The 57,671-nt window shown below is 56.1% G+C and carries 45 protein-coding genes and 1 other annotated feature (2 of these 46 running past the window's edge); of the genes, 42 read left to right on the top strand and 3 right to left on the bottom strand.

Translation table 11 applies throughout. From position 1 onward, the window contains the following. From BBD41_RS06380 to leuS, 3 genes are all read left to right on the top strand, one after another. Positions 1 to 690: the 3' portion of a Gfo/Idh/MocA family protein gene (locus tag BBD41_RS06380; RefSeq protein ID WP_099477038.1), read on the top strand. It extends 384 nt beyond the left edge of the window; the window shows 690 of its 1,074 coding nt (coding positions 385-1,074); its start codon lies beyond the left edge, outside the window; it ends in the stop codon at positions 688 to 690. A gap of 76 nt (positions 691 to 766) precedes the next feature. Beyond that, a complete protein-coding gene (locus BBD41_RS06375) occupies positions 767 to 1,654 on the top strand; it encodes an AraC family transcriptional regulator (protein ID WP_099477037.1) in 888 nt (295 codons plus the stop codon). Between the two features lie 48 nt (positions 1,655 to 1,702). Continuing rightward, positions 1,703 to 1,970, top strand: a binding site (T-box leader). A gap of 91 nt (positions 1,971 to 2,061) precedes the next feature. Beyond that, positions 2,062 to 4,503, top strand: coding sequence for a leucine--tRNA ligase (gene leuS / locus BBD41_RS06370; protein WP_099477036.1), 2,442 nt, complete (start codon positions 2,062 to 2,064; stop codon positions 4,501 to 4,503). Here the strand turns inward: leuS and comER are convergent. Further along, complete coding sequence (comER, locus tag BBD41_RS06365; RefSeq protein ID WP_099477035.1) at positions 4,484 to 5,326, bottom strand: late competence protein ComER; 843 nt, start codon at positions 5,324 to 5,326, stop codon at positions 4,484 to 4,486. The genes leuS and comER overlap by 20 nt on opposite strands. Before the next feature lie 177 nt (positions 5,327 to 5,503). Between comER and BBD41_RS06360 the strand changes: the two genes are divergently transcribed. The 6 genes from BBD41_RS06360 to holA all read left to right on the top strand — a co-directional run bounded on the left by BBD41_RS06360 (position 5,504) and on the right by holA (position 12,928). Further along, positions 5,504 to 6,160, top strand: a complete 657-nt coding sequence (locus BBD41_RS06360) for a ComEA family DNA-binding protein (protein WP_099477034.1) — start codon at positions 5,504 to 5,506, stop codon at positions 6,158 to 6,160. A 49-nt stretch (positions 6,161 to 6,209) separates the two neighbouring features. After that, positions 6,210 to 6,728, top strand: coding sequence for a deoxycytidylate deaminase (locus BBD41_RS06355; RefSeq protein ID WP_099477033.1), 519 nt, complete (start codon positions 6,210 to 6,212; stop codon positions 6,726 to 6,728). A gap of 130 nt (positions 6,729 to 6,858) precedes the next feature. Next, positions 6,859 to 9,591 (top strand): ComEC/Rec2 family competence protein, encoded by a 2,733-nt coding sequence (locus BBD41_RS06350; protein ID WP_099477032.1) that lies wholly within the window; start codon positions 6,859 to 6,861, stop codon positions 9,589 to 9,591. Between the two features lie 182 nt (positions 9,592 to 9,773). Then, positions 9,774 to 10,322, top strand: coding sequence for an RNA polymerase sigma factor (locus BBD41_RS06345; RefSeq protein WP_077564911.1), 549 nt, complete (start codon positions 9,774 to 9,776; stop codon positions 10,320 to 10,322). Further along, positions 10,319 to 11,611 (top strand): anti-sigma factor family protein, encoded by a 1,293-nt coding sequence (locus BBD41_RS06340; protein WP_099477031.1) that lies wholly within the window; start codon positions 10,319 to 10,321, stop codon positions 11,609 to 11,611. The genes BBD41_RS06345 and BBD41_RS06340 overlap by 4 nt, the downstream gene beginning before the upstream one ends. A gap of 297 nt (positions 11,612 to 11,908) precedes the next feature. Continuing rightward, positions 11,909 to 12,928, top strand: a complete 1,020-nt coding sequence (gene holA, locus BBD41_RS06335; RefSeq protein WP_099477030.1) for a DNA polymerase III subunit delta — start codon at positions 11,909 to 11,911, stop codon at positions 12,926 to 12,928. 96 nt (positions 12,929 to 13,024) lie between these two features. On the opposite strand, the gene rpsT is transcribed toward holA, so the two are convergent. Next, positions 13,025 to 13,297: a 30S ribosomal protein S20 gene (gene rpsT, locus BBD41_RS06330; RefSeq protein ID WP_007129379.1), complete on the bottom strand. Its 273-nt coding sequence runs from the start codon at positions 13,295 to 13,297 to the stop codon at positions 13,025 to 13,027. A 162-nt stretch (positions 13,298 to 13,459) separates the two neighbouring features. Here rpsT and gpr point away from each other — a divergent pair, with 162 nt between their 5' ends. From gpr to BBD41_RS06240, 18 genes are all read left to right on the top strand, one after another. Further along, positions 13,460 to 14,461 (top strand): GPR endopeptidase, encoded by a 1,002-nt coding sequence (gene gpr, locus BBD41_RS06325; RefSeq protein WP_077564917.1) that lies wholly within the window; start codon positions 13,460 to 13,462, stop codon positions 14,459 to 14,461. Between the two features lie 426 nt (positions 14,462 to 14,887). Then, complete coding sequence (locus BBD41_RS06320) at positions 14,888 to 16,288, top strand: stage II sporulation protein P (RefSeq protein ID WP_099477029.1); 1,401 nt, start codon at positions 14,888 to 14,890, stop codon at positions 16,286 to 16,288. Between the two features lie 21 nt (positions 16,289 to 16,309). Beyond that, positions 16,310 to 16,711 (top strand): hypothetical protein, encoded by a 402-nt coding sequence (locus BBD41_RS06315; protein ID WP_099477028.1) that lies wholly within the window; start codon positions 16,310 to 16,312, stop codon positions 16,709 to 16,711. Positions 16,712 to 16,823: 112 nt separating this feature from the next. Continuing rightward, positions 16,824 to 18,641, top strand: coding sequence for a translation elongation factor 4 (gene lepA, locus BBD41_RS06310; protein ID WP_099477027.1), 1,818 nt, complete (start codon positions 16,824 to 16,826; stop codon positions 18,639 to 18,641). A 195-nt stretch (positions 18,642 to 18,836) separates the two neighbouring features. After that, the gene (gene hemW, locus BBD41_RS06305) at positions 18,837 to 20,000 is read left to right on the top strand and encodes a radical SAM family heme chaperone HemW (protein ID WP_099477026.1); all 1,164 of its coding nucleotides are present in this window, start codon (positions 18,837 to 18,839) and stop codon (positions 19,998 to 20,000) included. A gap of 77 nt (positions 20,001 to 20,077) precedes the next feature. After that, entirely contained in the window at positions 20,078 to 20,539 is a 462-nt protein-coding gene (locus tag BBD41_RS06300) for an N-acetyltransferase (protein WP_077564925.1), read from the top strand. 106 nt (positions 20,540 to 20,645) lie between these two features. Then, positions 20,646 to 21,680: a heat-inducible transcriptional repressor HrcA gene (gene hrcA / locus BBD41_RS06295; protein WP_077564926.1), complete on the top strand. Its 1,035-nt coding sequence runs from the start codon at positions 20,646 to 20,648 to the stop codon at positions 21,678 to 21,680. Positions 21,681 to 21,693: 13 nt separating this feature from the next. Beyond that, the gene (locus BBD41_RS06290; RefSeq protein WP_077564928.1) at positions 21,694 to 23,229 is read left to right on the top strand and encodes a TCP-1/cpn60 chaperonin family protein; all 1,536 of its coding nucleotides are present in this window, start codon (positions 21,694 to 21,696) and stop codon (positions 23,227 to 23,229) included. 100 nt (positions 23,230 to 23,329) lie between these two features. Next, positions 23,330 to 23,953: a nucleotide exchange factor GrpE gene (grpE, locus tag BBD41_RS06285; protein ID WP_099477025.1), complete on the top strand. Its 624-nt coding sequence runs from the start codon at positions 23,330 to 23,332 to the stop codon at positions 23,951 to 23,953. A gap of 90 nt (positions 23,954 to 24,043) precedes the next feature. Beyond that, positions 24,044 to 25,882: a molecular chaperone DnaK gene (dnaK, locus tag BBD41_RS06280; protein WP_077564931.1), complete on the top strand. Its 1,839-nt coding sequence runs from the start codon at positions 24,044 to 24,046 to the stop codon at positions 25,880 to 25,882. 94 nt (positions 25,883 to 25,976) lie between these two features. Next, entirely contained in the window at positions 25,977 to 27,095 is a 1,119-nt protein-coding gene (gene dnaJ, locus BBD41_RS06275) for a molecular chaperone DnaJ (RefSeq protein ID WP_007129390.1), read from the top strand. A gap of 267 nt (positions 27,096 to 27,362) precedes the next feature. After that, a complete protein-coding gene (locus BBD41_RS06270) occupies positions 27,363 to 27,734 on the top strand; it encodes a hypothetical protein (protein WP_007129391.1) in 372 nt (123 codons plus the stop codon). Positions 27,735 to 27,794: 60 nt separating this feature from the next. Beyond that, entirely contained in the window at positions 27,795 to 27,980 is a 186-nt protein-coding gene (locus tag BBD41_RS06265; protein ID WP_007129392.1) for a YfhD family protein, read from the top strand. A gap of 260 nt (positions 27,981 to 28,240) precedes the next feature. Beyond that, positions 28,241 to 29,218, top strand: coding sequence for a 50S ribosomal protein L11 methyltransferase (prmA, locus tag BBD41_RS06260; protein ID WP_099477024.1), 978 nt, complete (start codon positions 28,241 to 28,243; stop codon positions 29,216 to 29,218). Position 29,219: 1 nt separating this feature from the next. Then, positions 29,220 to 29,903 (top strand): site-2 protease family protein, encoded by a 684-nt coding sequence (locus BBD41_RS06255; RefSeq protein WP_099477023.1) that lies wholly within the window; start codon positions 29,220 to 29,222, stop codon positions 29,901 to 29,903. 83 nt (positions 29,904 to 29,986) lie between these two features. Next, positions 29,987 to 30,757, top strand: a complete 771-nt coding sequence (locus BBD41_RS06250; protein ID WP_099477022.1) for an RsmE family RNA methyltransferase — start codon at positions 29,987 to 29,989, stop codon at positions 30,755 to 30,757. A gap of 2 nt (positions 30,758 to 30,759) precedes the next feature. Then, entirely contained in the window at positions 30,760 to 32,103 is a 1,344-nt protein-coding gene (mtaB, locus tag BBD41_RS06245; RefSeq protein WP_099477021.1) for a tRNA (N(6)-L-threonylcarbamoyladenosine(37)-C(2))-methylthiotransferase MtaB, read from the top strand. An 87-nt stretch (positions 32,104 to 32,190) separates the two neighbouring features. Then, on the top strand, positions 32,191 to 32,646 hold the full coding sequence (locus BBD41_RS06240; protein WP_077564940.1) for an NUDIX hydrolase: 456 nt from the start codon (positions 32,191 to 32,193) through the stop codon (positions 32,644 to 32,646). Here BBD41_RS06240 and BBD41_RS06235 read toward each other — a convergent pair. Further along, complete coding sequence (locus BBD41_RS06235; protein WP_099477020.1) at positions 32,636 to 33,610, bottom strand: Na/Pi cotransporter family protein; 975 nt, start codon at positions 33,608 to 33,610, stop codon at positions 32,636 to 32,638. The two genes, BBD41_RS06240 and BBD41_RS06235, sit on opposite strands and share 11 nt — an antisense overlap. A gap of 118 nt (positions 33,611 to 33,728) precedes the next feature. On the opposite strand from BBD41_RS06235, the gene BBD41_RS06230 reads away from it, so the two are divergent. From BBD41_RS06230 to BBD41_RS06160, 15 genes are all read left to right on the top strand, one after another. Beyond that, positions 33,729 to 35,102, top strand: a complete 1,374-nt coding sequence (locus BBD41_RS06230) for a class I SAM-dependent rRNA methyltransferase (protein ID WP_099477019.1) — start codon at positions 33,729 to 33,731, stop codon at positions 35,100 to 35,102. A 323-nt stretch (positions 35,103 to 35,425) separates the two neighbouring features. Next, complete coding sequence (gene addB, locus BBD41_RS06225; protein ID WP_099477018.1) at positions 35,426 to 38,944, top strand: helicase-exonuclease AddAB subunit AddB; 3,519 nt, start codon at positions 35,426 to 35,428, stop codon at positions 38,942 to 38,944. Continuing rightward, positions 38,934 to 43,130, top strand: coding sequence for a helicase-exonuclease AddAB subunit AddA (gene addA / locus BBD41_RS06220; RefSeq protein WP_167393009.1), 4,197 nt, complete (start codon positions 38,934 to 38,936; stop codon positions 43,128 to 43,130). Before addB ends, addA begins: the two co-directional genes overlap by 11 nt. A 170-nt stretch (positions 43,131 to 43,300) precedes the next feature. After that, positions 43,301 to 44,482 (top strand): exonuclease SbcCD subunit D, encoded by a 1,182-nt coding sequence (locus tag BBD41_RS06215; RefSeq protein WP_099477016.1) that lies wholly within the window; start codon positions 43,301 to 43,303, stop codon positions 44,480 to 44,482. Beyond that, the gene (locus BBD41_RS06210) at positions 44,479 to 47,931 is read left to right on the top strand and encodes an AAA family ATPase (RefSeq protein ID WP_099477015.1); all 3,453 of its coding nucleotides are present in this window, start codon (positions 44,479 to 44,481) and stop codon (positions 47,929 to 47,931) included. Before BBD41_RS06215 ends, BBD41_RS06210 begins: the two co-directional genes overlap by 4 nt. A 307-nt stretch (positions 47,932 to 48,238) precedes the next feature. Next, a complete protein-coding gene (locus tag BBD41_RS06205; protein ID WP_099477014.1) occupies positions 48,239 to 48,598 on the top strand; it encodes a histidine triad nucleotide-binding protein in 360 nt (119 codons plus the stop codon). A gap of 180 nt (positions 48,599 to 48,778) precedes the next feature. Further along, a complete protein-coding gene (gene rpsU / locus BBD41_RS06200; RefSeq protein ID WP_005547957.1) occupies positions 48,779 to 48,952 on the top strand; it encodes a 30S ribosomal protein S21 in 174 nt (57 codons plus the stop codon). A gap of 16 nt (positions 48,953 to 48,968) precedes the next feature. Beyond that, a complete protein-coding gene (locus BBD41_RS06195; protein ID WP_007129405.1) occupies positions 48,969 to 49,409 on the top strand; it encodes a GatB/YqeY domain-containing protein in 441 nt (146 codons plus the stop codon). Between the two features lie 246 nt (positions 49,410 to 49,655). Continuing rightward, positions 49,656 to 51,017 (top strand): NfeD family protein, encoded by a 1,362-nt coding sequence (locus tag BBD41_RS06190; RefSeq protein ID WP_077564951.1) that lies wholly within the window; start codon positions 49,656 to 49,658, stop codon positions 51,015 to 51,017. 107 nt (positions 51,018 to 51,124) lie between these two features. Next, on the top strand, positions 51,125 to 52,138 hold the full coding sequence (gene floA, locus BBD41_RS06185) for a flotillin-like protein FloA (protein ID WP_077564952.1): 1,014 nt from the start codon (positions 51,125 to 51,127) through the stop codon (positions 52,136 to 52,138). Positions 52,139 to 52,156: 18 nt separating this feature from the next. Then, complete coding sequence (locus tag BBD41_RS06180; protein WP_099477013.1) at positions 52,157 to 52,735, top strand: hypothetical protein; 579 nt, start codon at positions 52,157 to 52,159, stop codon at positions 52,733 to 52,735. Between the two features lie 269 nt (positions 52,736 to 53,004). Then, complete coding sequence (yqfC, locus tag BBD41_RS06175; RefSeq protein WP_007129410.1) at positions 53,005 to 53,298, top strand: sporulation protein YqfC; 294 nt, start codon at positions 53,005 to 53,007, stop codon at positions 53,296 to 53,298. Next, positions 53,295 to 54,488 carry a sporulation protein YqfD gene (gene yqfD, locus BBD41_RS06170; protein ID WP_099477012.1) on the top strand — a complete coding sequence of 398 codons (1,194 nt, stop codon included), beginning with the start codon at positions 53,295 to 53,297 and terminating at the stop codon, positions 54,486 to 54,488. The genes yqfC and yqfD overlap by 4 nt, the downstream gene beginning before the upstream one ends. Positions 54,489 to 54,494: 6 nt before the next feature. Beyond that, positions 54,495 to 55,466, top strand: a complete 972-nt coding sequence (locus BBD41_RS06165) for a PhoH family protein (protein WP_077564957.1) — start codon at positions 54,495 to 54,497, stop codon at positions 55,464 to 55,466. Between the two features lie 14 nt (positions 55,467 to 55,480). Further along, on the top strand, positions 55,481 to 57,671 hold the 5' portion of the coding sequence (locus BBD41_RS06160; protein WP_099477011.1) for an HD family phosphohydrolase. It continues 116 nt past the right edge of the window; the window shows 2,191 of its 2,307 coding nt (coding positions 1-2,191); the start codon lies at positions 55,481 to 55,483; its stop codon lies beyond the right edge, outside the window.

The following is a 57,671-nucleotide window of genomic DNA, read 5'->3' as shown; positions in this document are numbered from 1 at the left end:
CGGGCGAAAGCGGCGGAAACCGGCAGAAAATACATGGTTTACTACAGCGAACGACTTCATGTGGAGAGCGCGGTTCATGCCGGCCGCTTGATCCAGGATGGAGCGATCGGCAGGGTGGTTCAGGTGCTCGGCACCGGTCCGCACCGGTTGAATGCGGCAGGGCGGCCCGATTGGTTTTTCCGTCATGAGCAGTACGGGGGCATTTTATGCGATATCGGCTCCCACCAGATCGAGCAGTTTTTATTCTACGCAGGCTGCAAGGATGCCCAGGTGCTGAGCAGCAAGGTCGGCAATTATGCAAATCCGATGTATCCGGAGCTTGAGGACTTCGGGGATGCTACACTGCTTGGCGACAACGGGGCGACGAATTATTTCAGAGTAGATTGGCTGACGCCGGAGGGACTCGGGACATGGGGCGACGGCAGAACCTTCATCCTGGGCACGGACGGATATATTGAACTTCGCAAGTATATCGACATTGCCAGACACCCGCATGGCGATCATCTGTACTTGGTGAACAAGGACGGGGAGTTCCATATGGAGCTGACGGGGAAGGTCGGCTATCCGTTCTTCGGTGAGCTGATTCTCGATTGCCTGGAGCGGACGGAGCGCGCCATGACCCAGGAGCATGCCTTCAAAGCGGGAGAGCTGTGCGTCAAGGCCCAAAACTTAGCCGTGCGGATCGGATAAATCCATTATAATAAAGGGAGACCCCGCCAAAATTCCCGGGGAATTGATTCATAACCTCGATAAGGGGGATTCCCACATGTCTTCGCAGTTGACGACTCCACCATCCTGGATGCCGGGCTTTGACCGGATGCTGCTGAGGGAACCGATCGAACTCGGCTGCTATAATGACCGGCCTTTATCCGGCGGGACATTCCACTCCCACGCTTTTTATGAAATTTATTATTTTCATGAAGGACGCTGCACGTATCTGATCGGAGACGCCGTATTTGCGCTGAAGCCCGGGGATCTGCTCCTGATGAACGGGCTGACCCTGCATTGCCCGAATGTGGAGCCGGGCTCGCGCTATGTCCGCAGCATTATCCATTTCGATCCCGCCTGGGTGTGCAGGGAGCTGCCCGAATCGGCAAGATCGGTCCTGCTGGATCCTTTCGAGACGCTGCGCAATCACCGGATGACGCTGACCGGGCAGAGGAGAGAAGAGTTTGAGCGGCTGCTGGAGGATATGAACCGGCTGCGGGGGGCGGAAGCTGCTTTCAAGCAGGAGCGCTTGAAGCTTCGGCTTCAGGAAATGCTGTACGTCATTGCGGGCTGGTGTCAAAGCGAGGTGCAGCAGCAGGACTCGATCTCCGATAAGGAGCGGCATGTGCAGCACGTCGTATCGTTTGTGGAGGAGCATTATATGGAGGATCTGACGCTCGACCGGATTGCCAGGGACATGCATCTAACGAAGCACTACTTGTCCTCATTGTTCAAGGAGGTAACCGGAACGACCGTGTTCAAATACGTGTACCACCGAAGAATTAATCAGGCCAAAATCCTGCTGCGACTGCACCCCCATATGAGCATTACGGACATCAGCCGGGCGGCCGGCTTCAAGCATTTGGCCCACTTCAGCCGGATGTTCAAGACAATGGTGGGAACTGCGCCGGAGCATTACCGCAAGTCCCAGGGCGAACTCCGTTGACTTGGCGCGGCTTTTTGGGTATAATAGCCACATTAAAATGGAAATCATAGTAATGCAATGATGAGGACTAGTAGTTCCGTATGCGATCATGCAGAGAGCCGGTGCATTTGGTGGAAGCCGGTTGACGCAAGGGATGAACTCGCCTCTGAGCAGCGGCGCGAACCCGGCTTTCGGATTTTGGGATTGCTTAATTCATCCGTCGGTCGATGAAACGTCGCCGTCTCATCCGCGATAAGGATGCAAAGGGAGTGAAAGGCAAAGCATGCCTTGCACTAACTAGGGTGGTACCACGGGAATCAAACCTCTCGTCCCTAGCGTCAGCGCTATGGATGATGAGGTTTTTTTGTTTTCAGGACAGCGGCATCAACAGCCTTGTCCGTTCGACAGTGAAGGAGGAGCTATGTAGTATGACGGATCAACAATCAGCCGGCCACGGCTATAAGCCGCAGGTCATTGAGCCGAAATGGCAGAAGTATTGGGAAGAGAACAAAACCTTTAAAACCGAGGACAACTCGTCCAAACCGAAATTTTATGCACTCGACATGTTCCCGTATCCTTCCGGAGCGGGTCTTCACGTCGGGCATCCGGAGGGCTACACGGCCACCGACATCATTTCCCGTTATAAGCGGATGCGCGGATACAACGTGCTGCATCCGATGGGCTGGGATGCGTTTGGCCTCCCCGCGGAGCAGTATGCGATGGATACAGGCAAGCATCCACGCGAATTTACCATCCAGAATATCAATAACTTCCGCCGCCAGATCAAGTCGCTCGGATTTTCCTACGATTGGGACCGGGAGATCAGTACGACGGATCCGGACTATTATAAATGGACGCAATGGATTTTCATCCAGCTGTACAAGCGGGGCCTTGCTTATGTAGCCGAGGTGCCGGTGAACTGGTGCGAAGCGCTGGGTACAGTTCTTGCGAACGAGGAAGTCATTGACGGCAAGAGCGAGCGCGGCGGCCACCCGGTCGTCCGCAAGCCGATGCGGCAGTGGATTCTGAAAATTACCGAGTATGCGGACCGGCTGCTCGAGGATCTGGATGAGCTGGATTGGAGCGAAAGCCTGAAGGACATGCAGCGCAACTGGATCGGCAAATCGGTCGGCGCCGAGGTGCGGTTTGATATCGATGGGCATGACGCCAAGCTGGAAGTGTTCACGACGCGTCCGGACACCCTCTTCGGCGCAAGCTACTGCGTGCTGGCACCGGAGCATGAGCTGGTGGACAAAATTACGACCCCAGAGCAGCGGGAAGCGGTGAAGGCTTATCAGGATCAGGCTGCCCGCAAGAGCGACCTGGAGCGTACGGACCTGGCAAAAGACAAGACCGGGGTTTTTACCGGGGCTTATGCCATCAACCCTGCCAGCGGCGCCAAGCTGCCGATCTGGATCGCCGATTACGTCCTCGCCGGCTACGGAACCGGTGCGATCATGGCCGTTCCGGGCCACGATACCCGCGACTGGGAGTTTGCGAAGCAATTCGGACTTCCGATCATTGAAGTGGTGAAGGGCGGCAACGTGGAGGAAGAAGCGTATACCGGAAGCGGCGAGCACGTCAATTCCGGCTTCCTCGACGGGATGGACAACGAGGCCGCTATTCAGGCTATGAACGAGTGGCTTGAGAAAGAAGGCAAAGGCAAGAAGAAGGTGACGTACCGTCTGCGAGACTGGCTGTTCAGCCGTCAGCGTTACTGGGGCGAGCCGATTCCGATTCTCCACCTGGAGGACGGAACGATGAAGACCGTTCCGGAAGACCAGCTGCCGCTGCTGCTGCCGGACGTGGATCAGATCAGACCGTCCGGCACCGGCGAATCTCCGCTGGCGAATGTGACGGAATGGGTGGAGACGGTTGATCCGGAGACGGGCATGAAAGCCCGCCGCGAGACCAACACGATGCCGCAATGGGCAGGCAGCTGCTGGTACTATCTCCGTTACATCGATCCGCACAACCCGGATGAGCTGTGCTCGAAGGAGAAGCAGAAGGAATGGCTCCCGGTAGACCTGTATATCGGCGGCGTCGAGCATGCGGTGCTTCACCTGCTGTACGCAAGATTCTGGCATAAGGTGCTCTATGATCTCGGTGTCGTCGATACGAAGGAGCCGTTCCAGAAGCTCGTGAACCAAGGCATGATTCTCGGCAACAATAATGAGAAAATGAGCAAATCCCGCGGCAACGTCATCAACCCTGATGATATCGTGAACGAATACGGAGCCGATACGCTTCGGGTATACGAGATGTTCATGGGGCCGCTGGAAGCGACCAAGCCATGGAACACGAACGGTGTTGAAGGCACGCATCGTTTCCTCTCCCGCGTATGGCGTCTGTTCATCGGCGATGACGGCCAACTGAATCCAAAAATCGTGGACGGGGAAGGTTCCGACGAATGGAAACGGATCCTGCACAAAACGATCAAGAAGGTTACCGAAGATATCGAGCATATGCGCTTCAACACCGCAATCAGCCAGTTGATGATCTTCATCAACGAGGGCTACAAGGCGGATGAGCTCCCGCGGAAGGCGATGGAGAATTTCGTTCAAATGCTGTCCCCGCTCGCGCCTCATCTGGCTGAAGAGCTGTGGAGCCGTCTGGGACACACCGAGAGCATCACGTATGTTCCTTGGCCGGAATACGATGAGGCTTGGACCGTAGAAGCCGAGGTGGAAATCGTTGTCCAAGTGAACGGAAAAATCGTAGACCGCACCAAAATTGCTAAAGACTTCGATCAAGAAGCCATGCAGCAGCATAGTCTCTCCCTTCCAAATGTCAAGCAGGCGCTGGAAGGCAAGAGCATTCGCAAAGTCATTGCCGTTCCGGGCAAACTGGTCAATATCGTGGCCGGTTAACCGAAAAGCCGAATGCGGCGTCCAGTTTTGCCAGATCCTCCTCATACTTGTCGTGTGTGGTTTCGATCAATTGGTAGAACAAGCCGTTCAGGTGCGAGTTCAGTAAAATGAGCGCCTGAGCGGTGATGCCGCCGGGTACCGCGACCCTTTCCTGAAGCTGTTCGGGGGAGAAGCCCTCCTCTGTTAGCAGCCTTCCAGTGCCGACCAGCATTTCCCCGGCCAGGGCATTGAGGGTCCGGCGGTCGATCCCGGTCATTTCGACGGCAGCGTCAATCCATTTTTCCAAGAATAAACTTAAAAAAGCAGGCCCGCAGCTGGAGAAATCGGAAGTGATTCGCGTGTGCGATTCCAGAATCTCAACGGGCCTGCTGATATAAGACAGGAGGCTTTCTATAAGCTGCCTGTCTTCTTCTTTTATTCGGGAACCATACATACATAACGAAGCTCCGCCTCCGGTGATATTGGTGATGCTGGGGATGATTTTTGCCACCTTGCACGGCAGCGCCGCCTCCAGATGGATCAGCTGAACAGGGCTTGTAATCGATACCGCGATTTGACGCTCCAAAAGCCGGTCCCTGATTTCACTGATGACGGATTTGAATTCGAGCGGCTTGACGCAGATGAAGAACAGATCGCTGTCCGAAGCCGTTTCCTGATTGCAGCTGCATACGGTCAGACCAGGATGCCTCTTGGACAGCAGCTGGGCTTTCTCGGGGGTACGGTTGCTGACCCGAATTTGCTCGGGGCGGAGTGCGCCCGATCGAATGAAGGCATCGATCAAGAGACTGCCCATACTGCCCGTACCGATAAAACCAACCTTCATGTGTACGTCCCCTCCTTTCGCGCTTTACGGCAGAAATGTACCGTTACTATGTTTAATGTATGCGGCAAGGATGGCGATTCATGACGGGTTCGGATACGATTTTGCGGTTTGGGATCGAAAAATCTTCATACTCTGGATGAGCAGATCCTGTTTATCATGTAAAGGAGGAGTTAAGATATGAGGCGTATTCCTATTGGGTGGAGTGTATCGGCAGCGGCCCTGGGCTGCGTGCTGATCTTATTTGCCGGCGGCCCGGAGAAAGGAATCCAGGGCTGGGAGCCCCTGAATGACCAGCTCGAGCAGGCGATTACCGCGAATCATCCGGAAGGAAAGGCCACGCCGGCTGGAGGTGCTGGAACCCGTACTGAGGCGAGCCCTGGTAAAGCCGGGTCCGGCGGGCAAACCCTTGAGGCGAAGGCGGCAACGGAGGGTGCGCCTGTCGCTGCCCAGTCCAGCAAGAGTGAAGCTCCTGCCGGAAAGGCAGTCCCTCCGCAAGCCAATGCGGACCTCGCGCTGCCCCCGGCCGAGGCTTCCTCAGGTGAAGCGCAGGCAGGCTTGAACCCGGTGACGGCAGTAACCCCGGTCGAGGCTGCACCTCCCACAGAAAGCCCATCTTCGCAGCCTGCGACCGGCGTGAGCTCCGGCCTGATTAACGTGAATACGGCGGATGCTGCCGGGCTGATGGAGCTGCCCGGCATCGGGCAGGCCAAAGCCAAGGCTATTATCGATTACCGGAACCAGCACGGGGCATTTCGCAGCGTGGCCGATTTAATGAATGTAAAGGGCATCGGTCCCAAAATGCTGGAGAAGATGAAGCCTTACGTAGAACTTTAGCTATGTGCTACAATAAAGGAGACATTGATAAGGAACAGGTGAATGACGGATGAATACGGATCGACGGAAAGATTGGGACACATACTTCATGGATATCGCCTACATGGTATCCACCAGGTCCCAATGCTCGCGGCGCCATGTCGGAGCCGTGCTGGTGCAAGGCAAGAAGCTGCTCGGAACAGCTTACAACGGGGCACCGATGGGGGTTCCGGATTGCTCGGAGGCAGGCTGCATGATCGCCGAGGATTATGAGCTTGTTGTTCAGGACGGGAAGGAAACGGTAGTCAAGAAGCAGCGCTGCATTCGAACCATTCATGCGGAACAAAATTTGCTGCTGTTTACCGACCGGATCGACAGGGAAGGAAGCACGGTATACGTAACCGACGAGCCTTGCTGGACCTGTGCCAATATGCTGGCCAATAGCGGAATCGTTGAGGTGGTATTCCACCGTCCTTATCCGAAGGATACGGAGAAGGTATCGACCATGATGACGCAGAAAGGGATTCTGTTCCGGCAGCTATCGGGGTATGAGCCGCCGCGGGAGACGATGATGGCGGTGAAGGAATAGAGACGTTACCAAAACAAACGAATAATCGATATATGGGGAAGAACCTTTGTTTGCAGTGGATTGCAGGCAGAGGTTCTTCTTTTTTTATTGTAATTAACGAGATGATACAACCGGGGAAAGGAAGGTCCGAATGATGAGACGTAGGCCGCTGCTGGCATTTACGGTGCTATGGGTGGTCGGAAGCAGTATCGCCTGCCTGACCTCCGGATGGCGGATGGCGATGGCCGCCGCCGGTATTCTGCTTCTGCTGCTTGTGGTTTGTCAATGGGAGCGCGCCGGGAAAATCTATACGATATGCATGGTGCTATCCTTGTGTTGTTCGGCAGCTTATTGGGAGTGGCATGATGCAATGAATGTGTCCGATATGCATGTCCCGGCCCTTGAACGAGGGGAAGCCGACTCGGTACCGATGACGGGAGTCGGAGTTATCTCTTCCGAGGTAGCGATTGACGGGGATCGCGCCGACTTTAGGGTTTCGCTGCGCTATGCGGAGATCGAAGGCATCCGGCGGCCGGGTGCAGCCCAAAAGGATCCAGCTAAGCTGCCGGGCAACTCGGTCGAGACGGCAGACACCGTCATGGTTCAGGTGCGGCTGCTGGAGCAGGCAGAGCAGAATATCGCGGCAGGCTGGCAGCGCGGAGATTCCGTTCATCTATCAGGCGAGCTGCAGCAGCCGGGGATCGCCCGTAATTTTGACGGCTTCGATTATCGGCGCTATTTGCGCACGCAGAAGATTCATTGGATCGTGAAGGTGAAGGGAGCTGACCAGGTAAAGGCATCGGCACCGGAGGGATGGCGAGCTTCCCATATCCTGCGCTGGAACGATTCCTTGCGAACAACGCTCGGGGATCGGCTGGAGCAATTGTTTGGCGGCATGCAGGGAGGGTATATGAAGGGGCTTGTCATCGGCGATCGGGATGATCTGGATCCTGATACCTTTTCGGAATTTTCCAGGCTCGGGCTGACGCATATCCTCGCGATTTCCGGCATGCACGTAGCCGTTATTGTAGGATGCCTGCTGTTTGTTTGCTCCGCGCTCCGGCTGACACGCGAGACCTCCCTCACGGTGGTGATGTGCCTCCTCCCTGCTTATGTGCTTTTGACAGGTGCCAGTCCATCGATTGTCCGGGCGGGCATTATGGGAATGATTGGACTGTATGCGGCTAGGCGGGGGCTGCTTAAGGACGGCTTGCATATATTAAGCACGGCCGCCCTGGCCATGCTGATCTTCAATCCGTATTTTCTGGTTGACGTCAGCTTTCAGTTATCCTTCATCGTTACGGCCGGACTGATGATCTTTGTGCCGAAGGTGATGCCGCTGCTGTCCTTTATGCCCCGCTGGCTGGCGGGGACGGCCGGCGTTACCCTGGTTGCCCAGTGGGTGTCCTTTCCGCTGACCATCCATTACTTCAATCAATTTTCCCTCGTATCGGTCGCCGCAAACTTGTTGTTGGTGCCGGTTATCAGCTTGATCGTGCTCCCTTTGGGAATGACGTCTCTGCTGCTAAGCTGGGTCTGGATGCAGGGAGCAGGCTGGATCGCCGGTCTGACCGAATGGTTGAATGATATGACATTCCGGCTGGTCGGCTGGATGAACGGCGGGGCATTAATGACGATCTGGCCCTCGCCGTCCTTGTTGTGGATAATTGTCTATTTTGCGCTCTTGTACGGCCTGCTGCATATACTGAGCAGGAGAGCCGGGGCGATGCGCCGGCTCAGGGAGCAGCCATCCGAGGATACGATTCCCCTGGATGGCGCGGGGAAGGAAGCCTTGGCAAGAGACCGCTTGGATCATTTGGATGCGGCGGGTATACATCCCCTACTGGACCGGTTGTCCAGTGCGCTCCGGCGGAGAGGTTATTGGCGGATAAGCAATTATATCGTGGTGCGATTCGGGGGAACGACGGCTGCAGCCGCATTCGCGATTGCCCTGTGCCTGCTCCTGATCGGCGGCTATCGCCCCTCGTCCCTGCACGGGGCGGGCTTGGTGCAGTTTTTGGATGTGGGACAAGGAGACTCGATTCTGGTAACAACGCCGGAAGGCAAGCATATTCTTATTGACGGCGGCGGGACACTCAACTTCCGAAAGCCTTCGGATGCATGGAAGGAGCGGAAGTCTCCATATGAGGTCGGAGAGAAGGTTGTCGTTCCCTTGTTGAAAAAAAGGGGCGTGCACCGACTGGACGCTGTAATCATGTCCCATGGAGACCAGGATCATATCGGCGGACTCCAAGCCGTGCTCCGTGAAATTCCTGTGGATTCCATCGTCTTTAATGGCAGCTTGACCGATTCGGCCGCATTTCGCCAAAGCATGGCGATCGCCCTTCGGAAGAATATTCCCGTATATCGCGCCGGAGCGGATCTTACGGAATGGAGGCTTGGCAAGGAGACGGAAATCCGGTTTTTGTCCCCGGTCACGTCACCGTCCGGCGAGAGCGGCCAGGGATTATCCCTGGTCAAGGAGCAAAATCATGCCTCGCTCGTATTCGTGCTTCAGATGAACGGATGCCGGTTTTTATTCACCGGCGATACGGACGAAGCGGCCGAGCAAAAAATATTGCTTCATATGGAAGAGCGTACGGATGGAGGCGGCCTGCTGTTATTAAATGAACCGATCGATGTGATGAAGGTTGCCCACCACGGGAGCAAAACCTCTACGTCGGAACGTTGGATGGACGCTTGGCGGCCGAGGGCTGCAGTCATCTCCGCCGGCGTTAACAATATGTACGGGCATCCCCACCCGGACGTGGTCGCCCGGTTGGAGCAGTACCGAGCGGTGATATACCAGACCAACCGGCATGGCGAAATTCAAATGCTCGTCAAGGACGGAGCCATTAACGTGAGGTCCCGGCTAAATCCATAGGGGGGCTGTCCTGAACAGCCTGAATCGTAGTATGATCGATGTGTATGAAATAACAGACGGATGACGTTGCTCTATATATTTGGTATAGTTAGATGAAGTTTCTTAAAAATTCATAGGTTACATACTGCAACATTTTTGTCATCATTTCCGTCTGTATGTATGCAGGGAGAGGGGGATCCACTGTGGTGGAGCAGGGACTCATCAGAGCCGCTCAATCGGGCGATCGCGACGCTCTAATCACCCTATTGCGAGAAATCGAGCAACATGTTTACCGAACGGCCTACTATATTCTGAACAATGAACAGGATGCGATGGATGCTGCTCAGGAGGCATTGATCCGCGTGTACACCAAGATCAATTCCTATGAAGAGAAAGCGCAGTTCAAGACCTGGGTTCAGCGGATCGTAACCAACATTTGCATCGATAAATTCCGCAGGAACAAGCCGACGGTGTCCATTGACGAGCATGATCTGGTATTTCAGGACAGCCTGGATGTCGAGAGAGAAGTCATGTCGGGCTACCTTGCCCAGGATATTCAGCAGGCCATCAATCAGCTGCCGGATCATCACCGTACGGTCATCGTCCTTAGGTATTTGCAAGACTTATCCTACAACGAAATCGCAGACTGCCTGAATTTGCCGCTGAACACGGTCAAATCGTATTTGTTCAGGGCAAGGCAGCAGCTGCAGAACATGCTGCATGAGCATCAGAAAGGTGGTGTATCAGGATGAATTGCCAAGAGGTGGTGGAACGCATGCACCGGTATTTGGACCGGGATCTGACGCCGGAGGAGACGGCCGAGATGTTTCAGCATGTGGCTGTTTGCAAGGAGTGTGCGGAAACCTTTCAAATATTGAAAGCATTGAATCGTGAGCTTGAGGATCTGCCGGCCGTGTCTCCGCCTGTCAGTTTGGTCGATGCGATTATGCCCAGACTGGATGCCATCGACCGTGAGCGCGGCAGCCTCATGGATGAGCAAGCAGCGAAAAATGAGAAGCCTTCCGAGATGTCGCCGGAGCTGGGGCGGACGAAGCGAGCCGGCAGCTGGTGGGGCACCATCGCAGGCAGAACCGCAATCGGCGCTGCTGCCGCGGCCGTTATCTTGGGAGTGGCGGTATTCAACTATCAGCCGAAAATGCTGTCGGATGCCGAGCTTCCTTATAACGAGGAAGCAAGCACGACAAGTGCAGGCCTGCCGGAAGCCGCGCCTGAAGCAGAACAGTCTCCGGAGCAGCTGAGAATCATGAACAAGGATGCCGGTTCGGGCTCGGCCGAAGGCTCCGCTCCGATGAATGAGGCCACTCCTTCCAAAGACGAGCCTTCAAAGGAAACCGGAAGCGATGACACGGCCAAGGATCAATCGGATCCGCCAAACGAGGCGGGTGAAGGAAACGGACAGCCGAATGACTCCGGTGACCCGAACGCGAGTGAATCGAGTCCGGCGGCGGGCATGAGTACCCCGGTCGAATCGAATGATAAAACCTCAACCCATTCGTCCAAGGCCAATGCTTATAATCCCGGATCGGCTGAACCGCCATCCGATCAAAGCGAGCCGGCCAACAGCGGCAGCTCGGAGACTGTTCCTCCGCCGCAGGAGCCTGCAAGTCCGAATGCGGATACGCAGCCGCCGGCCGAGGATCCGGCAGCGGATGAGGGCGGCAGCGCCGCAGCGTTGGAATCGGCAGAGCCGGCGGATCAGATGATGGGCATCATGAGAGCCCCGGAACAATGGACATCGCCGAATGCGCGATACATGGCTACCTCGGAGGGAGATCAGCTTGTGATCTATCGGCTTCCGGCTGCAAACAGCGAAGCTGAACAGCAGCAGTCGATGGAAGAGATCGGAAGGCTTCCGCTGGGTGGAAGCTTGGTGTCCGGACAATGGTCCGCAGACGGCTTAACCTTTAAATATAAAGTCAAGGTCAATGCTGAACTGATCGAATCGGTTTACACCGTGGAAGAAACGGCCCCGCCGCAGTCCGGCCAGCCGCCTTCCAAGGACCCGTCAGCTAAGCCATAAACCGGAGCACCCGCATTTTTTTCGATGGAAACTTATAGAAAAGAGCAGATCGCTCGCACCAATACCAGGAGATATGAATAAGATAAATTAGAGAGAGCATTATACCAACCACCGTCGTATGACCGGCGGCGGGATGTTTCTAGAGCATCCTGTCCGGCGTTTATATAGATGTGTTGGGACGAAGGGACCTTGCCGCTGTCATAGCCGAGGTCTCTTTGTTTTGCTGGCGGCTTTATTCGCTATCGCTTTCGGGGCGTCTTTTTTGGTATAGTGTACAGAGAGAAAGGGGGGACGCCGATGGATGCCAAAGCGGCGGCCAAGGCGGTCAAGCAGGGGGATGTGTCTTCCGTATATTTGCTGTACGGCAGCGAAAAGTTTCAGATGAGGGAGTTTGCCGAATTTCTGGAGACCCAGCTGATTCCCAAGGAAGATCGCGACTTTGCCATCGTCCATATGGATTTGGGGGAGACTCCGATTCAGGCCGTGGTCGAAGAAGCGGAGACCGTTCCTTTTATGGTTCAGAAAAAGCTTGTTTTCGTACGAGATACAACGTTCTTTACTGCAGCCAAGGATAACGGGAAGGTGGAGCACAAACCGGAGGCCTTGCTTGAATACTTGAACAATCCGGCCGATTACAGCGTCATTGTGTTTATGGTGGGGGCCGAAAAGCTCGATGAACGCAAAAAGGTGGTCAAAGCGGTAAAAAAAGCAGGAGTCCCGCTTTCCTTTACGCCGCTTGGCGGCGAGGATCTGCTGCGCTGGGTGGACAAGCAGGCACGTAATAGAGGGTGCTCGCTGCGCGAGGGAGCGGCTGAGGCTATCGTCCGCAATGCCGGGACAAGTCTTCAGACATTGGCCGGCGAGATCGAGAAGCTGTGCCTGTATGCAGGCGATGGCGGGACGATCGATACTTCGACGGTCGATATGCTGGTAGCCCGCAGCACGGAGCAGAATGTCTTTGCCCTGGTGGAGGATATTGCAAACCTGAGGCTGGATAAGGCGCTCGGCATCTACTATGAGCTGCTGAAGCAGCGGGAAGAGCCGATCAAAATCGCCGCGCTGATCACCAGGCAGTTCCGGATTATTTTGCAGGTGAAGACCTTGTCGGCGCAGAGCTATTCGCAGCAGCAGATCGCTTCCCAGCTTGGGCTGCATCCCTATGCGGTGAAAATCGCGGGAGAGCAGGCGCGTAAATTCGAATCGGCCCGGCTCGAAGGCATTTTGAACCATCTGGCGAATCTGGATTATCAGATGAAGACCGGAGCGGTGGACAAGGTGCTCGGGATCGAGCTGTTTTTGCTGAGACTGGGCGCTTGATCACATAGCTGTGACGACCAGGCAACAATTCAAAAAGCCCTGACCCGGTATCAACCGAAGGTCAGGGCTTTTTCCAATGTCTTATTCAACAAACGATTACGCTTGGGACGTAAGAGCGTTCAGTCTTTTCGCCAGACGGGATTTCTTGCGGGCAGCTGCATTCTTATGGATCAGGCCCTTTGTAACAGCTTTGTCGAGCTTCTTGGAAGCGGCTTGGAAAGCAGCTTTAGCAGCCTCGATTTCTGTACCGTTCAACGCAACGTCAGCATTTTTAACTGCTGTGCGAAGCGCGGATTTTTGAGAAATGTTAAGCGCATGGCGTTTGTCGTTAGTCTTAACACGTTTAATCGCGGATTTGATGTTTGGCATTACATTCACCTCCTGTAAGGCATTTCAATAGAGCGAAATGGTTCACAACTTAAAATATTTTAGCATGGAGGTAGACAAAAAGCAATACTAAACAAGACTTCTGTATAATCTCTTCCCTCCTCTCACACACTAGTAGCAATATGAGGAGGAGTGTGAATTTAGATGGATCTGGATCTTCAGAAATATTCGGTCCGAACAGACCTTGCCGTGGAGTCAAGGGAGCTTGCCGGAGCGGCAGGCAGCCCCCCTATTCCGGGCTTGATGGAGGATGTCGTTCAGGAGGGCGGTATTAAAATTACAAGGCTCGATGTAGAGAACGATGCGGCCTCCCAGCAAATTGGAAGAGTGAAGGGGCACTACGTCACGCTTGAGGTTCCCGAACTTCGAAAGGGAGATACCGGGCTTCAGGAACAGGTATCCGTCATATTCGCACGGGAGTTCGAAGCGTTCATGGAGCGGATCGGCATAGGTCCGAAAGCGAGTGCGCTTATCGTCGGACTAGGCAACTGGAATGTGACTCCGGATTCCCTGGGGCCGCTGGTGGTGGAAAATGTCATGGTTACGCGTCAATACTTTGAATTAATGCCGGACCGGGTCGCCCCCGGCTACCGTCAGGTGAGCGCCATTGCACCGGGCGTGCTCGGCCTTACGGGGATCGAATCCAGCGAGACGGTTCAAGGGATCGTGGAGCGAACCCGGCCCGATTTCATCATCGCCATCGATGCGCTGGCATCCCGATCGCTGGAGCGGGTGAATACGACGATACAAATTGCGGATATCGGCATTCATCCCGGCTCGGGCATCGGCAATAAACGGAAAGGCCTGACCCAGGAAGTGCTCGGGGTGCCCTGCATTGCGATTGGAGTGCCAACCGTTTGCTATGCATCGACGATTGTCAACAATGCCATCGAGCTCATGAAAGCCCATTTCGGCGAGAAAGCGCCGGAGACGGGGAAGATCATGGGGATGCTGCAAAATCTGTCCGAGGGCGAACGGCTTGCCCTCGTGAAGGAAGTGCTCGAGCCTCTGGGACATGACTTGATTGTGACTCCGAAAGAGATCGACGAATTTATCGAGGACATTGCTAATATCGTAGCGTCTGGCCTGAACGCGGCGCTGCACGAGGCGGTGGATCCCGGCAATACGGGCGCGTACACTCACTAGCATGCAGGTTATATCGAATAAAGCTCCGATAGCTCCTAAAGCTCCGAATCTATCGGAGCTTTTATATTTCTCTATTTTCTTTTATTTGTATGAGTTGAATATCAAAATACGATGCAGGCGAGGAAATGAAAGATTTTCGATAAAGTCCAAAGCTTTCTGCGAGGAAAGCTGCATCAGAAGCATACGCTTGAGGTCACCTTTGGCTTCAGATTTCTGTACTAGGTTCTATAAGATCAAGAAATCTGAAACCAACAGCGATTACAGGAACATTTTACATACCTGCCCTACCATCCTTTCAATAATTCAACTTTTCTAGTTCTATCGATTCCCCCCGGTTCATAGATTGGGAGTATAAGAGATCACAGAGAGCGGGGACATGAGCTTCGAGTGTGCCGCTTCCCCGCTGAAGCCGAGGAGGACTCCGATATGAACAACCGTAAGTTTCGCATCTGGAATGTTGCCAGACTGAGACGAAATGTGATGGAAGGTTTGAGCATGGGCAAAACGCTGATCGTTCTGATGCTGGGCTCTCTCATCTTTTTTATTTTGCTGGGGCTCGGGGGGATGGCGGAGCAGCGGCTGAACAGCTCGCCTGTGTCTTCGATGAAGGGGCTGGCCGCTTCCCTGTCGAGTCACTTTTTTATTGATATGATCGGGATGGAGATGCCGCATATGGCCGCTTCCAAGGAAGATTCCAGCTTCTCCGGGGAGAAGATGTCGACCTTCGTATTTCAGCTGTTGACGAGCGTGAATCCGAGAGATCCGAAGAGTCTGCTCGCCGGTGAGCTGCCGGGGATGAGAGCCAATCAGCCGGTTCAGCTGCATAGCGGCTCCGGCAATGAAGACGGGGAAGCGCCTGCGGATTATCGGCCGGACACCGCCGAGGGGGCGGCGGACCCGGGAGAGAACCCCGAAGCAAATCCGGGCGGGAATCCGGATAACGGCGAGCAGCCGCCGGAGGCGGGCGAGGATAACGGACAGGAGCACCAGAACGGCGGCGAAGCCGGACCGGGTGAAGGCGAGGGCCAGGGAACGGACAGTAAAAACGAGCCTGGAGGCACATCCAAGAATGGACAAACGACCGAGGGCAAGAAGGCGGTGCTGATCTATCATTCCCATCCGCAGGAAGCCTACAATCCGCTCCTCACCCATCCTTCGGACAATCCCGGCGCCGTGTCGCCGAGCAAAAATGTCATGCTGGTCGGCAGCTTCATGGCGAAACGCCTCGAGGCCAACGGAATCGGGACGCTGCACGACAAAAGCGACTATCAATCGACCGTCGAAGGCTATAACTATAATTATTCCTACAAATACTCCAGGCAGACGGTGGTCGAAGCGATGGGCCGTCACGATGATTTGACCTATCTGATCGATATCCACCGGGATTCCCAGCGCTACAGCAAAACGACCGCTACCGTAAACGGGGTCAATTACGCCAAGGTGTACTTCATTATTGGACATGCCAACGAGAACTGGAGAAAGAACGAGGCGTTCGCCAGCAAAATCAATGAGAAGCTAGAAGCGTCGTACCCAGGCATATCACGCGGCGTGTGGGGCAAATCGGCCGACCAGGGGAACGGGGAATATAATCAGTCCCTGTCGCCAAACAGCATTCTGATCGAGATCGGCGGAATCGACAATACGAAGGAAGAGCTGCAGCGAACGGCCGAGGTGCTGGCCGATATTATTGCCGAGGTGTACTGGCAGGAGCAGGAAGCGAAGAAAGCCAGCGTGAAGAAGGACGCCAAGGCCGATAAGCTGTCGGCCTCGGCAGGCCGGAAGGACGGTACGGCGGCTTCCCGGAACGATGAACGGAAAGCCGGGTAAAAACTGGAGGAGGGGACTCTGATGTCAAGAACGGGGAAACGATTCGTGGCTCTGCTCATATGGACAGGCATCGGCATACTGATCGGCATGCAGCTCGGCGGGGAAAAAGCATCGCCCCCGGCGGGCGGCATTCAAACGGTGCAGCAAGTGCACCAGGAGCCTGCTGCCGGGCAGTCCGAAGCGGGAACGGCGGCTGAAGGCAGCGGCTGGGGCGGCGTAAGGAAGTCGCCTCCGGCTTCCGTACAGAACGAGGAGGCGGAGATCCGGCCCGAGTTCGAGCCGCTGCCGCGGGACATCCTCCTTCCTGAACGCTCAAGCCCTCCGGCCGATGTGCTGGCGGACAAGACGGCAGGCCTGCTTCAGGAGCTGTCGAATCAGAGCATCCGCTGGGTCGTATCGATGTTCGGATCCATTGTGGAGTGATGCGCCGTTTCGGCAGCCGAATCTCGGGCAGCCGCGCCTTAGCCATTGCTGTGCATCCCCTCAACTGGTATAATAAATTGATTCAAACATCTGGTGGTTGTTGGGGGTTAGCATGACGGACGTACAAGTAAGACAACAAAAAATTCGTAACTTTTGTATTATTGCACATATAGACCATGGTAAATCGACGCTTGCGGACCGCATTTTGGAGTTTACGGGCGCGCTGACCTCGCGCGAAATGCAGGAGCAGGTCCTTGATCAGATGGATCTGGAGAGGGAGCGCGGCATCACCATCAAGCTTCAGGCTGTACGCCTGACCTATAAGGCCGATGACGGCGAGGAGTACATCTTGAACCTGATCGATACTCCGGGACACGTCGACTTCACGTATGAGGTTTCCCGAAGCCTGGCTGCCTGCGAAGGCGCGCTGCTCGTCGTCGACGCTGCTCAAGGAATTGAAGCACAGACGCTGGCCAACGTATATTTGGCGCTGGATAACGATCTTGAAATTTTGCCGGTCATTAACAAAATCGATCTGCCTAGCGCCGACCCGGACCGCGTCAAGCAGGAGATCGAGGATGTGATCGGTCTGGACGCGAGCGAAGCGGTGCATGCTTCCGCCAAGGCCGGCATCGGAATCAAAGAGATTTTGGAGCAGGTCGTGCAGAAGGTTCCGGCACCTGCGGGCAGTCCCGAAGAGCCGCTGAAGGCGTTGATCTTTGACTCGCATTACGACCCTTACCGGGGCGTCATCGTATATGTCCGCGTCATCGACGGCAGCATCAAGGCCGGTTCGATGATCAAGATGATGGCGACAGGCAAGACCTTCGAGGTCATCGAGGTCGGCGCGTTCAAGCCGCGCATGAGCATCGTGGACGAGCTCAACGTCGGCGACGTAGGCTTCATCGTGGCCGGCATCAAGAGCGTTGGGGATACCCGCGTCGGTGACACGGTAACCGATGCGAAGCGTCCGACGGCCGAGCCTCTTCCAGGCTACCGGAAGATCAACCCGATGGTATTCTGCGGTCTGTACCCGATCGAAACGTCGGATTACAACGATTTGCGCGAAGCGCTGGAGAAGCTGCAGCTTAACGATGCGTCCTTGAGCTTTGAACCGGAAACCTCCAGCGCGCTTGGCTTCGGCTTCCGCTGCGGATTTTTGGGCCTGCTCCATATGGACGTCATCCAGGAGCGGATCGAGCGCGAATTCAACATTCCGCTGATTACGACGGCGCCGAGCGTAATCTACCGCGTGACGCTGACCAACGGCGATCAGATGCAGATCGATAACCCGTCCCACTATCCGGAGATCGGCAAGATCGATTATGTGGAAGAGCCGTATGTCAAAGCGGCCATTATCGTCCCGAATGATTATGTCGGCGCGATTATGGAGCTGTGCCAGGGCAAGCGCGGCGAATTCATCAACATGGAGTATCTGGATACAACGCGCGTAACGATTACGTATGAAATTCCGCTGTCCGAGATCGTGTATGATTTCTTTGATCAGCTGAAGTCGAGTACGAAGGGCTATGCTTCGTTCGACTACGAAATCTCCGGATACCGCAGATCCAACCTAGTGAAGATGGATATTCTGCTGAACGGCGAGCAGGTTGACGCCTTGTCCTTCATTGTGCATAAGGACCGCGCTTACCACCGGGGCCGTGCGATCTGCGAGAAGCTGCGCGAGCTGATTCCGCGCCAGATGTTCGAGGTGCCGATCCAGGCATCGGTCGGAACGAAGGTTGTTGCCCGCGAAACCGTCAAGGCGATGCGCAAGAACGTCCTCGCGAAATGCTACGGCGGCGATATTTCCCGTAAACGGAAGCTTCTGGAGAAGCAGAAGGAAGGGAAGAAGCGGATGAAGCAGGTTGGTAACGTCGAGGTGCCGCAGGAAGCCTTCATGGCTGTCCTGAAAATCGACGATAAGTAGGGATTGGAACAAGCGAGGCGGCCGTGCCTGAGCGATCAGGCTGCAGCCTGCCATGCAACCTCATAATGCCTGTTTTGGGAGCTGAATGATGGGAAAGCCGGTTTTATGGCTTTCCTTTTCTTTCATTAGAACAGGTGCCGGGGACATAGTAAATGAAGTCTCCAGTCTGGCAAGCATAGAAGGGGCGAATACGAAATGACATATAACCAACGAACGGAAGCGGTGTACATCCATATTCCGTTCTGTACGAATAAATGCTTTTACTGCGATTTTAATTCCTACGTCCTGAAGGATCAGCCGGTTATGGACTATCTGCGGGCGTTGGATCACGAAATGGAATTGACGGTCAAGGCCCATCCGCCGGGGGCGATCAAGAGCATCTTTGTGGGCGGGGGAACGCCGACGGTTCTGAAGCCGGATGAAATGGAGTATTTTCTGCAAAGCGTAAAGCGGCATTTCCCGGTGTGGTCGGACGATATCGAGTTCTCGATGGAAGCGAATCCCGGGACAACGGACCCGGAGAAGCTTAAGGTTATGCGTGAAGGCGGGGTTAACCGGATCAGCTTCGGCGTTCAGGCCTTCCAGAACAGCCTGTTGTCCGGCATCGGACGCATCCATGATACGGATGATGTATACCGGAGCCTGGATAACGCAAGAGCCGCGGGCTTTGACAACATGTCCATCGACCTGATGTTCGGCCTGCCGAATCAAACCTTGGAGATGCTGGCGGAAAGCGTGGATAAAGCGCTGGAGCTCGGGCTTCCCCATTACTCCATCTACAGTCTGAAGGTGGAGGAAAATACGCTGTTCCATACCATGTACCAGAAAAACCAGCTCCCGCTTCCGGATGAAGAGGATGAGCTGAACATGTATCTTCTATTAATGGAGCGCATGAAGGCGGCAGGCTATAAGCAGTATGAAATCAGTAATTTTGCGAAGCCGGGCTACGAGAGCCGCCACAATATGACGTACTGGCGCAACGAGGATTATTACGGCCTTGGCGCCGGTGCTCATGGTTATATCAACCGCCAGCGCCACGTAAACATAAAGGGAGTGAACCCTTATAATGAAGCGGCCAAAACCGGGCTGCCGCGGCTCGAAAGCTTCGAGGTATCGAGAGAGGAAGCGATGGAGGATTTCTTGATGGTCGGACTCCGCGTGCTGGACGGTATTTCCCGGAGTCGATTCGAGCAGCAGTTCGATGCTTCGCTGGATGAGGTGTTCAAGCGCCCTCTGAGCAAAATGGTGAATGCAGGCTTGCTTGAAACGACGGAGGATGGCTACAGGCTGAGCCAAAAGGGCATCCTGTTCGGCAATGAAGTGTTCGCCGAATTTATCGGCACCCTGTCGGCAAATTAATCTATTGAACTTTTATGCGCTTTGTTGTATATTTATCCAAGACATATGACGGAGCGTGCAAAGGGGAGACGTGGATTATGCCGGCGGTATGCAGAAAGGCCAGATTAGAGGATGTTGAGCCGCTGTATCAGATGATTCAAGGCTACGCCGAGAAAGGAATTATGCTTCCTAGATCCAAAGCGGTGCTCGAGAAGCAGATTGGGGAATTCGTGGTGGCGGAAGCGGAAGGCAAAGTCATCGGCTGCGGTTCGCTGTGCCAGCTCGGGAACGATTTAGTAGAAATCCGCTCGCTCGGGATTTCGGAAGGTTACAAGGGACAGGGAATCGGTTCCATGCTGGTGGATTCGCTGCTGGAGGAAGCCAAGCGCCGGGAAATCCCGAAAGTAATGGCCTTGACATATGAAGTGTCCTTTTTCAAGAAAAATGGCTTCGCCGTCGTCGAGAAGGAGATTTTTCCGGAGAAGGTGTGGACCGATTGCATCCACTGCAAGAAGCAGCACGCCTGTGACGAAATAGCTGTGCTTAAAGTACTGAACTGACTTGACAATCCTCAGGTCGGTTTGGTATTTTTGTTATATCGGTTAGCACTCGCTGGCGATGAGTGCTAACGATGGAAGGTACGCAGTCTACAAGGAGGGGAGCGACATGTTAACTGATCGTCAGCGCTTGATATTGAACGCTATTGTGGATGACTATATCCGTTCGGCGGAGCCGGTTGGTTCAAGAAGCATTTCTAAACGCGGGGATGTGGGCTACAGCCCGGCAACCATTCGCAACGAAATGGCTGATTTGGAGGAGCTCGGGTTTCTTGAGCAGCCCCATACGTCGGCAGGGCGGATTCCGTCCCATAAGGGATACCGTTATTATGTCGATCATCTCACCTCGTCGTTTTCCTTGAATCCTGAGGAACTGCATATGATGAAATCGTTCTTTGCGGAAAAACTGAACGTCATGGAGCAGATGATTCAACATGCTGCAGGTATTTTGTCGCAGATGACCAATTACACTTCCATCCTGCTGGGACCGGAAGTTTTTCATACGTCCTTACGCCACTTCCAGCTTCTGCCTCTAAATGAAGGCCAGGCGGTTGCCATTATCGTGACCAGCACGGGCCAGGTAGAGAATAAGATCGTGTCGATTCCGCAAGGGGTTTCCGTGTCGGAATTGGAGCAGGTGGTCAATCTCCTTAACGAGAAGCTGGTCAATGTTCCTTTGTATAAGCTAAAGACCCGGCTCTATACGGAGCTCGGGGCAGAGATGCAGCGCCACATCGCGCATTACGAAGAGCTGATGAAGGTGCTGGACATTGCGCTCGAGAACGAGCCCGACCACCGCGACGTGTATCTCAGCGGTACGACCAATATGCTGAACCAGCCGGAATTCAAGGATGTCGACAAGGTTCGAGACATCTTCGAGCTTCTTGAGCAGACGCCGGCATTGATGAAGCTGATGGCACCGGCACCGGGAGAGCATGGCGTGCAAGTACGAATCGGCACAGAGAATACGCATGAAGCGATATCCAACTGTAGCCTGATTACGGCTACTTATTCTATAGATGGCAAGGCCGTCGGCTCCATCGGCATACTGGGGCCGACGCGAATGGAATACGCAAGGGTGATCGGCATCTTGAACGTGTTGTCCCATGATCTGACGAAGCTGCTGTCACACTGGTATAGATAAAGGAGCGAGCCTTATGAGCCAAGGACAACACAGCCATGTGGACGGCGATGAACGATATTCAACGCTGCTGAACAACAGCAATGCCGTCCGGGCCGTCACATCCGCTGTGGAAGGGACGCTCGGGCCCAAGGGTCTCGATGTAATGCTGGTCGGCCCGCGCGGCGAAGTGGTCATTACGAACGACGGCGTGACGATATTGGACAAAATGGACGTAAGCCATCCGGCAGCCCGCCTGTTGATCCAGGTGGCCCGCGCGCAGCAGGAGAAGATCGGAGACGGCACCACGACGGCCACCATTCTTGCCGGGGCGCTGGTTCAGGAGGGCGTCTCGCGCATTATTCGCGGCGTGCCGGCTTCCAAGGTTGTCGAAGGGATGCGCCAAGGGATCGACCGGGCGCTTGAACTGCTGTCCGGCCGCGTCCGTGTCATTGAAGGATTGGACGACCCGCTTCTGGAACGCACGGTCTATGTCGCCGGGCGGGAGCGCAAGGATATCGTTGCGCTCGTTATGGAGGCGGCGCGCAAGGCCGGGATGCAGCGGCTTCACGATCCATCATACTCGCTTGCGGACAGTATAATTGCGCTGGAGAATGCCGACAATGAGGTGTTCGAAGGGGTCCTGCTTCGGCAGAAGCCGATCTTTACCCGCGATTACCTTCAGTACAGCGATGCGAAGGTGCTCGTGCTGCTGGATGCGCTTGAGCCTGACGAGCTGGATGAAGAGGTGCTGACAACGGAGGCGGGCTTCGCGCAGTATATGGATCTGCGGGATCGGTTTGCTGCCGATCTGGAGCGTTTGTCCGCATTGTCGGTGAAGCTGATCCTGCTGGAGAAGGGCATTCATCCTGATGCGGAGCAGTTCTGCCTGGATCACGGAATCATGGTCGTACCGCGCGTATCGCGCGCGGATTTGAAGCGAGTCTGTGACATGACGGGGGCGACACCTATACGCCGAAAGGCGTTACATAAAGATTCGGAGCAGCTTGCTGCTCTTCTTGGTGACAGCCCGCGCGTCGCTTATGATGAAGCGATCGGCAAAATCAGGCTGGCCAGCGGCCACAGGGAGCGGGTCGTGACGGTGATCGTAGGCGCGAGCACCTCGGAAGTGGTCGGCGAGTCCGCACGAATCGCAGGCGACGCGGCCTCGGCCCTTCAGGCCGCCATTACCGGCGGCGTGCTTCCGGGCGGCGGAACGAGCGAGCTTGCCGTATCCTACGCGCTTGAGCGGATTCGCGAGGCGCAGAAGGGGATGGAAGCTTTCGGATTCGAAGCCGTGTCCGCAGCGCTGCGCAAGCCGATGTCCCAGATTCTGCTGAATGCGGGTTACAACCCGCTGGAGAAGATGGAAGAGGTGCGTGCTGCGCAAATCCGTTCGGGCTCCGATTCCATGGGGCTGGACTGCGACACCGGCACGGTCGTCGACTATGAGGAGCTGGGCGTGCTGGATCCCGCGCCGGTGAAGCTTCACGGGCTGCGGGCTGCAGGAGAAGTGGCGGCTGCCGTCCTCCGGATTCATCATGTGATCAAAATGAAAGAAATCAACGAATAGGCACCTTAGAGAATCAGGAATCGGATGACCAGAAACGATGGGGAACACAGCCGGCGGGCATGCAACAGCGGGCTTACAATATGAAGGAGGTGGACGCGTCTTGAATAAAGAGCAGAAGGATGCCGTTCAAGATTCAGTAACCGAAGAGATGGAGCAACAGATGGAGGAAACGCCAAGCACGGAGGAAGAGGCAGTTCACGAGGAGGCCGTTGCCGGCGCGGATCAGGAGGACGCTCCTGCAGATCAGCCTGAGGAAGGCCAGGGCGATGCCCATGCCGCCGAGATCGCGAAGCTTCAGGCCGAAGTTGCCGAGCATCAGCAGCGTGCGCTGCGTGCGCAAGCGGACTTTGATAACTTCCGCAGACGTACGCAGAAGGAGAAGGAGGAGCTGGCAAAGTATGCTTCGTCGAAGCTCATTGTCGAGCTGCTGCCTGTCATTGACAACTTCGAGCGGGCCTTCCAGGCTGCCGATGACAGTCCGGAGTTCGAATCGTTCTCCAAAGGAATCAGCATGATCTTCCGCCAGCTGGAATCGGTTCTCGAAAACGAAGGCTTGAAGGCGATGAACAGCGTAGGCGAGCCGTTCAATCCCGAGTTCCATCAGGCCATTATGCAGGTGGAGAGCGATGAGCATGAGGAAGGCATCGTTGTCGAGGAAGTGCAGAAGGGCTACATGCTGAAAGATAAAGTGCTTAGACCTGCTATGGTTAAAGTGAGCATGTAAGCGGCCGATCGCTTGGCCGTTTATGATATATAGCAAAGCTTGAGAATCTCATGCGGATTTCGTGTGAATAAATAAGGGAGGATTTTTTACATGAGTAAAGTTATTGGTATTGACCTTGGAACCACCAACTCCTGCGTCGCGGTTATGGAGGGCGGGGAGGCTGTCGTAATTCCTAACCCGGAAGGCGGACGGACGACCCCTTCGGTTGTAGGCTTTAAAAAGGACGGAGAGCGCATTGTCGGCGATACGGCTAAGCGCCAAGCGATCACCAACCCGGACCGCACGATCATTTCGATCAAGCGTCATATGGGTACCAACCATAAAGAAACGATTGACGGCAAAGAGTATACGCCGCAAGAAATTTCCGCGATCATTCTGCAAAAGCTGAAATCCGACGCGGAAGCTTACCTGGGCCAGCCTGTAACCCAAGCGGTTATCACGGTTCCTGCATACTTTAATGACAGCCAGCGCCAAGCAACCAAGGACGCAGGCAAGATCGCCGGTCTTGAAGTGCTTCGTATCGTTAACGAGCCGACAGCTGCGGCTTTGGCGTACGGCATGGAGAAAGCGGAAGATCAGACGATCCTCGTGTATGACCTCGGGGGCGGTACGTTCGACGTTTCCATCCTGGAACTCGGCGACGGCTTCTTCGAAGTAAAAGCAACCAGCGGTGACAACCAACTGGGCGGCGACGACTTTGACCAAGTCATCATCGACTATCTGGTGGCCGAATTCAAGAAAGAGCAAGGCATCGATCTGAGCAAAGACAAAGCGGCGGTTCAACGTCTGAAGGATGCTGCGGAAAAAGCGAAAAAGGAACTGTCCGGCGTGCTGACAACAACGATTTCCCTGCCGTTCATCACGGTTGCTGACGGCGTGCCTCAGCACCTTGAAGTCAACCTGACCCGCGCTAAATTCGAAGAATTGTCCGCGGATCTTGTAGAGCGTACGCTTGGACCGACTCGCCAAGCACTGAGCGATGCCGGCCTGACGGCGAACGATATCGACAAGGTCGTTCTTGTCGGCGGCTCCACCCGGATTCCTGCCGTACAGGAAGCCATCAAGAGACTGACAGGCAAAGAGCCGCACAAAGGCGTTAACCCGGATGAGGTCGTAGCCCTCGGCGCAGCTGTTCAAGCAGGCGTATTGACCGGTGACGTGAAAGACGTGGTGCTGCTTGACGTAACTCCGCTGTCCCTCGGCATCGAAACGGCTGGCGGCGTATTTACGAAAATGATCGAACGCAACACGACGATCCCGACAAGCAAATCCCAAATTTTCTCCACGTATGCCGACAACCAGCCTAGCGTTGAAATTCACGTCCTGCAGGGCGAGCGCGAAATGGCGGCGGGCAACAAAACGCTCGGACGCTTCATGCTTGGAGATATTCCTCCTGCCCCTCGCGGCGTGCCGCAAATCGAAGTTACGTTCGATATCGATGCGAACGGTATCGTTAACGTTTCGGCAACCGATAAGGGAACCGGCAAGAGCCAGAAGATCACCATCACTTCTTCCAGCGGCCTGAGCGACGAGGAAGTCGAAAAGATGATGAAGGATGCCGAGCTTCACGCAGAGGAAGACCGGAAGCGCAAAGAGCTTGTTGAGGCTCGCAACAATGCCGACCAGCTCGTATACACGACCGAGAAGACCATTAAAGACCTCGGCGATAAAGTCGACGCTTCCGAAGTGGAGAAGGCGAACGAAGCGAAAGACAAGGTGAAGAAGGCGCTGGAATCCGACAATCTGGAGGAGATCAAAGCCGCTACCGAGGAGCTGACCCAAGTGGTGCAGCAGCTGTCCGTGAAGCTGTATGAGCAAGCCGCGCAAGCGCAGCAAGGCGCTGAAGGCGGAGATGCCGGCACTGCGAACAAGGATAACGTCGTAGACGCTGACTACGAGGTTGTTGACGAAGACAAAAACAAAGGTTAATCTGAATAGATTGCATGGGAAGGTCAAAGCTGCGCATCTTCGCACTTTGACTTTCCTTTTGCCCTAGGAATCAAGAAGAGATGGGGGTGAAACCGTGGCTGATAAGCGTGATTATTATGAGGTACTAGGTGTCGGCAAGCAGGCATCGGAGGATGAGATTAAGAAGGCGTACCGGAAGCTCGCACGCCAATATCATCCCGATGTCAACAAGGCGGCTGACGCGGAAGCCAAATTCAAGGAAGTGAAAGAGGCTTACGATGTATTGAGCGATAGTCAAAAGCGTGCGAGATACGACCAATACGGTCATATTGATCCGAACCAGGGAATGGGCGGAGGCGGTTTTTCCGGTGACTTCGGCGGTTTTGGAGATATATTCGATATGTTCTTCGGCGGCAATGGACGCCGTGATCCGAATGCGCCTCAGCGGGGGAACGATCTGCAGTACACGATGACGGTGGAGTTCAAGGAAGCCGTATTCGGCAAGGAAACCGATATTACGATTCCTAGAACGGAGACATGCGATACCTGTCACGGTTCAGGAGCGAAGCCGGGAACGAAGCCGCATACCTGCTCCGTCTGCCACGGAACGGGGCAGCAGGAGGTCGTGCAGAATACGCCGTTTGGCCGTATGGTCAATCGTCGCGCCTGCTCGAACTGTAACGGAACCGGGAAAATCATCAAGGATCGCTGCGGCACCTGCGCCGGCAGCGGCAAGGTCAAGAAGCAGCGCAAAATTCATGTCCGCATTCCGGCGGGTGTGGATGACGGCGCCCAGCTCCGGATGACCGGCGAGGGCGAAGGCGGTCTGCGTGGCGGCCCGGCGGGCGATTTGTACATCGTCATTCGCGTGAAGCCGCATGATTTCTTCGAGCGCGAGGGGGATGACATCTATTGCGAAGTGCCGCTGACATTTGCCCAAGCAGCCCTTGGCGACGAGATTGAAATCCCGACCTTGACGGAGAAAGTTCGGCTCAAGATTCCGGCAGGAACGCAAACCGGAACCTTCTTCCGCCTGAAAGGCAAAGGGGTCCCTCGCCTGCGCGGCATGGGACAGGGCGACCAGCACGTCAAGGTGGTCGTTGTTACCCCAAGCAAACTGAGCGAGGAGCAGAAGGAGCTGCTGCGTCAATTCGCGTCGCTTGAAGGCGAAGAGACCCATGAGCAGGAGCAATCCTTTTTTGACCGTGTGAAAAAAGCGTTTCGCGGCGACTAGCCGAAAAGCCGGCTTAGCGGGCTGCTGTCCTCTTTCAGTACTTGCCGTATCGAAGCGCTGACAGCAGAGCAAGCAATGAGAAACCGTCCTTTTTGGAGTGGAGGCATGAGGCCCCTGCTCGAAAAAGGGCGGTTTTTTTGTGCATTCCTCCCTTCATCGCCAGGCGCTGTCCTCGAAAGGAATAAAAGGGGCGAGCGCGAAGCAACCTAGGGAAGGTTCGTTCCGGAAGCAGCGGATAGTATCTAAACGAAATGCAGGTGAAACCATATGGCTGAAAAAAATATTTTGGCTTATTTCAAAAGCCCGGAGGAAGCTCAGCATGCCCAGCGCAAGCTGCAGTCGCTCCGCGTTGCCGATATGTCGATCGACCGCTTCAGCGCCTATCCGGGCGGGGAGCTGAATGGCCCGATGCACCCTTTGACAGGGGATATTACAAGCTTGACCTCGATGACGCAGAATTCGGCGCTGTCGAACCGGTCTGCGGGCATCCTTGGTGCGGCCGATCCTTCCGCCAGCGGGATGAGCGATGGGGGGCAGGACGGAACGCAAGGACGGGATATCTTGTTGACCGTCGTTCTCGACGAAGGCATCTTTGACCAGGCCATGCGCCTGATTGAGGAGTCCGGCGGGATGGTGTAAGCCGGAGGAGCGTCCAGGGCTTAAGGCAAGAAACAACACGTGACAAGGAGAGATGCGCGTATGATGAGACGTGTGAAGAAAGGCAAGATCGCCAGTAAGACGGAAAAAATGATCGCGCTGCAATCCGCCAAAAATGAGGATGTGGAGTTTTCGGCGATGGCAGCCGATCTTGACGATGTGGAGGCGCTTCGCCGAAGCGAAGCCGCAGACGAGCGCCAGCTGAAGAAGATCCTCGAAGAAGAATAATCGGCAAGAGGGCCGCTTCCGGGCCATTTTCCTCCATGCAGCCCGAAGACGCCGTTCGCCAAGAAAAGCCAAAGCCCACTTCCGTTTCGCTTAAGCGAAGTCGGCATGTAGGGCTTTTTTTCATGGTTACAAACAGCGGTCTTATGCATGATCTGGGCCTACCGTCTTTCGAGTCGGACATTTTATCCGCAAATTTTGTATAGAGCGTCCTCAATATAGTACAATGATAGTTATGTACGAATGAGGAGGAACAACTGTATATGCTATGGCGTGAATTAACGATACATACCACGGAGGAAGCCGTGGAGATGATTTCGAACTTCCTGCATGAAGCGGGTGCGGGAGGCGTTTCGATTGAAGAATCCGCCGCAACGAAGAGAAAACGGGACACTTCGTTTGGACAATGGTTCGATGAGATCGTCCCTTTTAATGATATTCCGGAAGGGTGCGCCGTCATTAAAGGCTATTTTGACGAGACCGTCATGCTGGACGAGATCCAAGCGCTTATCGCCCCCCGGGTGGAAGAACTGAAGGATTTCGGGATAGATACGGGCGATGTGCGCTATGAGATGAAGACGGTCAACGAAGAAGAGTGGGCTACGGCCTGGAAGCAGTATTTCAAGCCGATCCGGGTGTCGGAGCGCTTGACGATCAAACCGACATGGGAGTCCTATTCCCCCGAATCCCCCGAAGAGCGCATCATCGAGCTGGATCCCGGCATGGCGTTTGGAACCGGGACGCATCCGACGACAACCTTGTGCCTGCGCACGCTCGAGAAGGTGATTGAAGGCGGCGAAGAGCTCATTGACGTCGGCACCGGCTCCGGGATCTTGTCGATCGGGGCTGCTTATTTGGGGGCTTCCCGCATTCTTGCACTGGATCTGGATCCGGTGGCTGTATCCAGCGCCACGGAGAATGTCCGCCTGAATGGCCTGGAGGACCGGATCACCATCAAGGAAAGCGATCTGCTCTCTGTCCTTACAGACGGTTCTTCAGGGGACGAGCTGGGTGTGGAGCTGCCGGTTCAGGTGGTCGTCGCCAACATTCTGGCCGAGGTCATCCTGCTGTTTATCGATGATGTGTACAAGGCCTTGAAGCCGGGCGGCATCTATATCGCATCAGGGATCTTCAAGAACAAGGAAGAGATCGTCGGAAAGGCGCTTGTAGAAGCAGGCTTTGAGATCGCTGACATAAACCGCGATGACGACTGGGTTGCTTTCGTAGCGAGGAAGAACTGATATGGATTTCTTGGATCAGCTGCTGTATTTCCCGTTGGAGCAACTGCCGTTCTACTTGATTGCGCTCATGATCGCCTTTACCGTGCATGAATTTTCTCATGCTTATTTCGCGAATAAATTCGGTGACCCTACCGCTAAGCTGCTGGGCCGGGTGACGCTGAATCCCGCGGTGCACTTTGATTTTCTGGGCATCGTCCTGCTGCTGATTGCCGGATTCGGCTGGGCAAGGCCCGTACCGGTCAACCGGGGGAACTTCAGTCATCCGCGGCGGATGAGCATCATCGTGGCTGCCGTCGGTCCGCTCAGCAACTTGCTCCTGGGCATTGTCGGTTCGCTGATTTACGCGGTGCTTTATATATCCGGCGTGATAGATCCGATCGGCATCACGCGGACGGATCAGGCGATTCATATTTTTTTCAATGTGTTCATCCAGCTGAATTTCTTCTTATGCTTGTTCAATCTGATTCCGCTGCCTCCGCTTGACGGATATCGGATCGTCGAGAATGTGCTGCCGCCTCGGATCAGCGCCAAGATTCAGCGGTTCGAGCAGTGGTCGATCCTCATATTTCTGCTCATTATCGTGCTGCCTATGCTGCAGAAGTATACCATTGCGCCTCTTTATCTCGGGGCACGTGCCTTATCCATCGACGTTTTGAATATATTTATTACATTGTTCGGGGGTTAAATCCTCTTATAATGCTCTGGTCAGTTGCCAGGAAAAGTTGTATCATGATGTTTGGCGATTTTGCAGTTAGGTGAGGATAGAAGATGCAGCGATATTTTGTGACTCCCGGACAGTTCGCGGGAGACCGGGTGGAAATTACGGGCGATGACGCCCGCCATATTATTAAGGTTATGAGGGGCAAGCTTGGCGACAAGTTCATCGTCAGCGACGGTGAGTCGCGAGAGGCCCTGGTCGGGATCGAAGAAATGGACGGTACCTGCGTGCAAGCCGCCGTGATTGAGGAACTGGAGATGAAGAACGAGCCGCGTCTGGCCGTAACCATTGCCCAGAGTCTTCCCAAGGGCGACAAAATGGAAACCGTCATCCAAAAGTGCACGGAGATCGGGGCCGTATCCTTCGTTCCCTTCCTGTCGGAGAGAACGATCGTTCAATACGATGCCAAGAAGGAAGGGAAGCGGCTTGCGCGTTGGCGCAAGATCGCTAAGGAAGCAGCCGAGCAGGCGCACCGCAACCGGATTCCTTCCGTGGAGCAGCCGCTTTCGTGGAAACAATTGCTTGCAACGTTTTCGGACTACGATGCGGTATACTTTTGCTACGAGAAAGAGGAAGGCTCCCAGATCGGGGATGCCTTAAAGCCCTTTGTAGCACGGGCCCTGCAAGAGCCGCTTGCCCGGGCCAGCCTGCTCTTGGTCGTTGGACCGGAGGGCGGCTTTACCGAGGAGGAATCCCGTGCGGCCGAGGCGGCAGGGGCTGTTTCCGTCGGCTTGGGCCGCAGAATTCTTCGCTGCGAGACGGCCGGCATGGCCGCGCTTGTCTGCGCATTATACGAATCTGGAGAAATGGGGGGAGTTTGAATATGCCATCCGTAGCGTTTTATACGTTGGGTTGCAAAGTCAATTTTTACGATACCGAAGCCATATGGCAATACTTCAAAAACGAAGGCTACGAGCAGGTGGATTTCGAACAAACCGCTGACGTTTATTTGATTAACACCTGCCACGTTACGAATACGGGAGATAAGAAGAGCCGGCAGATGATCCGGCGGGCGGTTCGCCGCAATCCCGAGGCGATTGTCGCCGTAACGGGCTGTTATGCCCAAACCTCGCCTGCCGAAATTCTGGATATTCCAGGCGTGGATCTGGTTATCGGCAACCAGGACCGCGACAAAATTATGGATTTCATTCATGATATTGAAAAAACGCGCCAGCCGATCAATGCCGTGCGCAATATTATGAAGACGAGAGTATTTGAAGAGATGGACGTGCCCGATTTTGCCGAGCGCACGCGTGCATTCTTGAAAATCCAGGACGGATGCAACAATTTCTGCACATTCTGCATCATTCCTTGGTCCCGCGGGCTTTCCCGAAGCCGTGATCCGAAGAGCATTATCAAGCAGGCGCACCAGCTGGTGGATGCAGGCTACAAGGAGATTGTCCTGACAGGCATTCATACGGGCGGATACGGTGATGATCTGGAGAACTACCGATTGTCCGATCTGCTCTGGGATCTGGACCGGGTCGACGGTCTGGAGCGCATCCGGATCAGCTCGATTGAAGCAAGCCAGATTGACGACAAAATGCTGGACGTGCTGAACCGTTCCAGCAAAATGTGCCGGCACCTGCATATTCCGCTGCAGGCGGGCGATGATACGGTGCTGAAGCGCATGCGCCGCAAATACACGACGGAAGAATTCTATAACAAGATGGGACTGATCCGTCAGGCGATGCCGGATGTCGGCATTACGACCGATGTCATTGTCGGATTCCCCGGCGAAACCGATGAAATGTTCCGTAACGGATACGATCTGATGAAGGCGATCCAGTTCTCGGAAATGCATGTGTTCCCTTATTCCAAACGTACGGGTACGCCGGCTGCGCGGATGGAGGATCAGGTGGACGAGGACGTGAAGAACGCCCGCGTGCACGATCTGATCGACCTGTCGGAGCAGCTGCAGCTTGCTTATGCCGAGCGTTTCGTCGGCCAGGTGCTTGAAGTGATTCCGGAACGAGAGTACAAAGGTGCGCCAAATGGCGGTAAAATGCAGGGATACAGCGACAACTACCTGCAGCTTGTATTTGATGGAACGCCTGACCTCGAAGGGAAAATGTGCCGCGTGAAACTGACGAAGGCCGGCGTGAACGAATGCGAGGGCGAGCTTGTCAGCGTCATGGAGAGCGAGCTTAAGGCTGCTGCCCAATAATTCCCAATAGCCGCTATATCAGACAAGGATTTCATTTCCAGCTATCCGGAAGTGGAATCCTTGTTGTACATGAAGGAGGAAAGGGACATGGCACGGACGAAATTTTCTGCAGGCGGCGTCGTGTACCGTTATCATGCGGGAGCGCTGCAAATCCAGCTTATTTTGGATCGCTACGGGAAACATTCGCTTCCCAAAGGCAAGATGGAAGCCGGTGAAACGATCGAAGAGACCGCTCTCCGCGAAATCAGAGAGGAGACGGGAATTGTCGGCTCCATTACTTCCCCCGTGGACATTATCGCTTATAAATATCATCATCCCGTGTATGGACAAGTCAATAAAGAGGTTCATTATTATCTGGTCAAGGCTGAAGGCGGCAGCCTCAAGCCGCAGATCGAGGAGATCAACGGAGTCGATTGGTATGAACCGCTTGCCGCGTGGAGGAAACAGCGCAGCAACGGGTATAACAATAATGATATTATCCTGCGCAAGGCGCTAAAGCTGCTGAACGTTCCCATTCCGCCGGCGGAGGATATCACGTTTTAGGCTGCCGCCTGGACCAGAAGGGCAGGTAGCATAAAGGCAGTGCAAGAAGCGAGCTCAGGACGTTGAATAAGGTCTGGGCGTGCGCGATTTGTCCGGCAGGGTCGGCCGCAAGCCAGCCTGACACGGCGGTGAGCCAGCCGATGAACGGCGCGAACAGGAGCGCACCGCCGATATTCAGCCCCATATGGGACCATGCAACGAAACGGCCGGCAGGCGTGCTGCCCATTGCAGCGATCAAAGCGGTGACGCAGGTGCCGACATTGGCGCCGAGCACGATCGCAACGCCGATCTCGGGCGGAAGCGAGCCGCCGACCGCCAGGCCCATCGCCATCGCGATGACCGCTGCGCTGCTGTGCATGAGCGCGGACAGAATGGCGCCGGCAAGAATGCCCCAAAAGACGCTGCGCGAAGCATGGTCAAGAAACCATTGAAACAGGCCCAGCTCCTGCAGGGTAGGCCCGATGGATTGCATGAATTGGATGCCGAGGAGCACTAGCGCAAAGCCGGTTACGGCTAGGCATAAATATTGGCTCCGGACAAGCGACATCTGCAATTTATCATAGCCGGAAGGAACGCGCTGGCTGAACAGCACGGCCCCTACCCATAGCATGAGCGACAGCACGAGCAGCGGCATGGCGGCTCGTCCGATTTGAAGGCTGATGAGCTCGGTCGTCACCGTCGTCCCGATATTGGTGCCGAGGATGATGCCGAGGGTTCCGGCGTAGCTTAATAACCCGGCATTCGCAAATCCGATCGCAAGCACCGTCACCGCCGTGCTGCTCTGGAGGAGAGCCGTGACGGCTGTGCTGGCAGCCATGCCTTTGACGGGCGTAGAGGTCGCGATGCGAAGCCATTTGTGCAGCAGCGGCCCGGCCCAGCGTGAAAGCGCGGCTTCCATCACCTTCATGCCGAACAGGAACAGGACCAGGCCGTAGCAGATGGGAAACCAGAGTGAGGATAGCATGCGATTCTCCTTTTTTCGAAATGGGGATCGAGGTTTTTGTTAATACGTATATGACCCCGGGCGGACATGCATGCCTATGAATTGCCGCCAGGGATATCACACAAGGAGTGAACTACTAGTGCCATCGGTTATATTGGAGCGCAGTCGCAAGAAAAGATTGGAGCAGGGGCATCCCTGGGTATACAAAAGTGAGATTGCCTCCGTCACGGGCGATCCTGCCCCGGGCGAACTGGTTTCGGTGCTGAATCATCAGGGGCGGTTTATGGCGGCCGGTTATTATAACCCGCAATCGCAAATTACGGTGCGGATCGTGTCGTACCAGCCGATCGAACGGATGGACGAGGATTTCTTCGCCGCCCGGTTTGAGGAATGCAAAAGACACAGGGAACGGTTCATCGAGGGCGAGAACGCCTACCGCCTCGTTTATGGCGAAGCCGACTTTCTCCCCGGCCTGATTGTGGACCGCTTTGCGGACGTACTGGTCGTACAGCTGTTAACCTTGGGCATGGACAAGCGCCGTGATGAGATCGTCGGCGCGCTTGTCCGGGTCATGCAGCCGAGAGGGATCTATGAGCGCAGCGATGTGTCCGTCCGCGAGCTTGAGGGACTGGAGCAGCGCAAGGGTCCGCTGTATGGAGACTGTCCCCGTCACGTCGTCGTTACGGAGAACGGGCTGTCGATCAAGGTGGATACGTGGGAAGGGCAGAAGACCGGCTATTTCTTCGACCAGCGCGAAAACCGGGCTTCGATCAAGCCGCTGATGACCGGCTGGGGAAGCCGCAGCGGCATTACGCTTCAAACGATCGAGGAGAACGGCGAGACCAAGACCGTGCCGGTGAACAAGAGCGGGAAGGCGGTCAGCTTCCCGTATTGGGACGGAGCGACGGTGCTGGAGTGCTTTTCCCATACCGGGAGCTTTACCCTTCATGCCTGCAAGTATGGCGCCAAGAAAGTGACCTGTCTGGATATCTCGGAGCATGCGATTGAGAGCGCGAGGGAGAACGTCGAGCTCAACGGCTTTCAGGATCGGGTGGAATTCGTGGTGGATGACGCCTTCCAATACCTGCGCAATCAGGTAAAAGGAGTCGAGGAGCGGCAGCAGCGCGCGCAGGCGGACCAGAAGGTGGACACGTCGAAGCCGCTAACGGCAGGAGGGGGACGGACCTTTGATGTGGTTATTCTCGATCCTCCGGCCTTTGCCAAAACGAAGTCGGCCGTTAAGGGAGCCTGCCGGGGTTACAAGGACATTAACCTGCACGGCATGAAGCTGGTGAACGAGGGCGGTTATCTAGTGACGGCAAGCTGCTCTTACCATATGCGTCCGGATCTGTTCCTCGAGACGATCCAGGAGGCGGCCAGGGACGCCGGCAAGGTGCTGCGGCTGGTGGAATGGCGCGCCGCCGGCAAGGATCATCCACAAATTCTGGGCGTCGATGAGGGACACTACCTGAAGTTTGCGGTGTTTGAAGTGCGGAGCAAGACAAACCTGTAGCTGATCTTGACATAGAGGGATCCGGGGCCTGTTTTAGCGCAGTGGCGAGCTGTGCTGAAGCAGGCTCTTTTGTCGTTATCGGTCTCCACTGGGAATACAATCCAAACGTATGTTCCTTCCGCCGCCGCTTATGCTATACTAATAATCAGTATCCTGGTGATAGATTCGCAAATTGCGGACCGGGAATTCCAACAACAATGAATATGACATTTCAATAGATAGCAATAGCAGGCGTAGATCCCATGATGGTCAGTTTGACAGGTTCATAGGGTCCCTTGCATGTAAACTGTCGGAAATAAAAGCGAAGGAGGCTTGAGGCGTAGATGACGATACAATTTATAATCGGCCGGTCGGGCAGCGGCAAAAGCACGGCCATTCGCGAAGAGATGAGCCGGAGGCTGGAGGAATCGCCCCAGGGCAGCCCGATGATTTTGATCGTTCCCGAACAGGGATCGTTCGAGGCGGAGCATGCGCTGGTGAACACAGGAGGCATCCGGGGCATCTTTCGTGCCCAGGTGCTCAGCCTGCGCCGCCTGGCTTACCGGGTCATGCAGGAGACCGGCGGTGCGGCCAGAGTGGCGATCAGCGAGGAAGGCAAGCGGATGCTGCTGTACAGAATCCTGCGCCGCCGCAAAGAGGAGCTGCAGCTGTTCGGCCCTTCGGGCGAGCAGCTCGGTTTTGTCGGCAAGCTCAGCGAGCTGTATACCGAAATGAAGCGGTATTGCATTGACGCCGCTTGCGTGGAGGAACAGCTCGAGCTGCTGACTTCCCAGACAGCGGGGCCGCCGATGCTGCAGCGGAAGCTGAAGGAGATCGCCCTAATATTTCGGGATTACGAGCTGGAAATATCGAGACTCTACATGGACGAGGAGGACACGCTTGCAACGCTGGCCGAAAGCATTGCCGATTCGGACTATATTCGCCAGGCGGATATTTGGATCGACGGCTTCCACGGCTTCACTCCACAGGAATATCGCGTCCTTCGAGAGCTGATGGCCCATGCAAGGCAGGTGACGATTGCGCTCACCTTGGACAAGCCTTATCCCGTAGGGGCCCTTCCCCATGAGCTGGACCTGTTCCATCCTACGGCGAGCACGTACATAAAGCTAAAAGGGATTGCGGATGAGCTGGGCGCGGAAACCGAGCACCGCACGCTTGCCCCGGAAGTTCCGCCACGTTTCTGCGAGCGGCCGGTGCTGGCCCATCTGGAGCGCGGCTATGACCGGCGGATGCGCTGGCGGGGAGAGGCGGACGTGCAAGACAATGGCTTGCGGCTCTATGCGGCCGCCAATCGCCGCGCCGAAATCGAGGGGGCGATCCGGGAGATGCTCCGCCTGGCACAGGAAGAAGGGGCCAGGTACCGGGATATGGCGGTATTCGTCCGCAACCTGGGCGATTATGAGCATTTGATCGGTCCGCTGTTCCGGGAATACGGCATACCGTACTTTCTTGATCAGAAGCGGAGCGAGCTTCACCATCCGGTGGTGGAGTTTGTCCGCTCGGCCCTGGATGTCAGCTTGCGCCGGTGGCGGTACGAGGACGTCTTCCGCTGCGTCAAGACGGATCTCCTGCTGCCGCTTGACGGTTCATTGTCCCGCGAAGACATGGATCGCCTGGAGAATCATGTGCTGGCTTCAGGCATTCAAGGATCCCGCTGGACGGATGGCCGCCCATGGAAGGGTGCGCCCAGTCTCTCGCTGGAGGAAGGGGAAACGAAAGCCCGCGGCACGGCGGAGCTGCAGCTTATTGAATATGCCAGGACGGCCGTGGCATCAGTCCTGCACCCATTTGAGAAGCGTCTGAAGAAGGCGGCAACCGCACGCGAGCAATGTACGGCCGTCTTCCGGCTTTTGGAGGAGGCGGATGTGCCGGAGAAGCTGGAGCTTCTGAGCAGGGCCGCGCTTGAAGCCGGACGTCCCGAGGAGGCGAGGGAGCATCGCCAGGTATGGGGGGCCGTGCTGGGACTGCTGGATCAGATCGTGGAGATGATGGGGGATGAAAAGCTCAGTACCGAGCTGTTCGCCGGCATATTGGATACTGGGCTTACGGAATTGAAAATGGCCCTCGTCCCGCCGTCGCTTGATCAGGTGCTGGTCGGCAGCATGGACCGGACGCGGACCGGTGGCGTGAAATACGCGTTTTTGCTCGGGGTGAACGACGGAGTCATACCGGCGCAGTTCGAGGATGACGGGATATTGACGGAACAGGAGCGAACCGGTCTGGCGGAGCGCGGATTGGAGCTTGCCCCGACCATATCGAGGAGGCTTCTGGATGAACGCTTCCTGATCTACAATGCTTTGACTTCGGCAAGCCTGCAGCTGTGGGTCAGCTATCCCGCCGCGGATGATGAGGGCAAGACGCTGCTTCCCTCCGAGGTCATCCGCCATTTGAAGCTGATGTTTCAGATCGGCGAGGGGCCGCTTGCCCCCCGGCCGCATGCCGGGCAATCCGCGGAGGAGCAGGCGGGGTACGTGACCCGGCCCGGGAAGACGATCGCTTATTTGACCGGCCGGCTGCGGGATTGGCGAAACGGCGAGGAGCTGCCAGGCTTCTGGTGGCACGCTTATAATTGGTTCGTCGGCCAGCCGGAATGGAAGACGCGGCTCGGTGTGATGCTGTCCTCTCTAACCTATCGCAACGAAGGACGAAATCTGACGGAGAAAACCAGCCGCCGCCTGTACGGCGTAAAGCTTGCAACCAGCGTATCCCGAATGGAACGCTTTGTTGCGTGCCCGTTTTCGCATTTTGCGTCCCACGGCTTGAAGCTGCGGGAACGGCAGCTTTACCGTTTGCAAGCCCCGGACATCGGCCAGCTGTTCCATGCGGCTTTAAGCCAGATGGCAGTGAAGTTTCAGTCCGAGCATCGAAGCTGGGGGGATCTGACGGCCGAGGAGTGTCTGCGCGAAGCGGAACAGACCGTGGACCGGCTGGCTCCGATGCTGCAGGGCGAAATTTTGCTAAGCTCCAAACGCTACGGCTACATTTCGCGAAAGCTGAAGAATATTGTCGGGCGGGCTTCTGTCATTCTGGGCGAGCAGGCGCGCCGCGGGAAGTTCGAGCCGGTCGGACTTGAGCTGGATTTCGGTCCCGGCAAGCCGCTGCCTCCTCTTACCTTTGAGCTGGACAACGGGGTGAAAATGGAGATCGTAGGACGGATTGACCGGGTTGACATGGCCCGGGGCGAGCATGGCGTCATGCTCCGGGTGATTGACTATAAATCGAGCCAGAAGGATCTTCGCCTGCACGAAGTGTACTACGGACTATCCTTGCAGATGCTGACTTATCTGGACGTGCTGCTGACTTATGCGGAGCTGTGGATCGGGGAACAGGCGCTGCCGGCAGGCACGCTGTATTTCCACGTCCATGATCCGGTGCTGCAATCGGCGAACGGCATGACGCCGGAGGCGGCAGCGGAGGAGCTGCTGAAGCGGTACAAGATGAAGGGGCTGCTGCTTGCAGACCGCGAAGCGGTATCGCTCATGGACTCCTATTTGGAAAAGGGCCACTCCGCGATTCTTCCGGTTGCCGTGAAGGCGGACGGCAGCTTCTACAGCAGCGCGGCCGTTGCAACGCCCGAGCAATGGGAGACGCTGTTGGCCGCGGTTCGCCGCAACATGACGGCCATCGGTTCGCGCATTACGGGGGGAGATGTGGCAATCGAGCCGTACCGGATCCAGCAGGAAACGGCCTGCACCTACTGTTCCTACCGGCCGGTGTGCCAGTTTGACGATACGATTGAGGGCAGTCAATATCAGCTGCTCGGCAAGCCGGGACGGGATCAAGTGTGGGATCTGCTCGGAGAAATGAAAGGAGAGGAAGCCGGTGGCAAACATGATGGCTAAGCCAGAGGACAGCATGTGGAGCGACGATCAATGGAAAGCCATTGCGCGCTCGGGCGACGATATACTGGTCGCGGCCGCGGCGGGTTCGGGCAAAACGGCGGTGCTCGTCGAACGGATCATTCGCAAAATTCTTGACGGGACGTCGGGATTCAGCGTGGATCGCCTGCTTGTTGCGACCTTCACCAAAGCCGCGGCGGCTGAAATGCGGCAGCGGATCAGAGAGGCGCTGGAACGGGAGCTGGATTTGGATCCGGAGAACGAGCACATCCGGCGCCAGCTGGCTTTGCTCGGGAGGGCCTCCATCACGACCCTGCACTCCTTCTGCATGGAGGTCATCCGCCGATATTACCAGCTGATTCCGCTCGATCCCGGCTTCCGGATTTTGAATGAGCACGAAGCCGATCTGATGCGCCAGGAGCTGCTGGAGGAGCTGTTCGAAGAAAAGTACGGGGAATCGGAAGACGAGCCCGGCAGCAATTTCATGCGACTGGCCGACTGGTTCAGCGGCGAACGGACGGATGATGCGCTGTACCGTCTCGTTCAGCGGCTGTACGATTTTTCCCGAAGCCACCCGTGGCCGGAGCGCTGGCTCCGGGATACGGCTGCCAGCTACGAGGCGAAGGACACGGAAGAGCTGGGCCGGACGCCATGGGTGCACAGCATCCTGGCCGATGCCCGGCTCGCGTTAAGCGGAGCGGCAGGTCTGCTGGAGCAAGCGAAGGCAATTGCGCTCCAGCCGGGCGGACCGGCGGCGTACGCCGACAATTTGGAGGAGGACGCGGCGCTGGTTGCCTCCCTGCTTGAGGCGGTTCGTCACTCCCCGTGGGAATCGCTGTACGAAGTTTTCCGCGACGCTTCCTTCGGCAAGCTGAAATCGATCCGCAAGGCCGAGATCATTCCCGAGCTCCAGGAGCAGGTCAAGGAGCTGAGGGAGCAAGCGAAGAAAACCGTCAATGAGCTGAAAGGCGCCTTATTCGGCCGGCCGGCACGGGAATTTCTGCGGGAGCTCCAAACGGCCGCTCCGCTGATGAAGGAGCTCGCCGAGACGGTCATTCTCTTCGGCGAACGCTACCGCGAAGCGAAGGCGGCCAAAGGAATGGTCGATTTTAATGATCTGGAGCATTATTGCCTTCACATATTGCGGCACCCGGATTCGGAACCGGGCAGCGTCCTGCCTTCGGACGCGGCAATGGAATACAGACAGCAGTTCGACGAGGTGCTCTTGGACGAATACCAGGATACCAACAGCGTGCAGGAGGACGTCGTCCGCCTCATCTCCCGCGAAGCGCCAGGGAACCGGTTTATGGTCGGTGACGTCAAGCAGAGCATTTACCGTTTCCGCCTCGCGGAGCCCGGTCTGTTCCTGGATAAGTATAAGAGCTACGACGGAGGCGATTGCGGTGAGGAGGCGAGCCGCCGGGGAATCCGGATCGACCTGGCCCGCAATTTCCGCAGCCGCATGGAGGTCGTGGATGCCGTGAACATGCTGTTCCGGCAGATCATGAACGAGTCGGTGGCCGAGATTGCCTATGATGCGCGGGCCGAGCTTGTTTGCGGCGCCTCGTTTCCGGAGCAGGAAGGCGAGGGCGGCAGCCCTTATAAACCGGAGCTGCTGCTGATTGACCGAAGCGGAAGCGGCGCCGAACCGGAGAGCGGGGAGCCGTCAGAAGACGACGAAGGGGCAGGCCTTGAGCTTGAGGCCGCCGAGATGGAGACGGCGCAGCTTGAGGCCAGGGCGATCATCGGCAAAATCCGCCAGATGACCGGGGAAACCGGCAAGCCGCTCATGATCTACGATAAATCGCTCAAATCGATGCGTCCGGTCGAGTATGGCGATATGGTTATCCTCCTTCGATCGGCCATGATCTGGGCGCCTTTAATGATGGAAGAGCTCCGCCTGGCAGGCATTCCCGCCGTCGGAGAGCAGAACAAAGGCTATTTTCAGGCAACGGAAGTCGAGATCATGCTCTCGCTGCTTGCGGTCATCGATAACCCTCGGCAGGACATCCCGCTCGCTTCCGTACTGCGCTCGCCGCTGGTCGGATTGACCGAGGAGGAGCTGGCGCAGGTCCGTCTTTGCGCCAAAGGAACTTATTATGACGCGCTGAAGGCTGCCTGCGCGATCCGCAGGACACCGTACGCAGCGGCATCCCCGGCATCGGGGCTGGTGGACGGCGCATGGAGCCTGGGAGAAGAGCTGGAGGGGCTGGCCGAGGCGGCTGCCGGACACGAGCTCGTGACCGGGGTAGGCGCCCTAGAAGCATCCGCTGATCCAGAAGCCGGGGCTGACATTTCTCCGGAGCTCGGCCATAAGCTGGACCTGTTCATGGGGCGGCTGCAGCGCTGGCGGGAGGAGGCCCGTCAGGGCGGCCTGAGCGACCTTATCTGGCGCATATACAGCGAGACGGGGTATTTGGACTGGATTTCCGGCCTTCCCGGGGGCAAGCAGCGCCAGGGGAATCTGGCGGCATTGTATGACCGGGCGGTTCGGTATGAGCAGGATACGTCCTCAAGGGGGCTGTTCCGCTTTCTGACCTTTATCTCCCGTCTGCGGGAGCGCGGCGGCGATCTGGGTGCAGCAAGCTCGGCGGAGAGCCATGGCAATGCGGTACGGCTGATGACGATTCATAAGAGTAAAGGGCTGGAGTTCCCCGTCGTGTTTGTTGCGGGGGTGTCCAAAAACTTCAATCAGCAGGATTTGAACGCGCCATTTCTGATGCACAAGGAGCTAGGCTTTGGTCCGAAATTCGTGGACGAACAGATGCGCGTCACCTATCCGACCCTGCCGAATCTGGCGATCCGCCGCCGAGCCCAGCTGGAGCTGCTGGCCGAAGAGATGCGGGTGCTGTATGTGGCCCTTACCCGTCCGAAGGAGAAAATGATCCTTGTCGGTACGGTGAAGGATTTGTCGAAACGGGCAGGGGCATGGGCCCAGGCCGTCAGCCATCCGGAGCTCCTGCTGCCTGACTACTTGCTTGCGAGGGGCCGAAGCTACCTGGATTGGATCGGACCGGCGGTCATACGCCACCCGTCCGCCGGTCTGCTTCGCGAGCTTGCAGGACTGCCGGCGACGAGCGAAGGCGCTGCCCTGTCGAAGGATCCATCCGATTGGATATTCGCGGTTGAGACCCCGGAGTCGTTGCTGCAGCCGACGGGCGTCGTGATCGATGAAGAGGGGGATGGCGGCCAGGAGCGTTTTGAACGGATGAAGGCCGTGCAGCAGCTTGAGCCGGTACCGATCGAAGAGGCTGATGCAGACTTGGACGGCGGGTCGGCAGAAATCCGGGAAGCCGTTTATCGTAAGCTGTCGTGGGTCTATCCTTATGAAGCCGTGAGCGGTATCTCGGCGAAGACGTCCGTCACGGAGATGAAAAAGCTGCTGGCGATGCAGGACGAGCCGTCGCTCGATTTGGTTGAGGAGCGGGCGGTTAGGCGCGGTGCGCAGGAGGGCCTGTTCGCGGGCATCGGGAGCCAATCGCCGGATGCTGACCATAACGGCTATTCAGCGGCCGCCTTTACTTTGAACCTTCGCCGCCCGAAATTTATGGAGGCGCAAAAGCTGACCCCTGCGGAACGCGGGACGGTCTATCATACATTGATGCAGCATTTGCCTCTCGGCGATTTCCGGGGCATACAAGCCGGGGCAACGGCCGTAGAAGCCCAAGAAATAGCCGACCGATGGCTTCATGAATCGGAAGCTCTGATCGCTTATTTGGTTGAGCGGGAGATCATTACGGCGGAACAGGCTGCAGCCGTAGAACCGTCTGATATCAGCCGGCTGTTCGAAAGCGAGGTGGGGCGGCAGCTGCTGGCGGCCGAGGAGGTATGGCGGGAGATGCCGTTCTCCTATGCGTTGCCTGCAGCCGAAGCTTACCAGGGACTGGCCTTTCTCGAGGAGCTGTCCCCGCAGGGCGCTTTAGACCGGCCGGATGTCCGGCTGCTTCAGGATGAAACGGTGCTCGTTCAAGGGGTCGTCGACTGCATGTTTCGCCGCGAAGGCAAGCTGGTGCTGCTTGATTACAAAACCGACCGGGTGCTGGAGCATCGGGGAGGTCTACCGGCTCTTGCGGAGCAATATCGTTTTCAATTGGAGCTGTATGCGAGGGCGCTGGAGGACATTCTGGGCGAGCCTGTGTGTGAGAAATGGCTGTACTTTTTTGACGGGGGCCATGGAGTCCGGATCTAAGCATGTTTCGCGGCCATTATGATCGAAACGAGCTGCGCCCTGCATTGTGATGGAAGTTATTATTAAAGGCAATCATTCTATGGTTTATGGTTTATGGTTCGCTTAAGGGCTTTAACCCCTTATGTCGGTGCCAAAAAGTGAAGTTTGTATCGGGGAGGAGAGATGCAGCGATGCGCATTTTGCATACGGGGGACTGGCATCTGGGCAAGACGCTGGAGGGCAGGAGCCGGCTCGCTGAGCAGGAGCAATTTCTGGAGGAGCTGGTTCGGCTTGCGGATGATCAGCAGGCGGACCTGATATTGATGGCCGGCGATGTGTATGATTCGGTCAATCCGCCTGCAGCGGCGGAGCAGCTGTTCTACGATGCGGCGGCGAGATTGACGGAGGGCGGCCGCCCCATGGTTGTCATTGCGGGCAATCATGACCAGCCGGAGCGCGTATCCTCGATCAGGCCGCTCGTATCGAGCCGGGGGATCACGCTGATCGGCATGCCCGTCTCCGAAGTGGTCACCACCGTGTCTGCCCGGACAGGAGAAACCGCCAAAATCGCCGCTCTGCCCTATCCGTCGGAGGCAAGGCTCAATGAGCTGCTTGCCATGGACGGGGATGAGGATCAGCTGCGCCGGGCATACAGCGAGCGGGTCGGCATGCTCATGAAACGGTTGGCCCATGCCTTTACGCCGGACACGGTAAACCTGGCGATGAGCCACATCTACGTGCTTGGCGGCGTGGAATGCGATTCGGAGCGGCCGATTCAGGTCGGCGGCGCTTATACGGTCGATCCGTCGGCATTGGCCGTGGGAGCGTCCTATACAGCGCTCGGACATCTTCACAGGGCCCAGGCTGTAAAAGGGGAAGGGGTGATCCGCTACAGCGGCTCACCGCTGGCCTACAGCTTCTCGGAAGCCGGGCAGGCGAAGTCCGTCACGATGATCGACGTTGCGCCCGGAGGCAGTCCTGTCATCGAGGAAGTGTTCCTTACGAGCGGCAGGCCTCTAGTCAGATGGAAAGCGAAGGGCGGACTGGAGGAAGTGTACCGGTGGCTGGATGAGGGCCGGGACGCCAATGCTTTTATCGATCTGGAAATCACGTTGACGGAGGCGATGGGGCTCGCGGATATTCAGCGCCTGCGTAAAAGCAGGGACGGTATCGTACATATCCGGCCGGTCTATCCGGAGATGGAGGCGCTGGAGCTTGAAATCGAGCGCTCGCGGATTCCGCTGCCCGATCTGTTCCGCAAGTTCTATCAGAGGCAGACCGGCGGGGCAGAACCGGAGGATCGACTGGTTCAGCTATTTCTGGAGCTGGTCGAAGAGGAAGAACAGGATGCGGCGGAGGTGAGCGGCGGATGAAGCCGGTTATGTTGAAGCTGTCGGGTCTGCAGAGCTACCGCAGCCCGCAGGAAATCAATTTTGAAGCGCTGTGCGAAATGGGGCTGTTCGGCATATTCGGCCCGACGGGCAGCGGGAAATCGACGCTGCTCGATGCGATCACGCTCGCCATGTACGGCAAGGTGGAGCGGGCGGTCAACGGCACGCAGGGCATCATGAACCATTCGGAGGACAGCTTGTTCGTGTCCTTTACGTTTGAGCTGAGCTCGCCGGCCGGAGCGGAGCGGTACCGGGTAGAGCGGCGCTTTAAGCGGGTGAATGAGCTGTCGGTCAGCAACACGGTCAGCCGGTTCATACACGTCACCGCAGACGGCGAGCAGGTCGTGGCGGACAAGCTGGCGGAAGTCACGCGCTGTGTCGAGGAGAAAATCGGACTGAAAATGGATGATTTTACCCGCGCGGTCGTTCTGCCCCAGGGCAAGTTCGCGGAATTTCTGTCGCTGAAGGGAAGCGAGCGCAGACAAATGCTGCAGCGCCTGTTCCACCTGGAACGGTATGGCGACCAGCTGGCGATCAAGCTGAGCCGAAGAGTCAAGGAAACGGACGGTGCATTGAAATCCGTGGAGGCGGAGCAGCAAGGGCTGGGAAGCGCAGGCAAGGAGGCGCTTGCGGAGGCAGAGCTGGCGCTGGAGCAGGCCAAGAAGCACGCCGAGGCATCCAGACGGCGGCTTCAGTCGATTCAGGAGCGCCACGAATCGCTGTCCAAGCTCCGGGAATTGGACTTGGAGCGGCAGCGGCTTCAGAGCAAGCTGGATGAGCTTGCTGCGCATGAAGAAGAAATTCGGCTGCTTGAGCGCAAGCTTGAGCTGACCGGAGCGGCAGCGGCGGTGCTGCCAGCCCTTGAGGCCTGGCGCGAGACCGGCGGACAGTGGGAGCAGCGGCGACGTGCGGCCGAAGCGCAAGCGGCCCAGGCGGACGGCATGCAAAAGGCAGCGGCCCAGGCAGCCGAAGCTGATGAAGCGGCCCAGACCGCGCTTGCCGCTGAAGAACCGAAGCTGCTGCAGCGTGAAGAGCAGCTGGGCCAGGCCGTTCTGCTGCAGCGGGAGCGGGATTCCTTGCGCGAAGAGCTGAAGCGGCTGGACGAGCTACGGGCAAGGCTCAGGAAGGAGCTGGAGGACGTGAACGCCCGGCTGCAGAAAGAGCAGGAGCTGCTTCTTCGCGGACGGAGCCGCAGGGATGAGCTGCAGGAGCAGCTAAAGGCGCTGGAGACGCGCTCCGACGACCGCCAGGCGCTGCATGAGGCGATGCAGCAGCTTCAATCGCTGCGCGCCGTAGAGAAGCTGAAGGCCCAGGCCGGACAGGAACTGAAGGAGCAGGAGAGCTCCGAGCAGGAGCTGCGCCTAAAGCTGGCCGAATTGGAGCGTAAGGAGCAGGAGCTTCTGCAGCACCTTGCACGATTGGCCGGCCACGCGGGACGTGTCAAGAGCAGGGCTGCTGAAGCGTCCGCGGCGATTGAGCGCATCGGGGCGGCCGCATCCGAGCTGGGCAAGTCGATGGAGGAAGCCCGGCGGGAGCGGCAGCTTCATGCGCTGTCGCTGTCATTGGCTGCCGAGCTGCGGGAGGGAGAGCCTTGTCCCGTATGCGGCAGCAAGGACCATCCCCATCCGGCCGCGCGGCCTGCTGAAGGCGAGGCTTCGGATGATGAGGCGATGGAGCAGCTGAATGAGATCGTGCATCGAATTCAGGAGACACGCATGCAATTAAGGCAGCAGCTGAGCGAGAGCGACGCGCTGCTCCGGCAAATCGGTGCCGAAGCTGCAGCCCGTCAAGGGGGTGGGACGGCCGCTTTGGAAGCCGTCCACGACGAGGCAGGAAGCAGCATGCTCGAGGCGGCTGTAGCGGCCGTGCCGGATACCCGCCCGCCGTATGACTTGATCCGGCTTGCAGAGGAGATCAAACAGCTTGAGCAGGCGGCAGGCTCCCAAGCGGAAGCGATCGAGCTGTGCCGTGAAGATGCTTCAAAGCTGCAGCAGCAGCTGCTGCAATGCCGGCAAGAGCTGGCGAAGCAGGGCGCGGCGGTGGACGGCAGGACCCTGTCCGTCCGGCAGCTTCGGGATAAACTTGCCGGACTCGAAGCTGAAGCCGCGGGCATCGTGCAGGTATGGTCCGGCACACGCCCGAATCTGCCGCTTGAGGAGGCTGAGATCCGCTTCAAGCATATGCAGGCCAGCGATGCCGAAGCCGAGAAGATCAAGGAGGGGCTTGAGCGAAGCGTTCCGTTTCTGGAGCAGAAGCAGCAGGCCGTGCAAGAGCTCGAGGGCAAGCTGCGCGAGCTCGAGAAAAACCTCATTCTGGCCGACACCCAGCGGGAAGGCAAGGCGGAAGTGCTGAAGGAGAAAGAAGAGCGGCTGTCCGTATGGATCGGAGACCGCTCGGCCGAGGAGCTGATCCAGGAGTGCCGCTCCAGGCTGAAGCAGCTCAGAGAAGCCGCCGAGCAGGCGAGAATGCAGCGCCGGAAGACCGAGGAAGCGGCGCAGCAAGCCGCGAAAGAGGCTGCCATTGCCGAGCAGGCCGCCCGCTCCGCAGAGGAGCATCATGAGGCGGCGAAGCTGACTTGGGAGAAGCAGCTTGGCGCTTCGCCGTTCGCGACGGAAGCCGACGTTCGGGACGCCTGCCTGACTGGCGAAGAAATCGAGCGGATCTCCGGTGCCGTCAAGGCGCATCGCGAGGGACAGCGGGAATGGACGGTCCGGCTCGGCGATGTTATGCAGAAGCTCGGAGCGAGCCCCTACAATGAGCAGGACTGGCAGCTATGCTGCTCGGAGCTTGCGACCGCCCGTTCGGCCGACGAGGAAGCCCTTCAGGCGAAAGCGAGAGCAGAGCGGGATCTGGAGGATCTGAGCAAGCGCCATATCCGCTTTATGGAGCTTGAGGCCAAACGGGCAGAGCTCCAGAGCGAAAGCGACCGGCTGTCGAAGCTCCAGTCCTGTCTGCGCGGAAACGCATTTGTGGAGTATATTGCCGAGGAGCAGCTGATGCAGGTCAGCCAGGCGGCTTCCCAGCGGCTGCGCTATCTCACCAAACAGCGTTACTCGCTGGAGGTGGATTCCGGCGGCGGGTTTGTGATCCGGGACGATGCCAACGGCGGCGTTCGCCGTCCGGTCTCGACGCTGTCCGGCGGTGAAACGTTCCTTACGTCATTGGCGTTGGCATTGGCCCTGTCGGCTCAGATTCAATTGAGAGGTCAGTATCCGCTGCAGTTCTTCTTCCTGGACGAAGGCTTCGGCACGCTTGATCCGGAGCTGCTGGAGACCGTCATTACAGCACTGGAGCGTCTGCATACGGATAAACTGACCGTCGGCATCATCAGCCACGTGCCGGAGCTTCGGGCGCGTCTTCCGCGCAAGCTGGTGGTACGGCCTGCCGAGCAGGCAGGCGAGGGCTCGCAAATCCTTATCGAATCTATGTAAGCCTTATCGAATCTATGTAAGCTTCGGTCTGTAGATGAATTCTTTCATTGTGATGGGGATCACAGATACAGCCGCAAGGCGCTGTTATAATACAGTCAAGCCGACATGCAATAGAAGCACCTGACAGTGCTGCGGCCTTCAGCGGATACACTCTTCCCTTTCCCTGCGAGGCTGGCCTGCCATTGCCGGACGTTCGTCCTTGGCGGGTGCTTCTCTTTTTTTATCGCTCAAGGCGGCATAATGGACGAATCCCCCCCTTTTCTTATATGATGGGAGCATGAGACTCTATGAAAGGGGTAATGATGTGATGGATTGTATTTTCTGCAAAATCGTAAACGGAGATCTCCCTTCCACCAAGGTGCTTGAGAATGATAAGGTGCTGGTGTTCCAAAATATTAACCCGGAGGCGCCGGTCCATGTGCTCATCATTCCGAAGAAGCATATCGCCTCGATGAACGATGTTCAGGAGGAGGACTTGGCCTTGATCGGCGAGATGCACCGCGCTGCGCAAGAGGCTGCCGCTGAGCTCGGCATCGCCGAGAGCGGATACCGCCTGATCAACAATTGCGGTCCAAATGGAGAACAGACGGTGTTTCACCTGCATTACCATTTGATGGGTGGCAAACGGCTGGGTGCGTTGACAGGAATCTCCCCATCGCATACATAACGGCTGGACCAGCGGATAACTGCAGCTTCGCGGCATTTTAAGCCGGCGGGGCTGCTTTTGCTTGCCTGACTTTTTTTAGTTGCCGTCAAGGTTGACACCATATTTCCGTTTGCCCTATAATGAAGTTTGATGAACCGTGTTATTGCTCTTGGACGGTCTGGTCGGAGGGAGGGAAAACTGGTGTCTGAAACTAAAGTTCGCAAAAACGAGACAATTGATGCTGCACTTCGTCGCTTCAAGCGTTCCATCGCTAAAGATGGCGTATTGGCTGAAGTGAAGAAACGCAAGCATTATGAAAAGCCAAGCGTAAAGCGCAAGAAAAAGTCCGAGGCTGCTCGTAAGAGAAAGTTTTAGGAGGATCTGAACTAGCATGAATCTTAGCGAACGATTGAACGAAGATATGAAGCAAGCGATGAAGAGTAAGGACAAGTTCAAACTCTCTACGATTCGGATGGTTCGTTCGACGATAAAAAATCTTGAAATAGATTTGAAAAGAAGTTTGGATGACAACGAAGTGCTTGATATTTTAAGTCGTGAAATCAAACAGCGAAAAGATGCCCTCCAAGAATTTGAAAAAGCGGGACGCGACGATCTTGCCGCCGATGCGAAAGCAGAAATTGAGCTCCTAAGCGCCTACCTCCCGGAACAGCTTACTGAAGAAGAAATTAAAGTCATTGTACAGCAGACCATCCAGGAAACCGGTGCTTCTTCAAAAGCCGAGATGGGTAAAGTAATGAGTGCTCTCATGCCGAAGGTTAAAGGGCGTGCGGACGGAAAGCTTGTCAATCAAGTTGTTCAACAATTTCTGTAACAACATAAGTGAAACACCCCTTGATTTCAGGGGGTGTTTTTTCTTGTTTTCGGGCTTTTTTAGCTAAGCTTTGAAGGAATTTCACCGTCCGGGCATACTTTCTTGAAACGAAATCGCGGCTGAACCGTAAATATAACCATAGGAGAGTGACTTGATACATATGCTTATGCAGGAAGGTCATCCTCTCCTTCATGTCGAAGACAGAAGAAGGATGGCCGTATAAGTCGAAGAGAAGGGAGGAGTATGATGAAAATATTGAATGGGCCCCGCCGATGGATCGCGATGACGGCCGCCGTTATTATTTTGTTCATAACCGCCTCGATGTGGGTGCTTCCAACGCAGCCGGTTTCGGGAGCCAACACCGGCTCGGTGTATGTAATTCCGGTCAAACAGCCGATTGAACGCGGCTTGACCAGCTTTATGGAACGCGGTTTCAAGGAAGCCGAGAAGATGAAGGCCGGACTGATCGTCCTTGAGATCGATACGCCGGGCGGACTCGTTGACCAGGCGGGGGAAATCGCCAAACTGATGAAAGGGAGCAGCATGCCGATCGTCGCCTTTGTTACAGGCGATGCGGCCTCGGCCGGAAGCTACATCGCCCTTAATGCCGACAAGATCGCCATGGCGCCGGGAACCATGATCGGAGCCGCGGCGATGGTGGACGGCAGCGGCAAACCGATTGAGGATGCGAAGCTTGTGTCCTGGTGGAAGACGACGATGGCCAGTGCGGCAGAAGCCGGCGGCCGCAACAAGGAGATCGCCATGGGGATGGCGGATGTCAACATGCAAGTGGAAATGCCCGAGATCGGCCGGACGAAAGGACCGGGGGAAATCATCTCGTTAACGCATGAGGAAGCGTTAAAGACGGGATATGCGGACACGATCGCCGACAACACCGAGGAAGTGATCACCTGGATGAATTATTCGACCCAGGATGTGTTCCGGATAGAGCCTACGTTTTCCGAGAAGCTCGCGACCTTTCTGACGCATCCCGGCGTCATGACACTGCTCTTGTTCATCGGGATTGCGGGCGTCATTATCGAGGTGCTTGTACCGGGATTCGGCGTTCCGGGCATTCTTGGCATCGCGGCCTTCGTGCTGTATTTCTTCGGCAACTATGTGGCCGGTTTTGCAGGCTGGGAGACCTGGGTCCTGTTCATCATCGGAATTCTGATGCTGGCGATGGAGCTGTTCGTTCCGAGCTTCGGAATCCTTGGGATCATCGGCTCGATCAGTCTGATCGCCGGTGTGGTCCGAGCTGCGTACAGCACCTCGCATGTCGCGTGGTCCCTCGGAATCGCTGTGGCGTCGGCATTCGTCACTATAGTGGTCGTGGCCTTTGTGTTCAAGGAGCGGGGAATATGGCGAAAATTCATTCTGAACGACAGCTTGACCAAAGAGCAGGGCTATATTCCGAATGAGGACCGGGACAGTCTTATCGGACTCGTAGGGAAGGCCATAACGCCTCTCCGTCCAGCAGGCACGATGGAGCTCGAAGGAAGGCGGCTGGATGTTGTCACGCTCGGAGGATATATTGAATCCGGCAGCCGGGTCCGCGTGGTGAAGACCGATGGAACGCGGATTGTCGTGGAGGAAGAAAAAGGGTGAAGCTTCTTCTGGAATTGTGTAGTATGGGATAGAGCAATGAAGTCAAGCTTGGTTAACAGCAGTACCTGATTACATTCGTTATTCAAAAGATGGAGGGTGAAGAGACAATGGGTTTGGATAGTTCCTTGGTGACAATATTGCTGATCGCGGTCGTTGCGATCATCGCGCTTAGCGTGTTTTTCAGCTTCTTCCCGCTGATGCTCTGGATTTCGGCGCTCGCTTCCGGCGTGCGCATCGGAATCATTACGCTGGTGGCCATGCGGCTGCGGCGCGTAACGCCAAGCCGGATCGTCAATCCGCAGATCAAGGCGACGAAGGCGGGGCTGGGGCTGAACATCAATCAGCTCGAGAGCCACTATTTGGCGGGCGGTAACGTGGACCGCGTCGTTAATGCGCTGATCGCTGCCCAGCGGGCGAATATCCCGCTCGAATTCGAACGGGCGGCCGCGATTGACCTTGCCGGCCGGGACGTGCTTCAGGCCGTGCAAATGAGCGTTAATCCGCGTGTCATCGAGACGCCGGTTGTCGCTGCCGTAGCCAGAGACGGCATTGAGGTTAAGGTTAAAGCCCGGGTAACCGTTCGGGCGAATATCGACCGCCTCGTCGGGGGTGCCGGTGAAGAAACGATCATTGCCCGCGTAGGGGAAGGGATCGTTACAACCGTAGGTTCCAGTGACTCCCACAAGGACGTTCTGGAGAATCCGGATTTGATCTCCAGAACCGTACTTGCGAAAGGGCTTGATGCCGGAACGGCGTTTGAGATTCTGTCGATCGATATCGCCGACGTCGATGTAGGCAAGAACATCGGGGCCTACCTGCAGACCGAGCAGGCGGAAGCCGACAAGCGCATCGCCCAGGCGAAAGCGGAAGAGCGCCGTGCAATGGCGGTGGCGCAAGAGCAGGAGATGAAGGCTCGCGTCGTCGAAATGAGAGCGCGGGTGGTGGAATCCGAATCCCAGGTTCCGCTTGCTATGGCTGAAGCGCTTCGCAGCGGCCAGCTCGGGGTGATGGATTACATGAACCTGAAGAACCTTGAGGCCGATACGCAGATGAGAGGCTCGATCGGCAAGATGGGCGATAACACAGGCAACCCGGGAGACAATCCGAACAATAACAAATGATGATGGGGTGAGCCTATAGTGCGCTGGTTAATCGAGAATTATTATATCGTAGTTGTTATAGGCTTCTTCATCATTACGGCTCTGGGAAAGCGCGGCAAGAATGCGGGGGAGAAGGGGCAGCCCCGCATGCCGTCGTTCGGCGGGGACGGTCATCGTCAAGGCAGGCAGCAGCAGCCGGAGCTCCGCAGAACGCAAGCGGGAAGGCCCCAGCCCTTTCCGCAAGCTGAGCGCCATGCCCCCGTTCAACAAAGCGCCGGTTCGGATTTTAACGATGAAGAGGATCTGAACACCGGAAACGGATATTCGCTGGAGCATGAGGAGCTGAACCGACCGCCCCGCTTCCAGGAGATGGAGCGGAAGCCGGACAGCATGGATCGCCGGATGGCGATGATGGAGTCGGATCTGGACCGGATTCATGCGCAGCTGAACCGGATGACCGTCGATATCCCGGAAACGGTCGTTGAGCTCGCCGAAGAGGACCATGGACCGGAGCGTCGAAGCCATTCGAATGTTGCGGAGCAAGCCCGAAACGGCATCGTGTGGTCCGAGATTTTGGGACCGCCCCGTTCGAGGCGTCCATCAAATGTTCGCCGTTAAAAGGCCATGTTCGAGGGTTATGCGGCCATTCCGCAATGGCCCTGCATTTGGAGACCGCGAGCGAATGGAATTAGGCGCATCAGCGCCGGCCCACCACATACCAAGAGGCTGTACCAGGTCAATTGACTTTGGTACAGCCTCTTTTTCTATATCGGAAATACGCCCCGACTCTTATCGGAACAATTCTTTGCAGGTTTCTGGCTGTACATTTCATAAATCGGGATCCCGGGGCATATGGTGTACAGTACAGGAAGGGGGAAAGTCTCCATATGTCCCGCATCAGCCGCAAGCTGCAGAAATGGACCCAAGAAATGCTTGATTTGCCACAGGACCTGTTATTCGATTTACCGCGGTTGACCCTGATCGGCAATAAGGAGCTTCATATTGAGAATCATCGAGGAGTTCGGCATTTCTCCGAGAAGCGGCTTGTGCTGTCCCTAACCCAGGGCTCCTTGGAGATATCGGGGTCGGATCTCGCCATTCAGGCCATTCAAAGCCAAGAAGTGACCATTATTGGTACAATCCATCATATTCAATACATAGGAACGGAGGAGAAAGCGTGAACATCCCAACCATGATCCAGCTTCGAGGCTATTTGACGCTCACCGTGCGCGGCGAGCATGTGGAAGCATTCATCAATTCCGTAGTGGACGCGGGGATCCCGGTGTGGGATGTGATACCGACCGGGACACAGTCTGCGGAGCTTAAGCTGCTGCTTAAAGACTTTAAGGGGCTTCGTCCCTTCTTGAAACGGACAGGCTGCCGGACGCGGATCAAGGAGCGCAGCGGATATCCTTTCAAATTGCGGCGCTTGTGGAAGCGCAAGGCGTTTGTTCTCGGGATGGTCTTGTTCTTTGCGATCCTGACCGCCCTCTCCTCCATGGTATGGAACATTGAGGTGGAAGGAAATGAGACTATTGCTACGGAAGATATTCTGGATGCCGCCAAGCAGGAAGGAGTCTATCCGTATCAATGGATATTCAAGCTGCAATCGATGGACAAGCTGTCCGGCAGCCTGGCATCCAGGATTGACGGCGTGTCCTGGGTCGGCGTGGAGCGGAATGGGACGCGGATCCGAATCCAGGTCGTTGAGGCCTCCGTTCCCAAGAAGCCGCCTTTGCAAAGCCCAAGGCATCTGATCAGTACGCAGGATGCGGTGATCACTTATATCTATGCAGAAAAGGGGCTGCCCAAGGTTCAAATCAACAGCCGGGTGAAGAAAGGCGATGTTTTGATCTCCGGCATTTTAGGCGATGAGGAAAATTCGGAGATGATCGTGGCCAAGGGTGAGGTTAAAGGGCTGGTCTGGCATGAGTACGATATTGAGGTTCCGCTCGTCAAAACAAGGAAGGTGTATACGGGCGAAGGCAAGAAACGATCCTATCTCGTTCTCGGCGACCGTGCCGTCCAGGTGTGGGGGTACGGGGACGTGCCGTACTCGAAGCACGAAATGCTGACCTATTATGATCCCCTCACCTGGCGATCGCGGGCGCTCCCGATCGGATGGATGACCGAAAAGATCATGGAGGTTACCCAGGTTCAGCATACGATTACCGAGGAGGATGCCAAAAAAGAAGGATTAGAGGGCGCAAGACGCGATATTTTGGCGAAATACGGCACCGATTCCCGATTTGTGAGCCAAAAAATTTTGCATGAGAAGAAAGAGAATGGTAAAGTTTATATGAAAGTGCTTTTCGAGGTGGAAGAGACCATCACGAAAGAACTTCCCATAGTATACAATCAAGGAGAATGAGACTATTTGCCACAGCAAACGACCAGCATTCAAATTTTATTACAAAGTGCGTCAGAAGGCTTGGCCTTATTCGGACCGCAAGATGCTTTTCTGAAATTGATCGAAGCGGAAATCCCCGCCACTATCGATTCGCGGGAAGCCGTCATTACGGTCCGCGGAGAACACCGCAGCGTGGAGCGTCTTCAGCAGCTGTTCGAAGTGCTGCTAGAGCTCATCCGCAACGGGTATACATTGACCGAACGGGATATTCTGTACGCCGTAGAGCTGGCCAAGGATATGCGAGCGGATCAGCTGCTTGATCTGTTCAAGGGTGAAATTACGTCAACCTACAGAGGCAAGCCGATTCGCGTCAAGACGATCGGACAGAAGCATTATGTGACGACGATCAAGAAACGGGATGTCGTATTCGGTATCGGTCCTGCGGGAACGGGGAAGACCTATTTGGCGGTTGTGCTGGCTGTTGCTGCACTGAAGGAAGGCTCTGTGAAACGGATCGTCCTTACGAGACCGGCGGTTGAAGCCGGAGAGAACCTGGGCTTTCTGCCGGGCGATCTGCAAGAGAAGGTAGACCCTTATCTCAGACCGCTGTATGATGCATTATATGATGTGATGGGCTCCGAGCAAGTCGCGAAGGCGCTTGAACGGGGGCTGATCGAAATCGCGCCTCTCGCCTATATGCGCGGGCGGACGCTGGATGACTCGTTTATTATTCTAGACGAAGCGCAGAACACCACGCCGGAGCAGATGAAGATGTTCCTGACGCGGCTTGGCTTCGGCTCCAAGATGGTCATTACCGGAGATGCGACGCAGATCGACCTGCCGCGCGGCAAAAAATCCGGGCTGATCGAAGCGAAAGCCATTTTGAGCGGCATTGAGGAAATCGGATTCGTTTATTTTGCTGAGCAGGATGTTGTACGGCACTCTTTAGTACAAAAAATCATCGTTGCCTATGATCAAGCTGCAGAAAACCAAGATTAAAGGGGATTGTCGATATGGCCTCCAAAGAACCATCGACGGACAAGTCCATATGGGGCAGGCACAGCGGCTGGAAATATAGCGTGGCAACACGCTATATTCTGTTTTTGCTGCTAGCGCTGCTCTTTTATATCAGTCTAGCATCGAAGCTGGTGCCTGAACGCTATGATATTCAGGTCAATACGAAAAGCGAAAAGAATATCGTGGCTCCCGTCCAAATCGAGGACAGCAAGGCGACCTTGAAGGCGCAGGAGCAGGCGGCCGAGCGGGTTCAGACGATTTATACCAATCTCAATGTGAGGAACGATGTTCTGGTGACGCAGATCTTGGATCGGATCGAGCGGCTGAACCAGGACGTGGATATCTCCACTCAGGAGAAGGTCAATATCTACCGCGAGGAAATCCCTCGCAGGATTAACGAATTCGTCCAAAATTTCGTATCCGCCAACCGGGACAATGAGGGGTACTCCAACGAGCTGCTGGAGGAAATGCTGCGCGTGATCGACCAGCAGACCTACCGGATCCCGGAGGAAACTTATATCAAAATACCCAGATTGAGCGCCGAGGACATCAATGCGATGAAGCCGGTAGCCCGCGATATCGTCTCCAAGCTGACCATGAACGAAATCGTGGACGCGCAGACGGCCCGGGCACGGGTTGCGGAAATGGTGAGCACGAGCTCGCTGGATGATCGCGTTGCCAGGGAGGTTGTTCAGGAGCTGGCCCGGGCGACGATAACCGCCAACAAATTCCGGGATGAGGAAGCGACCAAGGAAGCACGGGTCGAGGAACGCGAGAATACGCCGCCTGTGTTCATTAAGCAAGGGGATATTCTCGTTAAGAAAGGGCAGGTCATTACGCCGGAGATGTATGAGCTGCTTGGCAAGAATGGTTTGCTGAAGGATGATGTAAACTATTGGCCGGAGCTCGGCGTGCTGCTGCTGTCCGCTTTATTATCGCTCGGGATCCTGATGTTCATCCGCCAGTCGAATGCCGGCAAGTTCAAATACAATAACTCCCAGCTGCTTATGCTGGTGCTGATCTATGTGATCACGCTTATAACGATGCATCTGGCATCCATTTTGCAGAGCGACTCGCGGATATATGTCGGCTATCTGGCTCCTGTAGCCATCGGTGCGATTCTGGTGACGCTGCTTCTGGAAATGTCGCTTGCCTATTTCAGCGTCATTATATTCAGCATTATGGCGAGCGTCATTCTGAACGTTCAAGGTGAAATGTTCGACTTCCAGTTCGGACTGTTCGCCGCAGTGACGTCGTGCGTGGCCATCTTCTCGATTCACCGCGCGAGCCAGCGCTCCACCATGCTGAAGGGCGGGATTATGGCTTCCTTGTTCGGCGCACTGATCGTACTGATCATGCTGCTGATCAACGACGATTCCTGGACGACGACGGAAACGCTCTATGCGATCGGGTTTGCGATTGCCGGAGGCCTGCTTACCGCCGTTCTGGTGATCGGGCTGATGCCATTCTTCGAGGTTACGTTCGGCATCTTGTCGGCTTTGAAGCTCGTGGAATTGTCGAATCCGAACCACCCGCTGCTGCGCAAGCTGCTGACGGAGACGCCGGGAACGTACCACCACAGCGTAATGGTCGGCAATCTGTCGGAGGCCGCTGCCGAAGCGATCGGCGCCAACGGCTTGCTGTGCCGCGTAGGATCCTACTACCATGATATCGGGAAGACGAAACGGCCGATTTACTTCATCGAGAACCAGAACAATATGGAGAATCCGCATGATTCCATCGAGCCGAAGCTGAGCAAGTCCATCATTGTGGCTCACGCAAGGGATGGGGTTGAAATGCTGAAGGAATACAAGCTGCCGAAGCCGATTCGGGATATCGCGGAGCAGCATCATGGTACGACCTTCCTGCATTATTTTTACCATAAAGCCATCCGACAGGCCGAGGAGCAGGGGATCGAGCCTGACTTTACGGAAGACGATTTCAGGTATCACGGTCCGAAAGCCCAGTCCAAGGAGGCAGCGATCGTCGGTATCGCCGACAGTGTGGAGGCGGCGGTCCGCTCCCTCCGCAAGCCGACCGTGGAGCAGGTGGAATCGATGATCGAGAAGATCATTAAAGGTCGCCTGGATGACCATCAGTTTAATGACTGCGATCTGACGATGAAAGAGCTCGATACGATTGCAAAAACCTTGAAGGAAACGGTGATGGGAATTTTCCACTCCCGCA

Origin of the sequence: Paenibacillus ihbetae (genome assembly GCF_002741055.1) — a bacterium.
Classification (GTDB): domain Bacteria; phylum Bacillota; class Bacilli; order Paenibacillales; family Paenibacillaceae; genus Paenibacillus_AQ; species Paenibacillus_AQ ihbetae.
The sequence above is the reverse complement of the archived record's forward strand: the minus strand, read 5'-3'. Positions and strand labels throughout refer to the sequence as shown.

Coding starts and splice junctions, on each gene's coding strand:
- BBD41_RS06375 (WP_099477037.1), top strand. CDS start 767: ATGTCTTCGCAGTTGACGACTCCACCATCCTGGATGCCGGGCTTTGAC.
- leuS (WP_099477036.1), top strand. CDS start 2,062: ATGACGGATCAACAATCAGCCGGCCACGGCTATAAGCCGCAGGTCATT.
- comER (WP_099477035.1), bottom strand. CDS start 5,326: ATGAAGGTTGGTTTTATCGGTACGGGCAGTATGGGCAGTCTCTTGATC.
- BBD41_RS06360 (WP_099477034.1), top strand. CDS start 5,504: ATGAGGCGTATTCCTATTGGGTGGAGTGTATCGGCAGCGGCCCTGGGC.
- BBD41_RS06355 (WP_099477033.1), top strand. CDS start 6,210: ATGAATACGGATCGACGGAAAGATTGGGACACATACTTCATGGATATC.
- BBD41_RS06350 (WP_099477032.1), top strand. CDS start 6,859: ATGATGAGACGTAGGCCGCTGCTGGCATTTACGGTGCTATGGGTGGTC.
- BBD41_RS06340 (WP_099477031.1), top strand. CDS start 10,319: ATGAATTGCCAAGAGGTGGTGGAACGCATGCACCGGTATTTGGACCGG.
- holA (WP_099477030.1), top strand. CDS start 11,909: ATGGATGCCAAAGCGGCGGCCAAGGCGGTCAAGCAGGGGGATGTGTCT.
- rpsT (WP_007129379.1), bottom strand. CDS start 13,297: ATGCCAAACATCAAATCCGCGATTAAACGTGTTAAGACTAACGACAAA.
- gpr (WP_077564917.1), top strand. CDS start 13,460: ATGGATCTGGATCTTCAGAAATATTCGGTCCGAACAGACCTTGCCGTG.
- BBD41_RS06320 (WP_099477029.1), top strand. CDS start 14,888: ATGAACAACCGTAAGTTTCGCATCTGGAATGTTGCCAGACTGAGACGA.
- BBD41_RS06315 (WP_099477028.1), top strand. CDS start 16,310: ATGTCAAGAACGGGGAAACGATTCGTGGCTCTGCTCATATGGACAGGC.
- lepA (WP_099477027.1), top strand. CDS start 16,824: ATGACGGACGTACAAGTAAGACAACAAAAAATTCGTAACTTTTGTATT.
- hemW (WP_099477026.1), top strand. CDS start 18,837: ATGACATATAACCAACGAACGGAAGCGGTGTACATCCATATTCCGTTC.
- BBD41_RS06300 (WP_077564925.1), top strand. CDS start 20,078: ATGCCGGCGGTATGCAGAAAGGCCAGATTAGAGGATGTTGAGCCGCTG.
- hrcA (WP_077564926.1), top strand. CDS start 20,646: ATGTTAACTGATCGTCAGCGCTTGATATTGAACGCTATTGTGGATGAC.
- BBD41_RS06290 (WP_077564928.1), top strand. CDS start 21,694: ATGAGCCAAGGACAACACAGCCATGTGGACGGCGATGAACGATATTCA.
- dnaK (WP_077564931.1), top strand. CDS start 24,044: ATGAGTAAAGTTATTGGTATTGACCTTGGAACCACCAACTCCTGCGTC.
- BBD41_RS06270 (WP_007129391.1), top strand. CDS start 27,363: ATGGCTGAAAAAAATATTTTGGCTTATTTCAAAAGCCCGGAGGAAGCT.
- BBD41_RS06265 (WP_007129392.1), top strand. CDS start 27,795: ATGATGAGACGTGTGAAGAAAGGCAAGATCGCCAGTAAGACGGAAAAA.
- prmA (WP_099477024.1), top strand. CDS start 28,241: ATGCTATGGCGTGAATTAACGATACATACCACGGAGGAAGCCGTGGAG.
- BBD41_RS06255 (WP_099477023.1), top strand. CDS start 29,220: ATGGATTTCTTGGATCAGCTGCTGTATTTCCCGTTGGAGCAACTGCCG.
- BBD41_RS06250 (WP_099477022.1), top strand. CDS start 29,987: ATGCAGCGATATTTTGTGACTCCCGGACAGTTCGCGGGAGACCGGGTG.
- mtaB (WP_099477021.1), top strand. CDS start 30,760: ATGCCATCCGTAGCGTTTTATACGTTGGGTTGCAAAGTCAATTTTTAC.
- BBD41_RS06240 (WP_077564940.1), top strand. CDS start 32,191: ATGGCACGGACGAAATTTTCTGCAGGCGGCGTCGTGTACCGTTATCAT.
- BBD41_RS06235 (WP_099477020.1), bottom strand. CDS start 33,610: ATGCTATCCTCACTCTGGTTTCCCATCTGCTACGGCCTGGTCCTGTTC.
- addB (WP_099477018.1), top strand. CDS start 35,426: ATGACGATACAATTTATAATCGGCCGGTCGGGCAGCGGCAAAAGCACG.
- addA (WP_167393009.1), top strand. CDS start 38,934: ATGATGGCTAAGCCAGAGGACAGCATGTGGAGCGACGATCAATGGAAA.
- BBD41_RS06215 (WP_099477016.1), top strand. CDS start 43,301: ATGCGCATTTTGCATACGGGGGACTGGCATCTGGGCAAGACGCTGGAG.
- BBD41_RS06210 (WP_099477015.1), top strand. CDS start 44,479: ATGAAGCCGGTTATGTTGAAGCTGTCGGGTCTGCAGAGCTACCGCAGC.
- BBD41_RS06205 (WP_099477014.1), top strand. CDS start 48,239: ATGGATTGTATTTTCTGCAAAATCGTAAACGGAGATCTCCCTTCCACC.
- BBD41_RS06195 (WP_007129405.1), top strand. CDS start 48,969: ATGAATCTTAGCGAACGATTGAACGAAGATATGAAGCAAGCGATGAAG.
- BBD41_RS06190 (WP_077564951.1), top strand. CDS start 49,656: ATGAAAATATTGAATGGGCCCCGCCGATGGATCGCGATGACGGCCGCC.
- floA (WP_077564952.1), top strand. CDS start 51,125: ATGGGTTTGGATAGTTCCTTGGTGACAATATTGCTGATCGCGGTCGTT.
- yqfC (WP_007129410.1), top strand. CDS start 53,005: ATGTCCCGCATCAGCCGCAAGCTGCAGAAATGGACCCAAGAAATGCTT.